Origin of the sequence: Polynucleobacter sp. JS-JIR-II-b4, from assembly GCF_018687815.1 — a bacterium.
Lineage (GTDB): Bacteria > Pseudomonadota > Gammaproteobacteria > Burkholderiales > Burkholderiaceae > Polynucleobacter.
Window position 1 is genome coordinate 1,944,883 of record NZ_CP061306.1, and the last position, 54,920, is coordinate 1,999,802.

Annotated in this window: 63 protein-coding genes and 1 riboswitch (2 of these 64 only partly in view); of the genes, 23 read left to right on the plus strand and 40 right to left on the minus strand. The window is 45.7% G+C overall.

Annotation, left to right across the window (positions count from 1 at the left end):
• On the minus strand, positions 1-1,168 hold the 5' portion of the coding sequence (locus ICV90_RS09855; RefSeq protein WP_251367730.1) for a lytic transglycosylase domain-containing protein. 791 nt of this gene lie to the left of the window's left edge; 1,168 of the gene's 1,959 nt are visible here — the first part of the coding sequence; its start codon is at positions 1,166-1,168; the stop codon falls past the left edge of the window.
• A 93-nt stretch (positions 1,169-1,261) separates the two neighbouring features.
• Between ICV90_RS09855 and ICV90_RS09860 the strand changes: the two genes are divergently transcribed.
• On the plus strand, positions 1,262-1,879 hold the full coding sequence (locus ICV90_RS09860; RefSeq protein WP_251367731.1) for a 5-formyltetrahydrofolate cyclo-ligase: 618 nt from the start codon (positions 1,262-1,264) through the stop codon (positions 1,877-1,879).
• A gap of 1 nt (position 1,880) precedes the next feature.
• Here the strand turns inward: ICV90_RS09860 and metF are convergent, their stop codons facing one another.
• The 3 genes from metF to metK all read right to left on the minus strand — a co-directional run bounded on the left by metF (position 1,881) and on the right by metK (position 5,602).
• Entirely contained in the window at positions 1,881-2,711 is an 831-nt protein-coding gene (gene metF / locus ICV90_RS09865) for a methylenetetrahydrofolate reductase [NAD(P)H] (RefSeq protein ID WP_215358746.1), read from the minus strand.
• A 37-nt stretch (positions 2,712-2,748) separates the two neighbouring features.
• Positions 2,749-4,194 (minus strand): adenosylhomocysteinase, encoded by a 1,446-nt coding sequence (gene ahcY, locus ICV90_RS09870; RefSeq protein ID WP_215360473.1) that lies wholly within the window; start codon positions 4,192-4,194, stop codon positions 2,749-2,751.
• Between the two features lie 61 nt (positions 4,195-4,255).
• Positions 4,256-4,368: riboswitch (S-adenosyl-L-homocysteine riboswitch) on the minus strand.
• 67 nt (positions 4,369-4,435) lie between these two features.
• Positions 4,436-5,602, minus strand: coding sequence for a methionine adenosyltransferase (gene metK / locus ICV90_RS09875; protein ID WP_072582616.1), 1,167 nt, complete (start codon positions 5,600-5,602; stop codon positions 4,436-4,438).
• Between the two features lie 203 nt (positions 5,603-5,805).
• Here metK and ICV90_RS09880 point away from each other — a divergent pair, with 203 nt between their 5' ends.
• From ICV90_RS09880 to dapF, 3 genes are read left to right on the plus strand one after another with little or no spacing between them, the layout of a single operon-like run.
• A complete protein-coding gene (locus ICV90_RS09880; RefSeq protein WP_215358747.1) occupies positions 5,806-6,666 on the plus strand; it encodes a lysophospholipid acyltransferase family protein in 861 nt (286 codons plus the stop codon).
• Positions 6,667-6,689: 23 nt separating this feature from the next.
• Positions 6,690-7,589, plus strand: a complete 900-nt coding sequence (locus ICV90_RS09885; protein WP_215358748.1) for a lipid A biosynthesis acyltransferase — start codon at positions 6,690-6,692, stop codon at positions 7,587-7,589.
• 59 nt (positions 7,590-7,648) lie between these two features.
• Positions 7,649-8,503 (plus strand): diaminopimelate epimerase, encoded by an 855-nt coding sequence (gene dapF, locus ICV90_RS09890; RefSeq protein WP_215360475.1) that lies wholly within the window; start codon positions 7,649-7,651, stop codon positions 8,501-8,503.
• 12 nt (positions 8,504-8,515) lie between these two features.
• Here dapF and pyrE read toward each other — a convergent pair whose 3' ends face one another.
• Entirely contained in the window at positions 8,516-9,184 is a 669-nt protein-coding gene (gene pyrE, locus ICV90_RS09895) for an orotate phosphoribosyltransferase (protein WP_215358749.1), read from the minus strand.
• Positions 9,185-9,192: 8 nt separating this feature from the next.
• Between pyrE and ICV90_RS09900 the strand changes: the two genes are divergently transcribed.
• Positions 9,193-9,975, plus strand: a complete 783-nt coding sequence (locus ICV90_RS09900; protein WP_215358750.1) for an exodeoxyribonuclease III — start codon at positions 9,193-9,195, stop codon at positions 9,973-9,975.
• Between the two features lie 27 nt (positions 9,976-10,002).
• Here ICV90_RS09900 and ICV90_RS09905 read toward each other — a convergent pair whose 3' ends face one another.
• From ICV90_RS09905 to gatC, 12 genes are all read right to left on the minus strand, one after another.
• Positions 10,003-11,322, minus strand: a complete 1,320-nt coding sequence (locus tag ICV90_RS09905; RefSeq protein ID WP_251367732.1) for an MFS transporter — start codon at positions 11,320-11,322, stop codon at positions 10,003-10,005.
• Positions 11,323-11,337: 15 nt separating this feature from the next.
• Positions 11,338-11,931 carry a methionine biosynthesis protein MetW gene (gene metW / locus ICV90_RS09910; RefSeq protein ID WP_215358751.1) on the minus strand — a complete coding sequence of 198 codons (594 nt, stop codon included), beginning with the start codon at positions 11,929-11,931 and terminating at the stop codon, positions 11,338-11,340.
• Positions 11,928-13,067, minus strand: coding sequence for a homoserine O-acetyltransferase (locus ICV90_RS09915; protein WP_215358752.1), 1,140 nt, complete (start codon positions 13,065-13,067; stop codon positions 11,928-11,930). The genes metW and ICV90_RS09915 overlap by 4 nt, the downstream gene beginning before the upstream one ends.
• Positions 13,064-13,714, minus strand: coding sequence for a nucleoid occlusion factor SlmA (gene slmA, locus ICV90_RS09920; RefSeq protein WP_215358753.1), 651 nt, complete (start codon positions 13,712-13,714; stop codon positions 13,064-13,066). The genes ICV90_RS09915 and slmA overlap by 4 nt, the downstream gene beginning before the upstream one ends.
• 10 nt (positions 13,715-13,724) lie before the next feature.
• Positions 13,725-14,627: an acetylglutamate kinase gene (argB, locus tag ICV90_RS09925; protein WP_215321158.1), complete on the minus strand. Its 903-nt coding sequence runs from the start codon at positions 14,625-14,627 to the stop codon at positions 13,725-13,727.
• A gap of 13 nt (positions 14,628-14,640) precedes the next feature.
• Positions 14,641-15,018 (minus strand): RNA polymerase-binding protein DksA, encoded by a 378-nt coding sequence (gene dksA, locus ICV90_RS09930; RefSeq protein ID WP_072582887.1) that lies wholly within the window; start codon positions 15,016-15,018, stop codon positions 14,641-14,643.
• 222 nt (positions 15,019-15,240) lie between these two features.
• Positions 15,241-16,311, minus strand: a complete 1,071-nt coding sequence (locus tag ICV90_RS09935) for a GTP-binding protein (protein WP_215358754.1) — start codon at positions 16,309-16,311, stop codon at positions 15,241-15,243.
• A gap of 69 nt (positions 16,312-16,380) precedes the next feature.
• Positions 16,381-17,382, minus strand: a complete 1,002-nt coding sequence (locus ICV90_RS09940; RefSeq protein ID WP_215358755.1) for a tyrosine recombinase XerC — start codon at positions 17,380-17,382, stop codon at positions 16,381-16,383.
• A complete protein-coding gene (locus ICV90_RS09945; protein WP_215358756.1) occupies positions 17,363-18,037 on the minus strand; it encodes a DUF484 family protein in 675 nt (224 codons plus the stop codon). Before ICV90_RS09945 ends, ICV90_RS09940 begins: the two co-directional genes overlap by 20 nt.
• 27 nt (positions 18,038-18,064) lie before the next feature.
• A complete protein-coding gene (gatB, locus tag ICV90_RS09950) occupies positions 18,065-19,534 on the minus strand; it encodes an Asp-tRNA(Asn)/Glu-tRNA(Gln) amidotransferase subunit GatB (RefSeq protein ID WP_215360479.1) in 1,470 nt (489 codons plus the stop codon).
• Positions 19,534-21,051, minus strand: coding sequence for an Asp-tRNA(Asn)/Glu-tRNA(Gln) amidotransferase subunit GatA (gatA, locus tag ICV90_RS09955; protein WP_215358757.1), 1,518 nt, complete (start codon positions 21,049-21,051; stop codon positions 19,534-19,536). Before gatA ends, gatB begins: the two co-directional genes overlap by 1 nt.
• Positions 21,048-21,341 (minus strand): Asp-tRNA(Asn)/Glu-tRNA(Gln) amidotransferase subunit GatC, encoded by a 294-nt coding sequence (gatC, locus tag ICV90_RS09960; RefSeq protein ID WP_215358758.1) that lies wholly within the window; start codon positions 21,339-21,341, stop codon positions 21,048-21,050. Before gatC ends, gatA begins: the two co-directional genes overlap by 4 nt.
• 59 nt (positions 21,342-21,400) lie before the next feature.
• On the opposite strand from gatC, the gene ICV90_RS09965 reads away from it, so the two are divergent.
• From ICV90_RS09965 to rodA, 5 genes are read left to right on the plus strand one after another with little or no spacing between them, the layout of a single operon-like run.
• Complete coding sequence (locus tag ICV90_RS09965) at positions 21,401-22,444, plus strand: rod shape-determining protein (RefSeq protein WP_068319852.1); 1,044 nt, start codon at positions 21,401-21,403, stop codon at positions 22,442-22,444.
• A 24-nt stretch (positions 22,445-22,468) separates the two neighbouring features.
• Positions 22,469-23,404 carry a rod shape-determining protein MreC gene (mreC, locus tag ICV90_RS09970; protein WP_215358759.1) on the plus strand — a complete coding sequence of 312 codons (936 nt, stop codon included), beginning with the start codon at positions 22,469-22,471 and terminating at the stop codon, positions 23,402-23,404.
• A complete protein-coding gene (gene mreD, locus ICV90_RS09975; protein ID WP_215358760.1) occupies positions 23,401-23,925 on the plus strand; it encodes a rod shape-determining protein MreD in 525 nt (174 codons plus the stop codon). Before mreC ends, mreD begins: the two co-directional genes overlap by 4 nt.
• A gap of 8 nt (positions 23,926-23,933) precedes the next feature.
• Positions 23,934-25,841 (plus strand): penicillin-binding protein 2, encoded by a 1,908-nt coding sequence (mrdA, locus tag ICV90_RS09980; protein ID WP_215358761.1) that lies wholly within the window; start codon positions 23,934-23,936, stop codon positions 25,839-25,841.
• Positions 25,823-26,974: a rod shape-determining protein RodA gene (rodA, locus tag ICV90_RS09985; protein ID WP_215358762.1), complete on the plus strand. Its 1,152-nt coding sequence runs from the start codon at positions 25,823-25,825 to the stop codon at positions 26,972-26,974. The genes mrdA and rodA overlap by 19 nt, the downstream gene beginning before the upstream one ends.
• 89 nt (positions 26,975-27,063) lie before the next feature.
• Here rodA and ICV90_RS09990 read toward each other — a convergent pair whose 3' ends face one another.
• Together ICV90_RS09990 and ICV90_RS09995 are read right to left on the minus strand one after the other, a co-directional pair.
• Positions 27,064-27,384 carry an HU family DNA-binding protein gene (locus ICV90_RS09990; protein WP_011903860.1) on the minus strand — a complete coding sequence of 107 codons (321 nt, stop codon included), beginning with the start codon at positions 27,382-27,384 and terminating at the stop codon, positions 27,064-27,066.
• A gap of 77 nt (positions 27,385-27,461) precedes the next feature.
• Entirely contained in the window at positions 27,462-27,875 is a 414-nt protein-coding gene (locus ICV90_RS09995; RefSeq protein ID WP_323472413.1) for a hypothetical protein, read from the minus strand.
• 109 nt (positions 27,876-27,984) lie between these two features.
• Between ICV90_RS09995 and ICV90_RS10000 the strand changes: the two genes are divergently transcribed.
• On the plus strand, positions 27,985-28,881 hold the full coding sequence (locus tag ICV90_RS10000; RefSeq protein WP_215360483.1) for an aspartyl/asparaginyl beta-hydroxylase domain-containing protein: 897 nt from the start codon (positions 27,985-27,987) through the stop codon (positions 28,879-28,881).
• Between the two features lie 15 nt (positions 28,882-28,896).
• Here ICV90_RS10000 and ICV90_RS10005 read toward each other — a convergent pair whose 3' ends face one another.
• Positions 28,897-29,193: a DUF167 domain-containing protein gene (locus ICV90_RS10005; RefSeq protein ID WP_215358763.1), complete on the minus strand. Its 297-nt coding sequence runs from the start codon at positions 29,191-29,193 to the stop codon at positions 28,897-28,899.
• A 22-nt stretch (positions 29,194-29,215) separates the two neighbouring features.
• On the opposite strand from ICV90_RS10005, the gene can reads away from it, so the two are divergent.
• The 4 genes from can to ICV90_RS10025 are packed head-to-tail and all read left to right on the plus strand — an operon-like array spanning position 29,216 to position 32,988.
• Positions 29,216-29,887 carry a carbonate dehydratase gene (gene can / locus ICV90_RS10010; RefSeq protein ID WP_215358764.1) on the plus strand — a complete coding sequence of 224 codons (672 nt, stop codon included), beginning with the start codon at positions 29,216-29,218 and terminating at the stop codon, positions 29,885-29,887.
• A gap of 1 nt (position 29,888) precedes the next feature.
• Positions 29,889-30,788 (plus strand): lipid A biosynthesis acyltransferase, encoded by a 900-nt coding sequence (locus tag ICV90_RS10015; RefSeq protein WP_215358765.1) that lies wholly within the window; start codon positions 29,889-29,891, stop codon positions 30,786-30,788.
• Between the two features lie 25 nt (positions 30,789-30,813).
• Complete coding sequence (locus ICV90_RS10020) at positions 30,814-31,566, plus strand: metallophosphoesterase (protein ID WP_215358766.1); 753 nt, start codon at positions 30,814-30,816, stop codon at positions 31,564-31,566.
• Positions 31,567-31,569: 3 nt separating this feature from the next.
• A complete protein-coding gene (locus ICV90_RS10025; RefSeq protein ID WP_215358767.1) occupies positions 31,570-32,988 on the plus strand; it encodes a protein kinase in 1,419 nt (472 codons plus the stop codon).
• Between the two features lie 3 nt (positions 32,989-32,991).
• On the opposite strand, the gene ICV90_RS10030 is transcribed toward ICV90_RS10025, so the two are convergent.
• Together ICV90_RS10030 and ICV90_RS10035 are read right to left on the minus strand one after the other, a co-directional pair.
• Entirely contained in the window at positions 32,992-33,615 is a 624-nt protein-coding gene (locus tag ICV90_RS10030) for a carboxymuconolactone decarboxylase family protein (protein WP_251367733.1), read from the minus strand.
• Between the two features lie 20 nt (positions 33,616-33,635).
• Positions 33,636-34,964, minus strand: a complete 1,329-nt coding sequence (locus ICV90_RS10035) for a dicarboxylate/amino acid:cation symporter (RefSeq protein WP_215358768.1) — start codon at positions 34,962-34,964, stop codon at positions 33,636-33,638.
• 100 nt (positions 34,965-35,064) lie between these two features.
• Here ICV90_RS10035 and ICV90_RS10040 point away from each other — a divergent pair, with 100 nt between their 5' ends.
• Both ICV90_RS10040 and ICV90_RS10045 read left to right on the plus strand, forming a co-directional pair.
• On the plus strand, positions 35,065-35,802 hold the full coding sequence (locus ICV90_RS10040) for a pseudouridine synthase (protein WP_215358769.1): 738 nt from the start codon (positions 35,065-35,067) through the stop codon (positions 35,800-35,802).
• A 58-nt stretch (positions 35,803-35,860) separates the two neighbouring features.
• Positions 35,861-37,489, plus strand: a complete 1,629-nt coding sequence (locus ICV90_RS10045; protein WP_215360487.1) for a peptide chain release factor 3 — start codon at positions 35,861-35,863, stop codon at positions 37,487-37,489.
• Between the two features lie 22 nt (positions 37,490-37,511).
• Here the strand turns inward: ICV90_RS10045 and ICV90_RS10050 are convergent, their stop codons facing one another.
• From ICV90_RS10050 to ICV90_RS10060, 3 genes are read right to left on the minus strand one after another with little or no spacing between them, the layout of a single operon-like run.
• Positions 37,512-37,745, minus strand: coding sequence for a hypothetical protein (locus tag ICV90_RS10050; protein ID WP_215358770.1), 234 nt, complete (start codon positions 37,743-37,745; stop codon positions 37,512-37,514).
• Between the two features lie 34 nt (positions 37,746-37,779).
• The gene (locus ICV90_RS10055; RefSeq protein WP_215358771.1) at positions 37,780-38,016 is read right to left on the minus strand and encodes a DUF2798 domain-containing protein; all 237 of its coding nucleotides are present in this window, start codon (positions 38,014-38,016) and stop codon (positions 37,780-37,782) included.
• Positions 38,013-38,372: a DMT family protein gene (locus ICV90_RS10060; protein ID WP_215358772.1), complete on the minus strand. Its 360-nt coding sequence runs from the start codon at positions 38,370-38,372 to the stop codon at positions 38,013-38,015. Before ICV90_RS10060 ends, ICV90_RS10055 begins: the two co-directional genes overlap by 4 nt.
• 127 nt (positions 38,373-38,499) lie before the next feature.
• On the opposite strand from ICV90_RS10060, the gene ICV90_RS10065 reads away from it, so the two are divergent.
• Positions 38,500-38,682 carry a hypothetical protein gene (locus ICV90_RS10065; RefSeq protein ID WP_072582586.1) on the plus strand — a complete coding sequence of 61 codons (183 nt, stop codon included), beginning with the start codon at positions 38,500-38,502 and terminating at the stop codon, positions 38,680-38,682.
• A 52-nt stretch (positions 38,683-38,734) separates the two neighbouring features.
• On the opposite strand, the gene ICV90_RS10070 is transcribed toward ICV90_RS10065, so the two are convergent.
• Positions 38,735-39,607, minus strand: a complete 873-nt coding sequence (locus tag ICV90_RS10070; protein WP_251367735.1) for a DMT family transporter — start codon at positions 39,605-39,607, stop codon at positions 38,735-38,737.
• Positions 39,608-39,684: 77 nt separating this feature from the next.
• Between ICV90_RS10070 and ICV90_RS10075 the strand changes: the two genes are divergently transcribed.
• From ICV90_RS10075 to ICV90_RS10090, 4 genes are read left to right on the plus strand one after another with little or no spacing between them, the layout of a single operon-like run.
• Complete coding sequence (locus ICV90_RS10075; protein ID WP_251367736.1) at positions 39,685-40,188, plus strand: MOSC domain-containing protein; 504 nt, start codon at positions 39,685-39,687, stop codon at positions 40,186-40,188.
• A 1-nt stretch (position 40,189) separates the two neighbouring features.
• Positions 40,190-40,585: a GNAT family N-acetyltransferase gene (locus ICV90_RS10080; RefSeq protein WP_215358773.1), complete on the plus strand. Its 396-nt coding sequence runs from the start codon at positions 40,190-40,192 to the stop codon at positions 40,583-40,585.
• A 21-nt stretch (positions 40,586-40,606) separates the two neighbouring features.
• Positions 40,607-41,251, plus strand: coding sequence for a histidine phosphatase family protein (locus tag ICV90_RS10085; RefSeq protein ID WP_215358774.1), 645 nt, complete (start codon positions 40,607-40,609; stop codon positions 41,249-41,251).
• Positions 41,252-41,278: 27 nt separating this feature from the next.
• A complete protein-coding gene (locus tag ICV90_RS10090; RefSeq protein WP_215358775.1) occupies positions 41,279-42,049 on the plus strand; it encodes a MipA/OmpV family protein in 771 nt (256 codons plus the stop codon).
• Positions 42,050-42,148: 99 nt separating this feature from the next.
• Here ICV90_RS10090 and ICV90_RS10095 read toward each other — a convergent pair whose 3' ends face one another.
• The 8 genes from ICV90_RS10095 to ICV90_RS10130 form a co-directional block, all read right to left on the minus strand.
• Positions 42,149-42,547 carry an MAPEG family protein gene (locus tag ICV90_RS10095; protein ID WP_215358776.1) on the minus strand — a complete coding sequence of 133 codons (399 nt, stop codon included), beginning with the start codon at positions 42,545-42,547 and terminating at the stop codon, positions 42,149-42,151.
• Between the two features lie 10 nt (positions 42,548-42,557).
• Positions 42,558-43,241, minus strand: a complete 684-nt coding sequence (locus tag ICV90_RS10100; protein WP_215358777.1) for a haloacid dehalogenase type II — start codon at positions 43,239-43,241, stop codon at positions 42,558-42,560.
• Positions 43,242-43,278: 37 nt separating this feature from the next.
• Entirely contained in the window at positions 43,279-43,962 is a 684-nt protein-coding gene (locus tag ICV90_RS10105; RefSeq protein WP_215358778.1) for a DUF2461 domain-containing protein, read from the minus strand.
• A 25-nt stretch (positions 43,963-43,987) separates the two neighbouring features.
• Positions 43,988-44,419, minus strand: a complete 432-nt coding sequence (locus ICV90_RS10110; RefSeq protein ID WP_215358779.1) for a DUF3106 domain-containing protein — start codon at positions 44,417-44,419, stop codon at positions 43,988-43,990.
• 65 nt (positions 44,420-44,484) lie between these two features.
• Positions 44,485-45,441: a sodium-dependent bicarbonate transport family permease gene (locus ICV90_RS10115; RefSeq protein WP_215358780.1), complete on the minus strand. Its 957-nt coding sequence runs from the start codon at positions 45,439-45,441 to the stop codon at positions 44,485-44,487.
• 56 nt (positions 45,442-45,497) lie between these two features.
• The gene (locus ICV90_RS10120) at positions 45,498-46,394 is read right to left on the minus strand and encodes a cation diffusion facilitator family transporter (RefSeq protein ID WP_215358781.1); all 897 of its coding nucleotides are present in this window, start codon (positions 46,392-46,394) and stop codon (positions 45,498-45,500) included.
• Between the two features lie 264 nt (positions 46,395-46,658).
• Entirely contained in the window at positions 46,659-47,672 is a 1,014-nt protein-coding gene (gene cydB / locus ICV90_RS10125) for a cytochrome d ubiquinol oxidase subunit II (RefSeq protein ID WP_215358782.1), read from the minus strand.
• The gene (locus tag ICV90_RS10130; RefSeq protein ID WP_251367737.1) at positions 47,669-48,982 is read right to left on the minus strand and encodes a cytochrome ubiquinol oxidase subunit I; all 1,314 of its coding nucleotides are present in this window, start codon (positions 48,980-48,982) and stop codon (positions 47,669-47,671) included. Before ICV90_RS10130 ends, cydB begins: the two co-directional genes overlap by 4 nt.
• A 268-nt stretch (positions 48,983-49,250) precedes the next feature.
• Between ICV90_RS10130 and ICV90_RS10135 the strand changes: the two genes are divergently transcribed.
• Positions 49,251-50,222: a dienelactone hydrolase family protein gene (locus ICV90_RS10135; RefSeq protein ID WP_215358784.1), complete on the plus strand. Its 972-nt coding sequence runs from the start codon at positions 49,251-49,253 to the stop codon at positions 50,220-50,222.
• 148 nt (positions 50,223-50,370) lie between these two features.
• On the opposite strand, the gene ICV90_RS10140 is transcribed toward ICV90_RS10135, so the two are convergent.
• The 6 genes from ICV90_RS10140 to ICV90_RS10165 all read right to left on the minus strand — a co-directional run.
• The gene (locus ICV90_RS10140; RefSeq protein WP_215358785.1) at positions 50,371-51,222 is read right to left on the minus strand and encodes a hypothetical protein; all 852 of its coding nucleotides are present in this window, start codon (positions 51,220-51,222) and stop codon (positions 50,371-50,373) included.
• A gap of 99 nt (positions 51,223-51,321) precedes the next feature.
• Positions 51,322-51,795 carry a cupin domain-containing protein gene (locus tag ICV90_RS10145; RefSeq protein ID WP_215358786.1) on the minus strand — a complete coding sequence of 158 codons (474 nt, stop codon included), beginning with the start codon at positions 51,793-51,795 and terminating at the stop codon, positions 51,322-51,324.
• Between the two features lie 476 nt (positions 51,796-52,271).
• The gene (locus ICV90_RS10150; protein WP_215358787.1) at positions 52,272-52,838 is read right to left on the minus strand and encodes an SRPBCC family protein; all 567 of its coding nucleotides are present in this window, start codon (positions 52,836-52,838) and stop codon (positions 52,272-52,274) included.
• A 324-nt stretch (positions 52,839-53,162) separates the two neighbouring features.
• Positions 53,163-53,306, minus strand: coding sequence for a hypothetical protein (locus tag ICV90_RS10155; RefSeq protein WP_215358788.1), 144 nt, complete (start codon positions 53,304-53,306; stop codon positions 53,163-53,165).
• 168 nt (positions 53,307-53,474) lie between these two features.
• Positions 53,475-53,786: a cytochrome c, class I gene (locus tag ICV90_RS10160; RefSeq protein ID WP_215358789.1), complete on the minus strand. Its 312-nt coding sequence runs from the start codon at positions 53,784-53,786 to the stop codon at positions 53,475-53,477.
• Between the two features lie 9 nt (positions 53,787-53,795).
• On the minus strand, positions 53,796-54,920 hold the 3' portion of the coding sequence (locus ICV90_RS10165) for a molybdopterin-dependent oxidoreductase (protein ID WP_215358790.1). The gene runs 96 nt beyond the window's last position; the window shows 1,125 of its 1,221 coding nt (coding positions 97-1,221); its start codon lies beyond the right edge, outside the window; the stop codon is at positions 53,796-53,798.

The window sequence follows — 54,920 nt, forward strand, 5'->3', positions numbered from 1 at the left end:
TATTAGATTTACCCAACTCTTCGCGTGCAAGCTGGCCATAAAAGTTGTATTGATCAGCAATCATTTCAAAACTATCTTTGGCTTTTACATCTTGGCCTTCAACTTTGAGCGCACGACCATACCAGTAGGTCCACGCAGGATCTTTAGCACGCACTGCCGGGTTCATGCCATCAATCGCATTTTTAACTAAGGCCCAATCTTTAGCACGCAAGCCTGCGCGCACCTTCCATTCTTGTGACTCGACTGAAAGAAGCTCGTTATAGCCTAGCTCTTGTTGCAAGCGGTAGGCATCATCTGCATTAGGGTCTAATTTTTTGGCCAAAAATTGCCCGATCACACCCCAAGCAACAGCTTGGTTTTCTTTGCTATAGCGTGAAGCGTTTTGAGAAAAGTCGCGATAGGCCTTTGCTGGATCAGCCTTTGCAGCCTTAACAATATCTGCGATCGGATCTTCACCGCCAAGGCGACGCGCCATCGTGTCATAGCCCCTCTCACTAGCCGCACGCCCAATAGCTTTAGCCTCACTCGGGGACATGCCACCTGCAGCAACTAAAGACGGAACCAATTCTTGGCAAGCTTGTCCAAAATAACTTGGATCAAGCAACACTGCTCGAGAATCAATCGCTAATTTCGTTGGATTTTCACCTTGAGATAATTTAGACAACAAGGAATAGCATTTCACTTGTGTATCGTCGTCCAATACAAACTTAGCGTACTCCACATCAAAGCGTGCCCAGTCCCTACGCTTACCCAAAACCAATAACCAATCATTGCGCATACGGTCAGCCAATGCTGTGCCTTGATATTGATTTAAGAATGCAACCACTTGAGCATCTGCGCCATAGTCATTACGTGCACCGCCAGCACTATCAAATAATTGCGGCTTGATCCGGAAGTAAGCTACGTAGTCATCAAATGGGTAATTAACCAGATTGGATGAAAGTTGCTGAGTACGAAATACATCATTCTTTTTTGCAGCTTCGCGCAAATCAATGAACATCCGATCGGTATCGGTAATTTCAGCAGGGGCAGCCTTGCTTTCATAAGACTTGGGAAGGCTTGGCTTCTTCAGCTTTTCAGCATAAGAATTGGACGCGCCTAACGCTAGGCCCAAAACCAGAATTTTGGCCCACTCAAGGTATTTGCTGTTTACTGTTACAAACTTCATTCTTCCGATCCAACCCTATCTCTATTTGCAAGGCTAGAGGCCTTGCAGCACTTGATTACTATATCCTTTAATTTTCGCCTGATAATGGTCGATATGCACGGTAATTCACCAAAAACTCTTCGCAAAGATTTATTAAAACAACGCAAAGAAATTGCGGCTGGGAATAGCTATGCTTCTGTAGAAGCGGGCTTGATTGCAGGCCTCAATCATTTTTTAGCAAATGAAGGCAAACTCATTCGCTCAATCGCCCTTTATTGGCCCATTCAAGATGAAATTGATTTACGCCCCACTTTATTAAGCTGGATGAAGAATGTCCCTCAGCGTCGCTTAGCGCTGCCCTATGCACGCCCGGATAAGCATCTTGAATTCTACGAGTGGCAAGAGGGCGATGCATTAATTCCAAGCGCTCACGGAGTTCCTGAGCCTAGCCCAGAAAATACCGCCAGGCCACAACTCATTCCTGACTGTATCCTGATTCCCTGCGTTGGCTGGTCTAGCTCTGTTGTGAGCGGTAAAGCACACTACTGGCGACTAGGCTATGGCGGCGGGTATTTTGATCGAACCCTAGCGCAGTTGCGAAAAGACAATCCAAACCTCATTTGCATGGGGGTTGGATTTGATTGGCAAAAATTAGATGATTCTCAATGGGCTGCTCAAACACATGACGAGCCCCTGGATATGCTGTTGACGGAGTCTGGCTTACTTATTTGATTTACTTCGTTAAATCCAAATTGTCTGCAATCGCTAAAACTGCATCTGCCTGATTTAGCGAGTAGAAATGGATTCCAGGTGCGCCAGCAGTTAACAACTGATCACACAAGTCAGTCACCACTTCTTCACCAAATGCACGAATAGAAGCGATGTCATCACCGTAGGATTGAAGACGTAAACGAATCCAACGCGGTATCTCGGCACCACAGGCGTCAGAGAAGCGGAGCAATTGGCTGCTATTGGTAATCGGCATAATGCCGGCAATTATTGGCTGTGTAACGCCTAATTCATAAGCCTCGTCTACGAAGCGGAAGTAAGCATCGCTGTTGTAAAAATATTGAGTAACAGCTGAATTTGCGCCCGCCTTCATTTTTTGCACAAAGAAATCGATATCACTAGCAGGCGACTTTGCCTGTGGATGCGTTTCTGGATAAGCGGCTACATCGATATGAAACCAATCGCCTGTTTCTGCACGAATAAATTCTACCAATTCATTGGCATGATGAAACTCGCCATACTGGCCCATGCCAGAAGGCAAGTCGCCGCGCAAAGCCACAATGCGCTTCACGCCTAAGGCTTGATATTGCTTGAGCATCTCGCGCACGCTCTCACGTGAGCTACCTACACAAGATAAGTGGGGGGCAACAGCTGCACCAGCAGCATGAATGTCGCTCACCACTTTTAATGTGCCAGACTGAGTAGAACCGCCAGCACCAAAGGTCACGGAATAAAAAGCGGGCTTGAGCGTTTCAGAAAAACGCTCACGTACCAGATGCAACTTACTCTCACCTTCAGGTGTTTTTGGAGGAAAGAATTCGACGCTTAATTCCATGATTTTGGGCCTAGGTATCTATTGAACAGTGATTGGATTAATAACGATAGTGGTCAGCCTTGTAAGGGCCTTGCTTCGTTACACCAATATAGGAAGCTTGCTGATCTGACAACACAGTTAACTCTGCATTCAGAGTCTTGAGCTGTAAGCGAGCAACCTTCTCATCCAAATGCTTAGGCAATGTGTAAACACCGACTGGATATTTATCAGTTCCTACTGCATTCCACAATTCAATCTGGGCAATCACTTGGTTTGCAAATGAAGAGCTCATGACGTATGAAGGATGTCCTGTACCGCAACCCAGGTTAACCAAACGACCCTTAGCTAAGATAATGATGCGCTTTTCAGGCTTGCCATTGGCGGCCGGGAAAATCACATGATCAACTTGTGGCTTGATCTCTTCCCACTTGTATTTCTCAATACCAGCAACATCGATCTCGTTATCAAAGTGACCAATGTTACAAACGATGGCTTGATTCTTCATCTTCGCCATGTGGTCATGTGTAATCACATGGTAGTTACCAGTTGCAGAAACAAAGATATCGGCTTTATCAGCAGCGTAATCCATGGTCACAACGCGGTAGCCTTCCATCGCAGCTTGTAGTGCGCAGATTGGATCAACCTCAGTTACCCAAACTTGAGCGGACAAAGCGCGCAATGCTTGAGCTGAACCTTTACCCACATCGCCGTAACCACAAACGACTGCAACCTTACCAGCAACCATCACGTCAGTGGCACGCTTGATCGCATCTACTAAAGACTCACGGCAACCATAGAGGTTGTCGAATTTGCTCTTAGTAACAGAGTCATTTACGTTAATAGCTGGGAACTTCAACTCGCCCTTGGCGAACATTTGATACAGGCGATGTACACCGGTAGTCGTTTCTTCTGTAACGCCTTTAACTTTTTCTAAGCGTGTTGAATACCAAGTTGGATCTTGTGCCAATTTTTTCTTGATAGCAGCAAACAAAATAGTTTCTTCTTCGCTGGTTGGATTATTCAAGCAAGCTTGATCTTTCTCAGCGCGTGCTCCAAGGTGCAACAACAAAGTAGCATCGCCACCGTCGTCCAAAATCATATTGGTGTAACCGCCGTCAGCCCACTCAAAAATGCGGTGAGTAAAGTCCCAGTACTGCTCAAGGGTTTCGCCTTTAATAGCAAATACTGGCGTGCCGTTAGCAGCAATGGCTGCAGCAGCATGGTCTTGTGTAGAGAAAATATTGCAAGATGCCCATTGAACTTCAGCACCGAGTGCCTCTAGCGTCTCGATCAATACTGCAGTTTGAATGGTCATGTGCAATGAACCAGTAATGCGTGCGCCACGCAATGGCTGTTGTGCAGCAAATTCATCACGAATGGCGATTAAGCCTGGCATCTCGGTTTCAGCAATGGCGATTTCTTTGCGGCCGAAGTCAGCCAAAGAGATATCAGCGATTGCGCAACGAGTTGCAACAAAGTTATTTAAATCAGAAACGGTATTCATTAATGCTCCAGCTAAATACGATCCAATGCTGGAGTAGAAACTCGCTAGCCATTGAATCATGGGTTAGCGAGCGCGGTTGCAATTAGCAAACTCCGGGGGTTACCTTAGAGCCCACTCCCTTCAAGCCTGGGGAAGTGCTGGGTCTCAGCATTCCTTGCAACGCTCCTTGAAGGTATGCCGTAATTGTAAACAATTACGGCATATTTCGCCTCAATACATCTACAAACTGCGTATTTCCTGCTTACAGACCTGCTGCAGCACGTAATGCTGCCGCTTTATCTGTTTGCTCCCAAGTAAATTCTGGCTCTTCACGACCAAAGTGGCCATAAGCAGCTGTCTTCTTGTAAATTGGGCGCAAGAGATTCAACATCTTCACGATACCCTTTGGACGCAAGTCAAAGTGCTCAGAAACCAATTGAGCAATCTTCTCGTCCGAAATCTTGCCAGTACCAAAAGTGCTCACCATGACTGAGGTTGGTTTAGCAACACCAATCGCATAGGAGATCTGAATCAAGCACTTGCTTGCCAAACCAGCAGCAACCACGTTCTTCGCAACATAACGTCCAGCGTATGCAGCAGAACGGTCAACCTTAGATGGATCTTTACCAGAGAAAGCGCCGCCGCCGTGAGGAGCTGCACCACCGTAGGTGTCCACAATAATTTTGCGACCAGTTAAACCACAATCGCCCTGTGGGCCGCCGATAACAAAACGTCCAGTTGGGTTTACCAAGAAATTAATAGCGCCTTTGATCAAATGCTTAGGCAATACTGGTTTGATGATTTCTTCGATGACTGCTTCACGTAATTTTTCGAGAGAAATTTCTTCATCGTGTTGAGTAGACAACACAACAGTATCAATAGAATCAGGCTTGCCATCCACATAACGCAATGTCACTTGTGACTTCGCATCAGGACGCAACCAGTTCAAACGACCATCGCGACGCAACTGTGATTGACGCTCAACCAAGCGATGTGACAAGTGAATTGGCAAAGGCATGAGCTCTGCAGTTTCATCACAAGCGTAACCAAACATGAGGCCTTGGTCGCCAGCACCTTGATCTAAGCCGTCATCATGGGCTTTATCAACACCTTGAGCGATATCAGGACTTTGCTTGTCGTAAGCAACCAATACTGCACAACCTTTGTAGTCGATACCGTAGTCAGTGTTGTCGTAACCAATTTCACGCAAGGTATTACGCGCAACTTGGATGTAGTCAACGTTGGCGTTAGTAGTAATTTCACCAGCCAAAACAACTAAGCCGGTGTTGCACAAAGTTTCTGCAGCAACGCGTGCTGTTGGATCTTGAGCCAAGATGGCGTCGAGAATCGAATCAGAGATTTGGTCTGCTACTTTATCGGGGTGACCTTCAGAAACGGATTCTGAGGTAAAGAAGTAATCATTTGCCATTGCATATTCCTTTAATAATTAACACGATCATTGGGACAACTCGACGTGCCAGGAACTACAACGGCGACGCTTTAGCAGAATTTATGAATCGCCCTGCAAGTTGCCTTAACTCAGCGATGGGTGGATTCTATCCGAAAAATGCCTAATTCAGCAAGGCATGCTGAAATCCACACACTCAGAGCGGCATTGAATATCATTAGGGGGTGCGAAAACTCCTTCTTAAGCTCTGCCTTAATACGATTGCCGTCCTTCCCCTTGCGCTTGTACAGGCGATTGGAGCCTTTTTAGGCATGCTTGCCTACGTAGGGTCCAAGCAATACCGCTCACTCTTTAGGCCCCAATACAAAGCGGTAGTTGACGCACGGAGCCTGCCATTCAAGCTTTGGGATGCAGTAAGAGCCTCTGGAATGCTGTTTTCAGACAGCTTATGGATTTGGCGCAACCCTGCAAGAGCACTGAAATTAGTTGAAGTGCAAAACTGGGATGTAGTTGCAGCAGCGATTGGCGAAGGGCACGGCTTAGTGATGCTGACCCCTCACCTCGGTGGTTTTGAGATCATTCCACGCGTTCTCGCACAGCATTTTCCAGCAACCATTCTCTACAGACCATCACGCCAAGAATGGCTCAATGAAGTGGTAGAAGAAGGCCGCGCCTATCCAAATATGCATTTCGTGCCGACCAACCTCAATGGCGTGCGCCAAATGACTAGAGCACTCACTCGAGGTGAGGCGATTGGCATTCTTCCAGATCAAGTGCCCAGTGGTGGCGAAGGCGTTTGGGTTCCATTCTTTGGGCGTCCTGCATACACAACGCCATTACCAGCGCGCCTTGCCAATCGGAATAACACGCCAGTAGTCATGTTTACCGCTAAGCGCAAAGGTATTGGCCAAGGATGGCTCATGCAGGCTACTCGTCTTGCGCCTTTATCTGAAGATGCCAATCTTGCCGCCGCAGAACTCAACGTTGCAATTGAAAATGCAGTGCTGGTCGCACCAGAACAATTTATTTGGTCATACAACCGCTATAAGCATCCTGCCGGTGCAGAATTGCCCCCAAGCAATTAAATAAATTCGTTATCATTTTTGAAATGACCTGGTTACAAAACCTCTTCAATTTCTTGGCGCTCAGTCTTTTGCGTCTCTTTGCCTTCCTGCCTTATACGATTACCGTCCACGTGGGCTATGGTCTGGGCTGGCTTGCCGCCCATATTCCAAACAGCCGGACCCATGTAGTAAAGACTAATTTACGTTTGTGTTTTCCCAGCCTCAGCGAAAAAGAACTTGATGACCTGGCGATTGAGCATTGGAAATTATTTGGCCGCAGCGTATTAGAGAGAAGTCGCATCTGGCTTGGCAGTGGCAAACAAATTACCGACATCGTCACCATCAAATCAGCGATTACCTTGGGAGATCGCAAGCCGCGCCTACTGATTAATCCACACTTTGTTGGGCTTGAAGGCGGCTTTATGGCACTGTCAGTATTAGCTAATGAATATGACTGGCCCCGTGGCGCAGGGCTTTATCAAAATATGAAGAATCCTTTCTTCAATCAAAAAATGATTGAGTGGAGGAATCGTTTTGGCGGCAAGTCCATCGAAAGACAAAGCCGCCTGCGAGATCTCATAAGAGAAATTCAAACCGGTAACTTTATTTTCATTGCCCCCGATATTGACTTGGGCCCACGTGACTCCGTCTTTGTACCCTTCTTTGGTATCCAGACCAACACCATTACCTCAGTCTCGCGCCTGGCAAGACTCAGTGGCGCTGAAGTATGTTTAATGACAACTACCTTAAACAAAGACCGCAAGGGCTATACCTGCCATATTAGCGAGCCATTGCCAAACTTTCCTAGTGATGATGTTGAAAAAGATACTGCTCGCCTAAATCAATATATCGAGGAACTTGTTCGAGAAAGACCAGCAGAGTACTATTGGGTTCATAAGCGTTTTAAACACAGGCCTGAAGGCGAACCCAGTCTTTACGATTAAACGGAAATATTTTGAGTACCAATACCAACAATCCAGTACGCAAGCTACGCTTCACCAAAATGCATGGTGCTGGCAATGACTTCATTGTGCTCAACGGTATCGACCAAGACTTGAGTGACATTACCAAAGATCAATGGCAAGCCTTAGCCCATCGTCAATTTGGCATTGGTGCCGATCAAATTCTCCTAGTTGAAAAAGCCACACGCCCTGATGCTGATTTTAGATACCGCATTTTTAATTCAGATGGCGGTGAAGTTGAGCAATGCGGTAATGGGTCGCGCTGCTTTGTGCGCTTTGTATTAGATCAGGGCCTATCCAATAAGAACCCTTTGCGCGTGGAAGTGGCGCACACTGTTCTGACCCTCAAGTCCCATCCGGATGGCCAGGTGGAGGTGGATATGGGTGCACCAATTTTTGAACATAGCCATATTCCATTTAATGCGAATGGCTTAGCAAGCGTTCAAGAGTTTCAAGAGGCTCTCTATGCGCTCCCTTTGAATTACCCCGCGACTCACGATAGTTTGGTTGGCGTCCTGTCTATGGGCAATCCACATGCCGTGCAAGTAGTTGGTGATGTTGATAGCGCACCCGTATTAGAAGAAGGACCGGAAATTGAAAAGTTTGCCGCGTTTCCGAAAAAAGTAAACGTGGGTTACATGCAAGCAATCAATCGCAATGAAATCAAATTGCGTGTCTTTGAACGCGGTGCTGGAGAAACGCTAGCCTGTGGTACTGGTGCTTGCGCAGCAGTGGTTTCAGGGATTCGCAGAGGCTTGCTAGACTCGCCTGTAAAAGTGCATACCCGCGGTGGAGATTTGCAGATTGCTTGGGGTGGAACTATTAATAACGTTGCTCAGCCAGTTATCATGACCGGCCCAGCAGTTACTGTCTTTGAAGGCGAAACAACAATCTAAAAGCGACTGCCCTTAGATTCCATATTTATCGCGGTAGGCTTTAACAGCGGGCAAGTAATGAGTGAGCTGAGCATCACTAGAAGTAGTTAGGAAAGACATTAAGCCGGCTAAGTTAGCAATCGTAACAACTGGCAAACCAAACTCTTGCTCTACGGCTTGCACTGCAGACTTATCCCCAATCTCAACAGCATTGCCTGAACGCTCCATTCGATCTAAAGCAATTAACACTGCCGCTGGCTCTGCACCAGCTTTACGAATGAGATCTACCGACTCCCTAACTGAGGTGCCAGCAGAAATCACATCATCAATGATGACAACCCTGCCTTTTACTGGTGCACCAACCAGCATGCCACCCTCACCATGATCCTTAGCTTCCTTGCGGTTGTAAGCATATGGAACGTTAATGCCATCATCTGCCAGCGCAATGGCTGTTGCCGCTGCAAGTGTGATTCCCTTATATGCAGGTCCATAAAGCATATCGAACTGAATGCCCGATTCTTGCAAGGCTTTGGCGTAATAACGACCCAAAGCGCTTAGACGAGCTCCATCATTAAATTCACCAGCATTAAAGAAATAAGGTGAGAGTCTTCCCGCTTTGGTTTTAAACTCCCCGAAGGACAAAACCTTTGCCTCCAAGGCAAAACGAATAAAGTTATCTTGATTTGAATTATTTGAGCTCATAGGCCTACATGTTACGCATCATTTCCGCGAACCTCAACGGTATCCGTTCCGCAGTCAAAAAAGGCTTTCTGCCATGGGCTGTGAAGCAAAAAGCTGACTTCATTTGTATGCAGGAGCTCAAGGCTCAGCGCGATGATCTAGAGGATGCCATTCTCAATCCAGACGGCATGCATGGCTTTTTCCATCATGCCGAGAAAAAGGGTTACAGCGGTTGCGGCATTTATACGCCCCACAAACCAGACGAAGTCTTATACGGCTATGGCAATGAAGAGTTTGATGCTGAGGGGCGCTATGTCGAGGTGCGCTTTAAAGGGCTTTCTGTTATTTCTGTCTACATGCCCTCCGGCTCGAGCTCTCCTGAGCGCCAAGAGGCTAAATACCGCTATCTCGATAGCTTTCTGCCGCATCTCGTTTCTCTCAAAAATTCTGGGCGTGAAATCGTCCTATGCGGCGACGTCAACATTGCCCATCAAGAAATTGACCTAAAGAACTGGAAAGGGAATCTTAAAAATTCAGGCTTCTTACCGGAAGAGCGCGCGTGGCTTACCAACCTCTTTAGCAAAATAGGTTACGTCGATGTCTATCGACACCTTGAACCAGAGGCAACAGAAACTTGTTACACCTGGTGGAGCAATCGCGGCCAAGCTTACGCAAAGAATGTTGGCTGGCGTATTGACTATCACATCACCACTCCCGGCATTGCCGCTACAGCTAAGAAAACTGCTGTGTACAAAGAAGAGAAATTTTCAGATCACGCGCCACTTACAGTGGATTACGACTGGAAGATTTAATCAGTAGCGAGGGGAGCTTACCCCCCCCTACTCACCTTCTTTTTTGATCTGAACAATGTTGAAATGCATCGTTGCCCAAATGAGAAGTAGGACTGGGGCGCCAATGATGGCAGTTCCGTAGAAGAATGCTGGATATCCGAAGTTGTCGACAAACACCCCCGAGAAGCCCGCCAACCATTTAGGCAAGAGGAGCATCATCGAGCTAAACAAAGCGTACTGGGTAGCTGAGTAACGGATATTGGTCAGCGAGGATAAGAAAGCAATAAAGGCGGCGCTGGCAATACCAGAACTGAGATTATCTGCGGAGATCACCCAAATCAAACCATGCAGGTCATGACCTTGTGTAGCTAGCCAAGCAAATAGCAAGTTACTGACAGCCGAAAGAATGGCACCTACAAACAGAATTCGCAACACGCCAAAACGAAGTGTGAGTACCCCACCGACAAAGGCGCCAACCAAAGTCATCACAACCCCAAACACTTTGCTTACAGCGGCAACCTCATCCTTGGTGTAGCCCATATCAACATAAAACGGATTAGCCATGATGCCCATCACGACATCACTAATACGGTAGATGGCAATTAATGACAAGATCAAAATAGCATGCCAGCGATAGCGTGTAATAAATTCTGCAAATGGCTCAACCAGGGTTTGATATAGCCAGGCTTTAGCAGTTCGTACTTTAGCCAATTCGTATCTTGCTGGCTCTTTACTTAAAAGAGTAGTGATCACGCCCACCCCGATAGAAGCTGCCATGCAAAGATAGGCAAATTGCCATGCACTGGCGTCATAGCCACTGCCTATTTCAGCCCGAGCAGCAAGCCAAAGCACGCCTGCGCCAGCCCAAATTAGGGCAAGACGATATCCAGTTTGATATGTAGCAGCAAGAGCTGCTTGATGGTCACTATTGGCTGACTCAATACGAAAAGCATCTAATGCGATATCTTGAGTGGCAGATCCAAATGCCACCAATAACGCACACCAAACAATGGAATTGAGCGCCAGCTTGGGATCTAAAGTCGACATACCGACCAGACCCAAAATGATGAGTGCTTGGGCAAAGAGTAACCAGCTGCGGCGGCGTCCAAACAATTTAGTTAAGAGCGGGATTTGTAGGCGATCCACGAGAGGCGCCCAAACCCATTTAAAGGCATAGATCAAACCAACCCAGGTTAAATAACCAATGGTGCTGCGATCAATTCCGGCTTCACGCAACCAAAAGCTGAGTGTTCCCAGAATAAGCAATAGAGGGAGGCCTGCGGAAAAGCCCAGAAATAGCATACGCAAACAAGGCCATTCGAGATAAACCCGAAAGTCTTTTAACCAAGATTGGACTGCAGTTAACACCTTTGAATTTTTATCCTAGGCACGACGAATGCGGAATAAAGCGAGGCTACCAAATAAATTTGGCATCAAGGTAACCTGACGGCCTTCATGCAAGATACATTGATCAAGAACCTTCAGGCCAAGACTTGAGGCCAACTTCTCAAAGTCAGCAACCGTAAGCACGCGCACGTTAGGCGTGTTGTACCACTGGTAAGGCAAGCTCTTAGAAACCGGCATGCGGCCCAGACCAACAGCCAATCGATGAGACCAATGACCGAAGTTTGGAAAAGAGATTACCGACTCTTTGCCGACGCGAACTACCTCACGCAAAATCTTTTCAGTTTGATGAATGGTTTGCAGAGTTTGTGACAGCACAACCGTGTCAAAACTGCTGTCTTCAAAGAGTGCTAAGCCGCCCTCTAAATCTTGCTGAATGACATTTAAGCCCTTTTGTACGCAAGAGAGCACCCGTGAATCATCAATCTCAACGCCATAAGCGTGAACCGGTTTTTGTTTCTGCAAAAACTCTAAGAAACTACCATCGCCACAACCGAGGTCGAGCACTTGAGTGTTTGGTGCAATCCAATTGGCTATGGCAGCAAAGTCGGTACGCTTATTGAAATTACTCATGCCTGAACCTCGCGCATTTGCTTAAAGTAAGCCCTAACGAGATTGTGATAACGCTCATCATCTAGCAGGAAAGCATCATGTCCATGTGGCGCATCAATCTCTGCATATGTCACTTCACTCTTATTGCTCAGCAACGATTGCACAATCTCGCGACTGCGATTAGGCGGGAAGCGCCAGTCAGTTGAAAAGCTGACAACCAAAAACTTAGCTTGTACTTCCGCTAGGGCGCGATTCAGACTGCCATCGTAACGACGCGCAGGATCAAAATAATCTAGTGCACGTGTAATCAGTAAATAGGTATTGGCATCAAAGTAGGTTGAAAACTTATCTCCTTGATGACGCAAATAACTTTCAACCTCAAACTCAACATCAAAGCTAAAACGGTATTCATTGGACTCGCCATTGGGGCGCTGCAATTCTCGTCCAAATTTTTCTGCCATGTCATCGTCAGATAAATACGTGATGTGGCCAACCATGCGGGCTAAACGCAAGCCGCGCTTAGGAACTACGCCATGCTCGTAATAATTGCCCCCATGAAAATCAGGGTCAGACAGAATGGCATTACGTGCTACTTCATTAAAAGCAATGTTTTGTGCGCTCAGCCTTGGGGTGGATGCCACAACAACGCAATGGTCTATCCGCTTGGGAAACTGAATGGCCCAAGCCATAGCCTGCATGCCGCCCAAGCTTCCACCCATTACGGCAGCAAACTTCCGAATACCCAATTTATCCGCCAAGCGGGCCTGAGTATTCACCCAATCTTCAACTGTAACGACTGGAAAATCAGCGCCATATGGCTTGCCATTTGCTGGATTAATGCTCATAGGTCCAGTTGAACCAAAACAAGAGCCTAAATTATTTACGCCTATAACAAAAAAGTGATTGGTGTCTACCGGCTTCCCCGGGCCAATCATGTTGTCCCACCAACCAATATCTTTTGGATCTTCTGGACTTGGGCCAGCTACGTGATGAGATGCATTGAGTGCATGGCAAACAAGAACGGCATTACTTTTATCGGCATTGAGCTTGCCATAAGTTTCAATGACTAAATCATAGCCAGACAAGATGGCGCCACTCTGCAAAGGCAGGGGCTCGGCAAAATGAATAGTGTTTCTAGAGAGGTGTAGCTCGCTCATTCTGACAGGAGAAGGCGCAGACTAACATCGGAGGCTTCAGTTGGTAACTTCTTAAACCCGCTACGGGCAAAGCGATGCCAACGACCCAAAACAAAACTCATCAACATGGCCGCACGAATGCTAACCTCTTCCTGACCCAGCTGAGCCCAATTACCACCTTGGGTTTGGGCAATACGTAGGGCTTGCTTAAGTGATGCCTCAACACGATCAAGCACTTGAGTAATACGCTCTTGAAGACGATCATCTTCTTGAAATAAAGCATCCCCCAATAAAACGCGAGTCATGCCAGGATTTTTCTCAGCAAAGAATAAAAGCATTTGCAAAATGCCACGTGCCTGAGCAAGACCGGATTCTTCTTTTTGATTAATTTGATTAATCAATCCAAAAACAGTTTGCTCAATAAAAGAAATCAGGCCTTCGAACATCTGCGCCTTACTGGCGAAGTGTCGATATAGCGCTGCTTCTGAAACCTCAATCTTGGCAGCTAATGCTGCGGTAGTAACACGCTCACCCTTAGGGTTTTGCAACATCTCGGCAAGCACTTGCAGAATCTGTAAACGGCGCTCACCTGGGCGAGGGCGCTTACGAGTCTTACCAGCGTCAGCATTGCTGTGGTTGATGTTTGCTGACTCTAAAGATTCGCTCATGGTTGTCTACTTATCTAGAGCGAATCATCGTACCGAATGCTTGCTCGGTCAGAATTTCTAATAATAACGAATGCTCAATGCGGCCATCAATGATGTGCACTGAATTCACACCGCTCTTCGCAGCATCTAATGCCGAAGAAATCTTTGGCAACATGCCGCCAGAAATAGTGCCATCAGCAAACAGCGCGTCAATTTCTCGTGCAGTTAAATCTGTCAACAATTTACCGTCTTTATCCATTACGCCCGGGATATTAGTCATCATGACCAACTTCTCCGCGTGGAGGATTTCAGCCATCTTGCCAGCCACTAAGTCGGCATTAATGTTGTAAGCCTGACCTTCTGCACTAAAGCCGATAGGAGAAATCACCGGAATAAACGCGTCATCTTGCAGAGCTTTGACCACCGCAGGATTAATTGCCTCGATCTCACCAACAAAACCGATATCAACCATCTTGCCCGGCTCTGTATCGCTAGGAATCTTCATTTTCTTAGCATGAATCAATCCACCGTCTTTACCAGTTAAGCCAACAGCCTGGCCGCCAAAGTGGTTAATTAACATCACAATGTCCTGCTGCACCTCGCCACCTAGAACCCATTCCACTACTTCCATGGTTTCTTCATCAGTTACGCGCATACCTTGAATAAAAGTACCGGTCTTACCAATCTTCTTCAGGGCCTCATCAATTTGTGGGCCTCCGCCATGAACCACTACTGGGTTCATGCCGACCAGTTTTAACAAGATAACGTCGCGCGCAAAACTTTCTTTGAGGCGCTCTTCCACCATCGCGTTTCCGCCGTACTTAATCACAATAGTCTTGCCGTGATACGCGCGGATATAAGGCAAAGCCTCAGCAAGAATCTCCGCCTTTAATAAAGGAGAGATATCACTAATAGTTGGTAAATGCTTAGTCATCGCTACTTAAAATTTATTCGCCAAATAATTTTTGACGGAGTTCACGACGCTCTTGAGCCTCAAGAGATAGATTGGCTGTAGGCCTTGCAATTAAACGGTTCAAGCCGATTGGCTCACCAGTTTCTTCGCACCATCCATAGTCGCCAGACTCAATGCGCGCCAATGCTTGCTCTACTTTTTTGAGCAGCTTGCGCTCACGATCACGCGTGCGCAATTCCAATGCATGCTCCTCTTCGATCGTTGCACGATCGGCAGGATCAGGAACCAAAATATTTTCACGCAGATGCTCTGTTGTCTCGGAGGCATTCTTCAAAATGTCGTTTTTTAGAGTGAGCAGTTTTTGACGGAAAAAATCTAACTGCGCAGCACTCATGTAGTCCTTGTCGGACATCTTGAGCAACTCTGCCTCAGTTAATGGAGCACCTTTTGCAACCTTAGCGCTTGCAGCCTTGCTACTAGCTTTTGCAGCGGTTGCTGGTTTTGTTGCTGTTTTTACCGTCATCTCATTCTTTCCTGGTTTGAAGCATTATTGCCTCATTCTGCCAAACTTTTACGGCCCTTTTATTAATATTCATCAATATGGGCCGTGGCGGCGGATTGTACCCGAATCTCGCTAGGCCAAACAGCCCTCAAGCCCTGCCAATAGGGTGTCCTTGGGCAAATCGATGCCTATGAAGACCATACGGGTTTGCTTGGGTTCTGTGCCCCATGGGCCAGCTAAATCACTGCCCATCATCTGGTGAACGCCCTGGAACACTACTTTTCGGCTACTTCCCTTCACATAGAGCACGCCTTTATAGCGCAACATCTTCTCTCCAAAGACCTCCAAAATGCCCCCCAGGAAGTCTTCCAACTTTTTGTGATTAAAGGGTTTATCACTACGAAAAACAAAGGATTGGATACGGTCAGTATGGCCAGCATGGCCATGGTGTTGGTGCTCGTGGTCGTGACTATGATCATGGCCACAGGTACTGTGATCATGATCGTGACTATGGTCATGACCGCAATCCGCATGGTCATGGTCGTCCTGCTCCAAGAAATGAGGGTCAATATCCAACTTGGCATTGAGATTGAAGCCCTTGAGGTCTAAGACAGCATTCAAGGGCACCACGCCCTTAGAAATGCCTGCAATAGGCGCTCTTGGGTTCATATGCATCAGGCGATTACGTAAGGCATCTACTTCAGCAGGCGTCACTAAATCGGTCTTAGTAATAAAGATTTGGTCGGCAAAGCCAACTTGGCGCTGAGCCTCTTCATGCTCATTAAGTTGTTGCTGACCGTGCTTTGCATCCACCAGGGTCACTACAGCATCTAAAACATAATGGTCTGCTACATCATCATCCATAAAGAATGTCTGGGCAACGGGGCCGGGATTGGCAACGCCTGTGGTTTCAATCACAACGCGCTCAAAGCTAATTTTCTTATCTTTGCGTTGCTCCCAAAGCTCATTTAAAGCATCCACGAGATCGCCACGAATGGTGCAGCAAATGCAGCCATTACTCATTTGCACAATGTTCTCTTGGTTGTCTTGCACCAAGATGTCGTTATCAATATTCTCTTCACCGAATTCATTCTCAATCACGGCAATTTTTTTGCCGTGCTCTTCAGTCAAGATGTGTTTAAGTAAAGTGGTTTTGCCGCTTCCCAAGAAGCCCGTCAAAATCGTTACTGGAATTAATGCCATGGATGATCCAATCAAAATCTAAAAGCCAACAGTTCCCAAAGCGGGAAACCTTCTATCTTACCGAGTTCCTCAGCCTTTGCCAGCCTTTGCGCGGGGATGCGCTTTATCGTATGCCTGAGCTAGGTGCTGAAAATCTAAAGACGTATAAATCTGGGTACTAGCAATGCTGGCGTGCCCCAACATCTCCTGCACTGCTCTTAAATCCTGTGAGGATTGCAGCACGTGGCTCGCAAAGCTATGGCGCATCATATGAGGGTGCACATGGGTGGGTAAACCAGCACGCATGGCTAAAGTACGCAATCTTGCTTGCACCGTACGCGGCGATAAGCGCTTACCTGTTGCCGACAAAAACAAGGCGATGGATTCTTCTGGATAAGTTCCAGCATCGCGCAGCTCTCGCCACGCAGCAAGTGATTTCATCGCAGGCACACCAACAGGCACTGAACGTCGTTTGCCGCCCTTACCTAAAACTGTTACTTCAGCAGCATCCCAATCTAACCAGCCAGCAGATTCCTGTTGGCGATCTTTGCTTTGCATTACATCAATCCCCAATAGCTCTGAAAGGCGCAAGCCAGAGGAATACAGCAAATCAATAATGGCTGCATCGCGGATGGATTCCAAATCCTTTTTTTCTTCAGCCTCTTTGACGGCTTGATTTACCAAGGAAAGAGCCTGCTCGACCGATAAGGCCTTGGGTAGAGACTTCAGACGTTTGGGTGCCTTGACGTCGTCAACCGGATTGGCGATTAAATTGCTGGTTACCTTGCCGGCACGGGCATCGCGCCTGGCATCTTTTTCAGTAAGCCAGTCATACCATCCTCGCCATGCTGAAAGGGCTCTCGCAATACTTCTTGAAGATTTACCTTTGGAATGTAAGCGGCCGGCCCAACGACGTACATGGCCGTTACTCACTCTTAACAACTCAATATTGTCTTCAAGTGCAAAGTTTTGCAGGTCACTCAGGTCCATGCCGTACGCTTTAAGCGTATGCGGCGAAAGTTGACGCAACACATGTAACTCATGCAAATACTCTTGCATGAGAGGATGTAGTTCAGTCGACTTTAATTTCATAAGCCTGGATACGATCCAAAGCTGCAGCAGTTAATTCGGCAATTTGACGCAAATAGAAAGCGCCCATATCCGCCGTAAAGCGGGATTCATCCTTGCTGGCTAACAGCAATACTGCGGGCGATTGAGCGGCACCAATACTCTTGCCTAATGGCAACCCAATGGCCACCATGCTTTGCCATTCAGAATCAATGCTTGTCTGGCTTGCTAACAAATCTACGCTGGCTGCCGCCAACTCCTTAGCAGAGCCGCATAACGGGGTGTCTACCCAAGGGCCAAAAGCAGAGTTAGGCGACAGTAATTGTGCAGCCTCTACTTCGAATACTTCGGCTAAGCCCGAAGTTATCGCCGCCTCCACATCAGCCTTATTGTTGGACTTCATCAAACGCAATAACCAAGCAACCAAACTTTGTTGGGTTTTGTCATTACGACTTCCAAAGTGCAACATCTCACTTAAGCGACGATTGAGCTCTTGATTTTGTGTACGCAATACCGTCATCTGACGCTCTTGCAAAGAGATCGCACGATCCTCATGTGGATGCTTAATCCGAATCTCATTAAAGAGATCAGCGTAACGCTCAAAGAAGCCTGGGGTTACACGCAACCACTCTGCAACCAATTCTTCTTGCTCGGCTTGTTTTGGATCGATTGCGCTCATGTATTTCTTTCTAATGATGTTCTTTTGTTAACCAAGTTTTTTACGCAAGAGCTCATTGACCTGACCAGGGTTTGCTTTGCCTTGCGAGGCTTTCATGATCTGGCCAACGAGAGCGTTAAACGCCTTCTCCTTACCCGAGCGGAACTCTTCAACCGATTTCTGGTTAGCTGCTAACACCTGATCAATGATGGCCTCAATAGCACCGCTATCACTTATTTGCTTCAATCCTTTAGCGTCAATCACCTGATCAACCGTGCTGATAGCTTTACCTGCAATCGCTTCTTCCCAAAGAATGGCAAAGATATCTTTAGCGATCTTGTTGGAGATAGTGCCATCAGCCACACGCGTTAGTAATGGCGCTAAATGCTCCGCTTTTAATGGCGCGTCAGCAGTAGCAATACCTGCACGATTTAAGGAGGAAGCAAATTCACCAGCAATTAAATTGGCCGCGGCTTTTGCCAATGGCTTACCTACGATTACTAATAGCTCTTCAAATACTTTTGCGGTATCACGATCTTGCGTGAGCAACTGCGCATCGTAAGCACTTAAACCAAACTCGGTTTGCCACTGCTCGCGTAATTGGGCTGGCAGCGCAGGCATTTTGCTACGGACATCTGCGATCCATGCATCATCAATCACAACAGGCAATAAGTCAGGATCGGGGAAGTAGCGGTAGTCATTAGCATCTTCTTTGCTGCGCATGCTACGGGTTTCGCCACGATCAGGATCATATAAACGGGTTTCTTGAACAACAGTACCGCCATCTTCAATCAACTCAATTTGACGACGCACTTCATATTGAATTGCCTCTTCCAAAAAGCGGAAGGAGTTCAAGTTTTTAATTTCGCAACGGGTGCCAAACTCGGCCTGACCTTTGGGGCGAACCGAAACGTTGGCGTCACAACGGAAGGAGCCTTCTTGCATATTGCCGTCACAGACTCCGAGCCACACCACCAAGCCATGCAAAGCCTTGGCATAAGCAACGGCTTCAGCAGCGCTGCGCATGACTGGCTCTGTCACGATCTCGAGGAGTGGTGTACCTGCGCGGTTCAGATCAATCCCGCTAGAAGGTTCGCCATGAGGGCCTGTAAAGCCCTCTTCATGGACGGATTTACCAGCATCCTCTTCCATGTGGGCGCGCGTCAATTCAACTACTTTAATTTCATCCCCGACCAAGATCTCAAGATGACCGCCAACAACAACCGGGATATCCATCTGGCTGATTTGATAGCCCTTAGGTAAATCAGGATAGAAATAGTTTTTGCGAGCAAAAATACTTGCTGGAGAAATCTTCGCATTGACTGCTAAACCAAATCGAATCGCATGCTTTACTGCTTGACGATTGAGCACCGGTAAAACACCGGGTAGCGCTAAATCCACTGCGCATGCTTGCGTGTTTGGGGCTGCACCAAAGCGTGTACTTGCACCGCTAAAAATCTTGGATTGAGTTTGTAGCTGAGCGTGGGTCTCTAGACCAATGACGACTTCCCATTGCATCATGCCACCTCGCTTGCTGGACGCAAATGCCAATCGCTGGCTTGCTGATATTGATGTGCCACTTGCAACAAGCGTGCTTCAGAAAAATAATTACCAATGAGTTGCATGCCGATAGGTAAATTATTTCCATTAAATCCACATGGGGCACTCATCGCTGGTAAACCTGCCAAGTTTGTAGAAAGCGTATAAATATCTTCTAGATACATTTGCACTGGATCTTTAGATTTCTCGCCCAAACGCCAAGCTACATCAGGGGCTACAGGCCCCAGGATGACGTCACATTGATTGAATGCAGCTTGAAAGTCTGCAGCAATAATGCGACGAATTTTTTGTGCCTGCAGGTAATAAGCATCATAGTAACCATGACAAAGAACATACGTTCCAATCATGATGCGGCGCTTTACTTCGGCTCCAAAACCTTCGGTACGTGACTTGGCATACATATCATTGAGATCGCGATACTCATTGGCACGATACCCATAACGCACACCATCAAAGCGACTCAAGTTACTCGATGCTTCTGCAGGCGCTAAAACGTAATACACCGGAATAGAGAGTTTGGTTTTTGGCAGACTCACATCAATCAATGTAGCGCCTAAATTTTCTAAAAGCTTGGCTGCTTCATTAACGGATTTCGCTACATCGCTTGCCAAACCTTCAGCAAAGAATTCTTTTGGCAAACCAACACGCAAACCTTCCAATGGTTTTGCGGGATTGGTATTACCTTCTTTCCAATGTTGATTGAGGTAACGACCGTAATCTTCACCAGAATCAGCCAAGGAGGTGGAGTCACGCGGATCATGCGAAGACATTGCAGACAGCAACAAGGCGCAATCTTCTGCAGTTTTGCCCATCGGCCCAGCTTGATCGAGCGAGGAAGCGTAAGCAATCATGCCGTAGCGCGACACGCGCCCATAACTCGGCTTAATGCCGGTTAATCCACAAAATGCTGCTGGCTGACGGATTGAGCCGCCTGTATCTGTGCCGGTAGCGATCGGAGCCAAACCAGCGGCTACGGCTGCAGCCGAGCCGCCCGATGAACCGCCAGCCACGTGGGCAGAATTCCATGGGTTTAGTACAGGGCCATAGGCAGAGTTCTCATTAGACGAGCCCATCGCGAACTCGTCCATATTGGTTTTACCCAAACAAACCATTCCAGCGCCATGGGGATTGTTTTCATCGGGAATTCCCAAATTAGCCACTACCGTGGCATCAAAAGGACTTTGGTATCCAGCCAAGATTTTGGACGCCGCAGTGGACTTCCAGCCACGCGTTACAAAGACATCTTTGTGGGCAACAGGGATGCCCGTCAAATTACCAGATTTTCCAGATGAAATAAGCTGATCTGCTTTATTTGCTTGTTCTAAGCTTAAGTGAGCATTCACATCAAGGTATGCATTCCACTGTTTTCCAGCCTCAATACGATCCAAAAAGTACTGGGTTAACTCCTTGCTGGAGACCTCTTTTGCAGCCAGTGCTTTTGCCATCAAAGCGATAGGGGTGTTGTGCCAACTCATTCGATCACCTTTGGCACCAAGAAATAGCCATCATGCTGAGCAGGGGCTGATTGCATGTTTTCGGCACGATGGTCTGATTCAGTAACCTGGTCAACACGCATGGGTTGGGCCAAATCACGCAAAAAGAGGATTGGGTGAGCCAAAGGCTCAAGACCACTTGTATCAACGGCTTGCATTTCCTCAACCAAGGAAAAAATGGCCTGCAATTGAGGCAAAACTGCCTCGGCTTCTGCTTGGTTTAATTCAAGCCTAGATAGGTGCGCAATGCGCTGGACATCATCAAGTTTCATGGGACGAGAGTATCATTCCTATATATTTTCATTAACACTTTCTATTTTCCCACTACATCATGTTTGGTTTTTTCCGCAGCTACTTTTCCAATGACCTAGCCATCGACCTAGGAACCGCTAATACCTTAATTTATATGCGTGAGCGGGGTATTGTCCTCGATGAACCTTCTGTAGTGGCAATTCGCCAAGAAGGTGGGCCAAACGGCAAAAAGACCATTTTGGCCGTCGGCAAAGAGGCAAAAGCGATGTTGGGTCGTGTTCCAGGGAATATTGAGGCCATTCGCCCAATGAAAGACGGCGTGATTGCCGACTTCACCATCACCGAACAAATGCTCAAGCAATTTATCAAGCTTGTGCATGAAAGCAAATTATTAAAGCCAAGTCCACGCATCATCATTTGCGTTCCTTGCGGATCTACCCAAGTTGAGCGTCGTGCGATTCGCGAATCCGCATTAGGTGCTGGCGCATCACAAGTATTCCTCATTGAAGAACCAATGGCAGCTGCAATTGGTTCTGGCTTGCCTGTCTCAGAAGCTGCGGGTTCGATGGTTGTCGACATCGGCGGCGGCACAACTGAAGTTGGCGTCATGTCATTAGGTGGCATGGTTTACAAAGGCTCTGTTCGTGTTGGTGGCGATAAGTTTGATGAAGCGATTACCAATTACATTCGTCGTAACTACGGGATGTTGATTGGTGAACAAACTGCTGAACTGATTAAGAAAACGATTGGCTCAGCTTTCCCTGGCGCTGAAGTGCGCGAGATGGAAGTAAAAGGTCGCAATCTTTCCGAAGGTATTCCACGTAGCTTCACTGTTACTAGCAACGAAATTCTGGAAGCATTAACTGATCCATTGAATCAAATCGTGACTGCGGTAAAAGCAGCTCTCGAGCAGATCCCACCTGAGTTGGCGTCCGATATTGCCGAACGCGGCATGATGCTTACTGGCGGCGGAGCCTTATTGCGCGACCTCGATCGCCTCTTGCTTGAAGAAACTGGTTTGCCAATTCATGTGGCAGAAGATCCCTTAACTTGCGTGGCTCGTGGTTGCGGTATCGCACTCGAGCGCATGGATAAGTTAGGCGGAGTGTTCTCGCACGAGTAAGCGACATACACGTCGACCAGGGAATTGCAACATAGCGCTCCACCACTTTTCAGACAGGGCATTCCGGCCTTACTTAAACTGATTGTCTGTCTGTCGATCAGCATCGCTCTGATGCTGATCGATTTTCGTTTCAAAGCACTCGACCCCATTCGCAACAACGTCAATTGGATTTTGCGTCCACTTGAATATGTCATGATGGCGCCGCGCAATGCCTTCGAAGCGACGTCTGAGTATTTCACAACCAGATCGACTCTTGATCAAGAAAACCAAGTAATGAAAGTGCGTCAAGCAGAGCTTTCTTTGCTGGCAAATCAATCTGAATTTTTGATGGTGGAAAACCAAAACCTGCGCGAGCTTATGACTTTGCAAAAACAGGTTCCATTCAAAACATTGCCGGTAGAAATTCTATTTAACCCACCCAATCCCATTTCACAACGCATCGTAATCAATCGCGGTAGTAATGACGGCCTAAAGCTTGGGAACCCGATTGCCAATGATTCCGGAATTCTGGGCCAAGTGGTCCGTCTCTATGAGCGCTCTGCCGAGGTTTCCCTGTTGGAGGACCGTGATTTTGCGGTTCCAGTCCAAGTGGCCCGCAACGGCCTTCGTGCAGCCGTATTTGGCGCAGGGCGCGGCAATCCACTAGAGCTTCGCTACCTCCCGGTAGCCAGCGATTTGGAAGTTGGCGATATTTTGCTGACCTCGGGCATTGATGGCGTTTACCCTCCAGGGTTTGCAGTAGCAGTGATTAGCAAGATTGAGCGCAATGTCGATAAGAACTCTTCTAACGTCTTTTGTGTTCCCGTTGCGGCAGTAAATCGCTATCGTCAAGCGCTTGCACTGTTGTACGATCCGCAACTCGATGCCAAAGCAGCTACTGTGAATAACAAATCCACTTCTGGTGCACCACTAAGCAATACACCCGGCAGACGCCAAACGCGTGCGCGAGGTATGCAATGATCGATTTCCAGAGCGGCTATATTCTGCGCCCGGTCAATCCGGTCTTTATTTATTTCAGCCTATTTTGTGCGCTGCTATTAAACCTATTACCCATTGGCAATTACGGCTGGGTGCCAGATTGGTTAATCCTGTGTATTGTGTTTTGGAATATTCATCAGCATCGTTATGTCAGCGTCATCACCGCCTTCATTTTGGGCTTGATGATGGATGTACATAATTCTGATTTATTAGGGTTGCACGCCTTTAGTTATTCCCTAGTAGCCTACCTTGCTATCTCCTGGCACAGGCGCATTGTGGCGCTCACCGTTCTCTCCCAGGCTCTGCACCTGCTTCCTATTTTCTTATTGGTATCGCTATTTCCTGTGCTGGCACACTGGCTGCTCAGCGGTGAACTCTATTGGTGGGCTTTAACAGGGGCGATTCAGGCTTGGATTGAAGCAATGCTTTGGCCACTAGCCACCCGCATCTTGCTTGCGCCGCAACGTCGCCCTATAGATGTTGATCACAATCGACCCCTTTAAGAAGCGGCATGGTTTCTTTTAAAAAGCCGAATCTCGACTCTTTTCAAGAGCGCATTCATATTGCGACTCTATTTGTCACGTTTTGCTTTTTACTACTCATTACCCGTCTTGTATGGCTACAACTAGTAAGCCACGGAAAATACGCACTTCTGGCTGAAAGCAATCGTATTGCCTTGGTTCCGGCGCCGGCAAATCGTGGGCTCATTATTGATCGCAATGGCATCGTTATTGGTCGAAATTATTCTGCCCTTACCTTGGATGTGAACGCTGAAGAAGTCAAAGGGAATGTAGATCAACTCATCAACGATCTTTCTGAAATCGTTGCTATTTCGCCCCGGGATCGTCGCAATTTCAAGCGCTCCCTGGAGGATTCTCGCAATATGGGTACTTTCCCCCTGCGCTCTATGCTCAACGAGACCGAAACTGCCCGGTTTATGGCCAATCGCTATCGCTTTCCTGGGGTAGAAATCCGGGCTAGAAGCTTTCGGGAGTATCCATACAACGAATTAGCCTCCCACCTGATTGGCTATATTGGCCGCGTTTCGCAACGCGACAAAGAGCGCATGCAGACTGAAATTGAGGGCGCCAAGGCCGATGATCCTGATGCTTTGCAGGCTTCTTTCTTACCTGGCATTCAGTACGTAGGCAAGATTGGTTTAGAGCAAAGTTATGAAACTGTATTGCGCGGTGTGCCCGGTTACGATCAAGTAGAAATTACTGCGGGCGGCAAACCAGTTCGTACACTTTCTAGCTCTCCTTCAGTTCCCGGCAAAAATGTAGTTCTCTCAGTTGATATCAAGCTTCAATATTTAGTTGAGCAACTGTATGGAAATTTCCGTGGTGCATTTGTGGCGATTGAACCAGAGACCGGTGACGTATTGGCTTTTGTCTCTAAGCCCAACTTCAATCCGAATGATTTTGTTGAGGGCATTGATTCAGTGACTTGGAAAGAGTTGAATGACTCACCACAGAAGCCACTCTATAACCGCCCACTAAAAGGGATCTATCCACCTGGATCCACTTACAAACCTTTCATGGCATTGGCGGCCTTAGAAAATAAAAAGCGCACACCATCACAAACAATTTCGGATCCTGGTTACTTTGACTTTGGTAACCATACCTTCCGGGATGATAAAAAAGGTGGTCACGGAATTGTCGACATGCAAAAGTCGATTGTTGAATCTTGTGACACGTATTACTACATGCTTGCCCGAGACATGGGCGTCAACATGATTGCCGATTTTATGAGGCCATTAGGCTTTGGTCAAATTACTGGCATCGATTTACAAGGCGAAGCAAGAGGTGTTTTGCCATCCACCGAGTGGAAGAAAAATACTTTCAAAAAACCTGAGCAGCAAAAGTGGTACGAGGGTGAAACTATTTCCTTAGGCATTGGGCAGGGTTACAACGCTTTCACAATTTTGCAATTAGCTCATGCCATGGCAAACGTAGCTAATAACGGTATTGTGATGAAGCCTCACTTAGTCAAAGCTATTGAAGATCCATTTACTCGCAACAGAGTGCTGACAACCCCAAAAGAAAGTTATCGCATCGATCTCAATGCTGAGAATATTGAAGTGATCAAGAAGGCTATGGTCGAGGTTAATAACTCTGGCACATCTGCCGCAGCATTTAAGGGCACTGGATATCAAGTGGGCGGAAAAACCGGAACTGCGCAGGTATTTAGCTTGAACTCCAAAGATTACAAACATGGATCCACAGCAGAATTTTTGCGCGACCATGCCTTGTATATCGCATTTGCTCCAGCGGATAAACCAACCATTGTGATTGCGATGGTTGTAGAGAACGCAGGCTTCGGCGCGCAGTATGCCGCTCCGATTGCACGTCAAGCATTGGACTACTACATTGAGGGCAAGTGGCCCAAGGAGGTTCCTGAATGGAAAAGAGCCCCTTAATCAAAGTTAAAGGATTTTTCTCAAGCATCTTTGCGGGACTAGATCGCCAGCTAGGCTTTATTCTGCTTGGCTTAGCTGCCGTTGGCTTTTTTACTTTTTTATCTGCAAGTCAAAATACACCCGTACAAATTGCAGATGAATTGCGCAACCTCGCACTCTCGTTTTTAGTGATGTGGATCGTTTCACGTATTCCACCTAAGTGGTTAGAGATGGGTGCAGTTTGGATTTATGGATTTGGTGTTGCCCTCTTAATCGCAGTAGCCGCATTCGGACTCATTAAAAAAGGTGCTCGTCGCTGGCTCAATATTGGAGTTGTCATTCAGCCATCCGAGATCATGAAGATTGCAATGCCACTCATGCTTGCCTGGTACTTTCAAAAGCGGGAAGGCATTCAAAAATCCTGGGACTATGGTGTTGCTGCAGTGATCTTAGCTATACCGGTTTTTTTAATTGCACGCCAACCAGACTTGGGAACGGCGTTACTCGTTTTTGCAGCAGGGCTATACGTCATCATCTTGGCGGGCCTACCGTGGAAATGGATACTGCCATTTATTGGTTTGGGTGTTATTGGTATTTTGTTAATTATTATTTTTGGCGGCACTATTTGTGCGCACGATGTAGTGTGGCCATTTGTGCACGACTATCAAAAGCATCGCATATGTACTTTGCTAGATCCAACTAGCGACCCGCTTGGTAAAGGCTTTCATACCATTCAATCTATGATTGCTATTGGCTCTGGTGGATTCTTTGGCAAAGGTTGGTTCCAAGGAACGCAAGCACATCTAGAATTTATTCCAGAAAAACATACTGACTTTGTCTTTGCAGTGTTCTCTGAGGAATTTGGTTTGTTGGGCAACCTGATATTGATTGCCTTGTTCTTTGCGCTCATTAAAAGAGGTTTAGCGATCTCGGCGAGTGGGCCAAACTTATTTACGCGTCTGTTAGGTGCGTCAGTGACTTTAATTTTCTTTACCTATGCATTTGTCAACATTGGCATGGTGAGCGGCCTCTTGCCGGTAGTTGGTGTGCCACTTCCATTTATTAGCTATGGTGGCACTGCATTAGTGACGCTTGGCTTTGGCGCAGGAATATTAATGAGCATCCATCGTCACCGTCGTTTAGTGCAAAGCTAACTCAGTGAAGTGATGCATTTGATTGATGGAGATTTTTGAAGGAATAAAAAAGCCCGGCATGCCGGGCTTTTTTATCAACAAAGGAAGAATTACTTCTTACGCTTGTTAACTGAATCTTTAAATGCTTTACCAGCAGAAAACTTAACAGTCTTTGCAGCAGCAATTTTGAGTGGCTCGCCAGTTTTTGGGTTACGACCCATACGTGCAGCACGTTTGCCAGAAGCAAAAGTACCAAAGCCGATCAGTTGTACTGAGTCACCTTTAGTAACAGCTTTGATAATTGTGTCGATTGCAGAATTCAATGCGAATTCAGCTTTGGCTTTAGAAATCTCCGCGTCGTCAGCAATCGCTGCGATTAGTTCGGCTTTGTTCAAGTGAAGCTCCTTATAGATATTGATGTCAGCGCACATTACGCTTACATGATTTTAACCACAAAAAATTACAAAAATAAAGTTGCGTTACAGCAATTTTTTACTACGACTACAAATTACTCATCCAAAACGGTGATATCAGAAACAAAATACTCGGTATCGCCAAAACAGGTTGTTGGCAAACCAATGTGTTGCTCATACTTTAGGGCAACCTTTTTACCTAAATTAGCATTTATTTTTTGCGCCACAGCATCTTCTCGCACCGTAAAGAGGAATTTTTCTGACATTGTGCCTGGCATAGAAACCATGGCCAATTCACCTTCCCAGGTTTTACATATATAACCGCGATTAGAGAATTTCTGGACATACCCTGCGCGTTCACCGCTGCCATAGCTCCAAGTTAGCATTCCCCACGTATAGACCGAAATACCCACTAACCCAATTAAAACAAGGCTTAAGAGCCACTTTATAAAGCTATTCATAAGATCATCCTTAGCAAAACTCCACATAAACCCTAAGCCGGTTTTCAAACCCTCTGCTTGAAGTATATGAGTATCCGAGCATAAGAAATAGTCAATTTAGGGCTGGCATACAAATTAAAATACTAACAATTACCTCACTTAGACAAAGCTCATGGAAATTCGCCACATCATCTTTTTTATTTTTATAGCATCAGCTGTTTATGTCTATTTCAGAGGAAAGGTTCGTTTTGGGGTTGTTAGATCTCTTACCGACTACCAAGTGCTTCTAGCCCCCGTAAATGCACTTTTGTATTTATTTTCAAAAGTAAAACCTGGCGCTTTTATTCCAGTAAGCCAATTTCCTGAGATGAAGCCCATCCAAGATAACTGGGAAATGATTCGGCAAGAGGCGCTTTCTCTGCAGGAAGGTGGCTCCATTGCGGCCGCAACCGGATACAACGATATCGGCTTTAACTCCTTCTTTCGGACTGGCTGGAAGCGTTTTCACCTCTGCTGGTATGGAAAAGAGGTGCCCTCCGCTCAAGCGGGTTGCCCCAAAACAGTTGCACTGCTTAAATCGATCCCCTCAGTCAAGGCTGCCATGTTCGCATCTCTGCCCCCTGGAGCAACGCTGGTGCGCCACCGTGACCCCTATGCGGGCTCCTTGCGGTATCACATTGGCCTAACGACTCCCAACGACCCCAAATGCTTTATTGATGTAGATGGGGAGCGTTATTTCTGGAAAGATGGCGAAGCGGTCATGTTTGATGAAACTTACATTCATTTCGCTGCTAATGAAACAGATCAACAAAGAATCATCTTATTTTGCGATGTCGAACGCCCAGTTCATACAAAGGCAGTTGCTCTATTCAATCGCTGGTTTGGACGCTATGTCATGAGCGCCGCATCATCCCAAAATGTTGAAGGTGAAAAAATAGGTTTCGTAAATATTTTGTTCACCTATTTCTACCATCTCCGTGCACAAGCTAAAAAACTCAAAGCAAAACATCGCTCCGTTTATTACGTGGGCAAATGGGTGCTCATTTTGGGAATATTGTGGGCAATATTTTGGTAAGGGCCGACCTTTAAATCAAGGGCTCAACAACTGCACAATTTGCTCGGGACTGATAGGCCCCCAAATTTCCACTCGTTTCTTGCGGCTATTTTGACCAGAAACAAACTGAATTTGTTTTTGAGGCACCCTTAATTGCTTAGAAAGCCAAGCCAATAAGAGCTCGTTCGCTTTATTTTCAAGGGCAGGTGCCTGTAAAGAAATTTTTAAACAGCCGTCATGCAGGCCAACGACCTTAGTCACCTTGGCTCCTGGCTGACAATGTAAATTTAAGGTAATTCCGGTGGGGGTTTGTTTTAACCAATTGGGCGTCATTAAAGTACTTTAAACTGAAAGCATGACGATGAAGAATTCTCAAGCTCTAGAACAGCTATTTGCCAATAATCGCACCTGGGCGGAAAGCATGGTGGCAGAGGATGCCAATTTCTTTAAACGCCTCGTTTCTCAACAAGCCCCTGAATATCTGTGGATTGGCTGCTCTGATAGTCGAGTGCCAGCAAACGATATTGTGAACTTACTGCCTGGTGAGTTATTCGTTCACCGAAATGTTGCAAACGTAGTTGTTCACACTGATTTGAATTGCTTGTCTGTTATTCAGTTTGCGATTGATTTGCTGAAGGTAAAACATATATTAGTGGTGGGCCACTACGGTTGCTCTGGTGTTCATGCAGCGCTAGCCGATAGGCGAATTGGCTTAGCCGACAACTGGTTGCGGCACGTTAAGGATGTGCATCAAAAACATGAGCGTTATTTAGGCGAAGCTATTCCAACCCCTAAGCGTCAGGATCGCCTTTGCGAACTCAATGTCATTGAGCAAGTAGTTAACGTATGCGAAACCACCATCGTGCAAGATGCTTGGGCGCGCGGACAAGACCTCACTGTTCATGGCTGGGCATATCGCCTTGAAACTGGCCTAGTGAATGATTTAGGAATGTCGAGCAGCTCCATTGAAGAAATGGCTGAGCGCTATGCCAAATCCGTAAAGCGTTACGAATCAGAGCAAAACTAATTTGCTGAAGTCTTTTTCCAACCAAACAGTTGTTGTTCTACTCAAGCTTCTTGCCCTTCTGCCTTATAGGCTGCTGGTTGAGTTGGGTTACGGGCTTGGATATATTGCGGCGCGCGTTCCAAGCGATAGAAATCGAGTAGTAAAAACAAATCTCCATTTGTGCTTTCCAAACTTAAGTCCATCTGAAGTCGATAGTCTTGCCAAAGAGCATTGGCGATTGCTTGGGCGCAGTCTGGTAGAGAAAAGTATTATCTGGTGCGGCAGCTCTAAACAACTCAGCAATATGATTGAGGTGAAATCAGCAGTTGACCTCTCTAGTAGAAAACCACGCATCTTAGTAAACATGCATTTCACAGGAATTGAGGGCAGCATTATTTTGAGCGCCCTCTCCAAGGAAAAACGTTGGCCGCGCACCTCGGGCTTTTTTCAGAGAATGAAGAATCCTTTTTTTAATAAAAGAATTGTGGAATGGCGCAATCGCTTTGGTGGGAACTCAATTGATCGCCAAGGTAATGCAAAGGCGATCATCCGAGAAATTCGCAATGGAGATTTCATCATCATCGCACCTGATATTGATCTCGGTCTTAAGGATTCTGAGTTTGTGCCATTTTTTGGAATTCAAACAAATACCATCACCACTATCTCGCGTTTGGCAAAAATTACTGGTGCCGACGTTTGCTTAATGACCACCACACTAAAGGCAGATGAATCTGGCTATCTTTGTGAAATTAGAAGGCCGTTAGAAAACTTTCCGGGTACAGACCCCAAGTCTGACACCGCACGCCTTAATCAATACTTTGAAGAAGAAATTCGACTTCGGCCGGCCGAATACTACTGGGTTCATAAGCGCTTTAAAAATCGTCCAGATAATGGTCCGAGCCCCTATAACCCTTCTATCTAGGGGCCTTTTGTCCTATCATTAGGGGATGACCGAACGTATTGGGCTATTTGCCGATCTCCACAGTAATTTAGAAGCTTTTGAAGCATGCATGGCTCGCGCCGAGGAACTTGGCGTTACTCGCATGGTATTTCTGGGTGACCTCGTAGGCTATAACGCCGATCCTGTTGCGCTGATTGATCGCATTGCCGCGCTCGTTGAAAACAAGAAGGCAATTGCCATTCTCGGCAATCACGATGAGGCTGTTTTTAAAGATAGTCGCAATCAAATGAATGCTAGTGCCAATGCCGCAATTGAGTGGACTAAATCTCAACTCAACAATGACCATGTAGCTTTCCTTAAAAATCTTCCTCTGATGGTTCAAGAAGAGCAGATTTGTTTTGTGCATGCCTCTGCCTACAATCCAGCAGAGTGGAATTACATTACCGACAGCATGAGTGCATGGCGTTGTGTACAAAGCTCTGGTAAAAACTACACTTTTGTTGGTCATGCCCATGAGCAAGCGCTTTTTTATCAAAGCGCTGTTGGGAAACTCATTCGATTTGCGCCACACCCTGGTGATGAAATCCCTGTGCTACCTCATCGTCAATGGGTCGGCGTTGTAGGCTCACTAGGTCAACCCCGAGATGGGAATCCAGAAGCCTGCTTTGCTGTTTTTGAGCCTGACTCAGAAGCGCTGACATTTCATCGCACGCCCTACGATCACTACACTGCCGCAGAGAAAGTGCGTCGCGCTGGCCTGCCAGAAGACCTGGCAAACCGCCTCATCACCGGCAAATAAACAATGCCCATCAACACCGACATTCAAGCAGTAGACGATATATTTCAAGAAGGCAAAGTAGTAGATGGATTTGTTTTAGGCAAGGAAGTTCACCGCGGCGGAATGGCTAGCCTTTTTTCTGCAACTAAAGAGGGAATAGATGTCCCTATCTTGCTGAAAATCCCGCGTGTTGGCAGAGATCAACCGGTTGAAAGTTTGATCGGCTTTGAAACCGAACTCACTATCTTGCGCTCCCTAAAAAGTCCTTACGTTCCTCAATATTTAGGTTCAGGCAATATGGCCACGCGCCCGTATATTGCAATGGAAAGAGTTGAGGGCCGCCCATTAGAGGATTACATCAAGGAAGGCAAAGTATTTACGATTGATGAGGTAGTTCGCATTGGGGCAGATTTAGCGCAAGCTGTTCAATCACTGCACTCACAAGATGCCATTCACCTAGATGTCAAGCCTGAAAATATTTTGATTGATGAGAAGGGGAAGTTAACACTCATTGATTTTGGATTGTCGCACCACGCTCGATACCCGGACTTGCTTGCAGAAGAGATGCGCAAAGGTATTGGGTCTGCACCCTATATTTCTCCTGAGCAAGTTGCAGGCATTCGCTCTGATTCGCGCAGTGATATTTTTTCTATTGGCGTGATCATGTACGAGCTGCTAACTGGCGAACTGCCATTTGGCAACCCTCAAACGATGGGTGGTCTGCGTAAGAGAATGTGGGCTGAGCCCTTTCCGCCACGAGCCATTCGTAGAGAAATTCCGCGCTGGTTACAAGAGGTAGTGCTGAGATGCCTGGAGCCACGCGCTGCAGATCGCTATCAAAGTGCTGCGCGTTTACGTCAAGTATTACGAGATCCCGAAGGCGTTACGCTCACAGAACGCGCCGACCGCGTTGAACCGCCTAGCTTTTGGGAAAACCTCAAAGGGATGTTCAAAGCCGCTGGTTACGAGCCCTCCCCAAGCCCACGGCCGAGTATGGGCAGCCTTGATGCACCCCTTATGATTGCCGCGATAGATACCCGTCAATCCGATGAAGATTTGCGTGAGCGCATGCAAACCACAGCAAAAAATTTATTGCAGGCCTATCCTGAAAGTCGCTTAATTTGCTTGAGCACGATTGCCAGTACGCCAACCTACGAAGGCAATCATGAAAGCCAAACCGCTAGCGGTATTGTGCGTGGGCACCTAGTGCAACTGATGGATTGGGCAAAACCACTTAAATTACCACCTGAAAGAATTTCTTATCACGTACTTGAGGCGCTTGATCCTGCCTCTCGAATCGTTGAATTTGCCAAAGACAATGATGCATCCCTTATTTTGATTGGGGCATCACATAAGTTGCCTAATAAGGTAACGCCTTGGAGAACCTCGATGACCAAAATCGTCGAGGAGGCCCCTTGTAGCGTTCACATTGTTCGCACTTAAAGATTATTCGGGCAAACGGGGCAAGCGCTCAGCGCCCGCTGGTATCTGATGCTTGGCCATATTCATCTCCATGGCCAGGAAGGTGTAATACCCTGCAATCCCCGCTAAATCGATTGCCCCCTTTTTACCAAAACGCTTCTCTATTTTGGCAAATGTAGCATCTGAAACCTGCTTATATCGTTGCAGCTCAATAGTGAAATCGTAGACCATCGACTCATCCTCACTCATGCCTTCGGGTCTTCTACCCTCTTTTAATGCCTGAGCGATTGCTGGCTTTAATCCAGCTTTGATGGCAATCGGATAATGAACATACCACTCATAGTCTTGCGTCCACTCACGTGCGGTAATCAGAATCGCAAACTCACTTAAGAGACTATCGAATGCAGAGTTATAGCGCAGATAGTCGCCCATAGCACGGGCATTATTCATCAGCTTCGGGCTGTACATCAGCATGGCAAAAGGCCCCCATGGGGCCTTTTTACGTGTCACCTCAAATTCCTTGGCAGCCTTTTGCTGATCTGGGGTATATTGCTCAACTGGAATTTCTGGAAGGCGTGTTTGAGCAAGCGCTACTTCACTAAATGCCAGCATTGCTATGAATAACGAACAAATTTGCTTTCTTTTCACAACGCCTCCAGATTAGAGAATCACTTCATCTTCTCTTGTCGCTGATCCAAAATGACTTCAGGCTCTTGTGCTTCAATCCAATTGTCGCGATTGAGTACGCTAGTTAACTGCTTTTGATCTAGCTCACCAGTCCACTTGGCAACCACAATCGTAGCCACGCCATTACCAACCAGGTTTGTTAGCGCACGCGCCTCTGACATAAAGCGATCGATGCCGAGAATAATGGCTAGGCCCGCAACCGGAACATCTCCAACAGCAGAGAGGGTGGCTGCCAAAACAATAAAGCCGCTACCAGTTACGCCTGCTGCGCCCTTAGATGTGAGCAACAGCACTAGCAAGAGCGTGACCTCCTGCATGAGTGTCATCGGCGTATTGGTTGCTTGCGCAATAAATACTGCGGCCATTGTTAAATAAATAGAGGTGCCATCTAAATTGAATGAATAACCTGTTGGAATAACAAGACCAACACAAGTCTTCTTGGCGCCCAATAGCTCCATTTTTTCCATCATGCGTGGCAGGACGGATTCGGATGATGATGTACCCAAAACAATTAACAACTCTTCTTTGATGTAGCGCACGAATTTAAAAATATTGAACCCATTAATTCGTGCAATGATTCCTAAAACAATAAATACAAAGAGCAAGCAAGTTAAATAAAACGAGCCCATGAGCTTGCCCAATGAGAACAAAGAGCCAATACCGTATTTACCTATGGTGAATGACATTGCGCCAAATGCACCAATAGGCGCAAACTTCATAATCACACCAATCATGTCAAAGAGAACATGGGATGTTTTTTCAATTAAGTCGAACACCATGGTTCCACGACCACCGAACTTATGCAGCGCAAATCCAAAAAGAATTGCAATAAAAAGCACTTGCAAAATTTCACCCTTAGCAAATGCATCAACCGCACTGCTCGGGATAATATTCATTAAGAAATCCGTAGTGGTGCCCATTTTTCCGGGCCCGGTATATGCAGCAATTCCTTTGGTGTCTAAGCTTGAAGGGTCGATATTCATGCCTGCGCCAGGCTGAAGTACATTCACAATGACCAGACCAACCACCAAAGCAATCGTGCTCACGATCTCAAAATACAACAGGGCTAGTCCGCCAGTTTTGCCAACCTTCTTCATGTCCTCCATGCCGGCAATACCCAGAACTACCGTGCAGAAAATAATGGGGGCAATTAACATCTTGATGCCTTTAATGAAGGCATCCCCAAATGGCTTCATTTCTGTACCCAAGCTTGGGTAAAAATGGCCTAGCAAAACACCAATTACAACCGCTGTAAGTACTTGAAAATAAAGGATTTTATAGATTGGTGGTTTTTTTAATGTAACGGTCATTTGGTCATCTTTTATTGAATTATGAGCAGGCTTTTTTATTTCATCTGCCCCCATATTAACTCCAGGCCAATAATTAGCCCCAATACCGGATAATGCAGGCATGGAAGAAAAAGTACGCGTCTCAAAATTACTCTCTGAGCTTGGTCTTTGCTCGCGTCGTGAGGCAGACTCGTATATTGAGCAAGGTCTGGTAACGGTAGATGGTGAAGTGGTGAACGAATTGGGCGTGCGCGCCTATCGTCATCAAAAAATTGAGCTGCAGTCTGGCGCTAAAGCCCAGCAAGCCTCTCGCATTACTGTCATTCTGAATAAACCCGTTGGTTACATTTCTCACTATGATGATGAGCAGGAATATCAACCAGCGGCTTCTTTGATTACTCCTGAAAATTACTTTGCCAGTCCGCTTGATAAAGGAAGAAGCCCTCGCTTCAATACTAAAGGGCTAGCGCCTGCAGGCAGGCTAGATATTGACTCTACGGGCATGCTAGTTCTGACTCAAGATGGTCGTATTGCCAAATTATTGATTGGCGAAAATAGCCCCGTTGAAAAAGAATACTTAGTGCGCGTTGAAGGGCTCCTTTCATTCGAGGATTTAGATCGCCTAAAGCATGGTCTATCACTAGATGGGGTAGAACTTAAACCCGCACAGGTCAGTTGGCAAAATGAAGATCAACTACGCTTTGTGTTGCGAGAAGGGCGTAAGCGCCAAATTCGTCGGATGTGCGAGATGGTAGGTCTCAAGGTGATAGGCCTCAAGCGCGTCCGAATGGGTCGCATCTCATTAGGACCACTTCCTCCTGGACAATGGCGCTACGTAGGGGCTCATGAGCAGTTCTGAAGCGCTTTGAGACGCTTATAATTGCCTCCGAACCTAGATTAATCAACGCAGAATTACCATCGAAACTCTTACCTCCAGCACTCCAGGCGCAGAAGTACTTAGACGTCGAAGCTTTGCGATCATCTCTCACCCAGATGCGGGCAAAACTACGCTTACCGAAAAGTTACTGCTGTATGCGGGGGCTATTCAGATTGCGGGAAGTGTTAAAGCGCGTAAGGCCAGTCGTCACGCAACTTCTGACTGGATGGAAATTGAAAAGCAGCGCGGCATCTCTGTAGCAAGCTCGGTGATGCAGATGGAGTATCGCGATTGCATCATTAACCTATTAGATACACCGGGCCACCAAGATTTCTCAGAGGACACCTACCGTGTGTTGACTGCGGTTGACTCTGCCCTCATGGTCATTGATGCCGCCAATGGTGTTGAATCTCAAACATTGCGCCTGCTTGAAGTTTGCCGTGCACGCAATACGCCTATCGTGACATTCATTAATAAGATGGATCGCGAAGTTAAGCCTCCAATGGAATTAATGGATGAGATTGAAACCGCACTTGGTATTGAAGTGGTGCCGTTCACTTGGCCGGTTGGCATGGGCAAATCCTTTGCTGGTGTGATTGATATCGCCAATTCTCGTATGCGCATGTTCAAAGCTGGCGAAGATCGAGTTACCGAAGACTCACATGCAGTGGTTGATATCAATGATCCAGCCCTTAAAGAGCGTCTAGGCACAGACTTAGAAAATGCCCTAGCTGAAGTAGCGCTGATCAAAGAAGCAATGCCGGCATTTGATCTCGAAGCCTTTCTGGCTGGACGCCAGTCACCAGTCTTCTTTGGCTCAGCCATCAATAACTTTGGTGTGCGCGAGATTCTCAATACATTGGTAGAGCTCGCACCATCGCCAGGCTCACGTAAAGCCTTGCAACGCGAGGTCAGTCCTGCCGAGAACAAATTCTCAGCAGTTGTATTCAAGATTCAGGCCAATATGGATCCAGCACATCGTGACCGTGTAGCTTTTTTACGTATCTGTTCTGGCCATTTTCAGCGCGGCATGAAACTCAAGATTTGTCGCAACGGCAAAGAAGTTCGAACCAATAATGCACTCTCTTTCTTATCGCAAAGACGCGATATTTTGGATGAGGCTTTTCCTGGTGACATCATTGGCCTGCCAAATCACGGCTTGCTGCGCCTAGGCGATACCTTAACCGAAGGTGAGCAATTGCAATTTACTGGGCTACCCTTCTTTGCGCCAGAAATTTTCCGCATGGTTGAATCTGCCGATCCTTTACGCTCTAAACAGTTGCGCACCGGACTGATGCAATTGGGTGAAGAGGGTGCTATTCAGGTCTTTAGGCCAATGGCAGGCGGTACCATGCTACTTGGTGCATTTGGCCAACTTCAATTTGAAGTGGTTAGCCATCGCCTACAAACTGAATACGGCGCAGAAGTACGTCTTCTGCCTGCCCGCTATAGCTTGGCTCGCTGGGTGAGCTCAGACGATCCCGTTGCCTTGAAAAAATTTACTCAAGAAAATATCCACCGCATGGCAGAAGATGTGGTGGGCGCATCTGTTTTCCTAGCGTCACATAAATCAGAGCTAGATGTTGCCCAACAACGTTGGGAGTCCATTCAATTCCATGCCCTCAGAGAGCATGCCGGATTAATTTATCAATCCGATTTAGCAGGCTAATTCGCCCAGCGGTTGCATTAAATTAGCGTGTGGTTTTGCAATCAAAGACCGCAAACAACTGCGTATCACTACTTCTAAACGAGGCCACTTTGCCGTACTGTGCGCAATAAGCACCGGCTTTCTGAGTTAATTGCTCAATTGATTCACCACTACTATTTAGAAAAGTAACGTGATTAGAATCTGATGCATCGGTATATACCGCAGCACAAGCGCTCAAAATAGATGCGCAACATATAGTCAAAATAGAAGACTTCATCAATACATTCATTTAATCATTCCTCATCTGTAAGCTAGGGCTTATTGAGCTCCAGCACCTTCATAATCTTTGCAGTGATTTTGCTAGCAAATGGCCTGTAAATCAGAATACAAACAATGGCTACTGGGTAAGCTACTGACCAAACTTCAAACCACACCCAGAAGAAATTTTCTGCAAGGCCAACACGAACAACTGTAGTGGCAAGCGTAATGCTTAAAGACATTAAGCACCCCATAACTAAAGCAAAGATAAAGTTCTGTATCTGAATCATGATCTAAACATAAAGTAAACGGCGCCCAATAAGCATAATCCCGCCCAAATGTAATCGGTTTTAAATGGCTCGCCCATGTAAAAAACTGCAAACGGAACAAATACACTGAGAGTAATCACTTCTTGAGCAATCTTGAGTTGTCCCAGACTAAAGAACTGATAGCCTATTCGATTAGCTGGAACTTGCAAGGCATACTCAAACAAAGCAATCGCCCAGCTCACTAAAACAGCAATCCACCATGGCTTCGCTGATAAGTTTTTTAAGTGTGCATACCAAGCGAATGTCATAAATACATTGGATAGCGCTAATAGGCCAATGAAACTAATTGGGCTATTGAATATAGATAGATTGATCATGGCTACATCATAGCTTCTAGGCCTGTTAACTGTTATTCTGGACTGTGATCACTATTGTGCGCCCTAGACAGGGGAATCTCTTCAGCAAGTCTTGAGATTCATCATTCCATTACTCTAGGAAAACTCCATGGCTGTAGGCCAAAATCAAAGAACCAGAAAAAATGACTCTATGCTCACCAAAACAGGAAAAGCGCGCTTAGGCCCCCTGAATACCGCTCAACTTACTAAGTTACTAGAATCGAGCACCAAACCCAAAGAGAAAAGCAAAATCTTGCGCGCACTCAGCAAACACAAAGTTGTTGCCGCATAATTAAAAAGCCCCGTTTAATCGGGGCTTTTTAATTTCATGGTTACAAATAAAACTACGCTCTTTTTACCAGCATTCTTTTCCCAAGGATGACAGTAGACACAACCAACACGGCAAAGATTAAATTCATCACTGTGAGCGAATCGCCCAACAAAATACTTGCTGCTACTAGAGTGCAAAACGGCTGAATTAACTGCACTTGACTAACGCGTGCAATGCCACCAATCGCAAGCCCCTCATACCAAAAAAAGAAGCCAAGAAACATGGGGAATAAACTTAGATAGACAAAGCTAGTCCATGCCACGGCATCCGCATGAATATATTCTGGGCTATAAGTGAACCAAGTCATCACAATATTCAGCGGCAAGGAAATGATCAAGGCCCAAGAAATGACCGCGCGTGGATTCATTTTTCTAGAGAGTTCGCCGCCCTCTACATAACCAATGCAAGCGCTAATCCCGCCAAGCACTAAAAGGCCATCAATATACGTAAAGCTGCCGGAACTCTTTAATAGAGCGTACAGAATGACTAAACCGGCGCCCAATAAAGATACCAGCCAGAACCCTAAGGAGGGACGCTCTTTAAAGCGCAGCACGCCAATAACGGTGGTAGCAAGCGGCATCATTCCCAAAATCACTGCCCCGTGTGAAGACGAACCTTGAGTCATTGCAACAGTGGTAAATATAGGAAAACCAAACACGACACCCAGAGCTATGACCACAAATTTCACGAAATCCACCCTAGTGGGTGTGCTCTCTTTTTTATAAGCAAGATAGACGAGTGCAACTAGTCCTGCCAGGGTTGCTCTTCCGAAAGCAATGAAATACGGGTTAAAACTTAAAACAGCAATCTTACTTACTGGTAGCGTTAAGCTAAAAATTAGAATGCCAATAAAGCCAATTAGCATTCCCTTACTTTCTTTATTCACCGTTACCCTTTGTCTTGTGTTGTATTTATTGTATTAACAATCATCAAAGCATGAGTTGTAATATGTAAACACTCCTTATGAAATTCAATGCCTATATTCAAGCCATCTATCTAGCAACGTCTGCTGGCAAGCAGATGCGATCCGTCAGCACTGCCAAAGCCATAGTTGGCAGTGGCCTTGAAGGTGACCGTTATGCACTAGGTACGGGCGCCTATTCAGCCATCGAGCCAACTAAAGTGCGTCACGTCAGTATCATCGCCCTATCTGCTATTGATACAGCAAATGATTGGTTAACAGCTGGAGATGAACCGACTTTTGATGGCTCTGAAACACGCCGTAATATTGCGCTTGCAGGCATTACGGCATCTGAACTCAATGCGCTCGTGGGCCAACGATTTCAGCTAGGTGACATTCAGCTACTTGGCACAGAACTATGCACCCCCTGTGAAAGACCGGCGCAATTACTCGGCAAGCCTAGTTTCATGGAGGCATTCGAGGGGCGTGGCGGTATTCGAGCTGAGGTTTTAAACTCCGGAGTCCTGGCTGCGGGTGATAAGCTCTTCATAAGAGATGAGGAGTGACATGATTCAATATCGCGACAACGCCACGATTACTGCGGAGCAAGCCATCGATCTTTACAAGCGCTCCACCCTTGGGGAGCGACGCCCTATTCATAATGTTCAAACATTTGAGGACATGCTCAAGAATGCCAACCTCACCATTACCGCATGGGACGGCGAAGCTTTGGTGGGCATTTCGCGTTCGCTAACCGACTTTACTTATGTGGCTTACCTTGCGGATTTAGCCGTTGATGAAAAATATCAACGCTCTGGAATTGGCAAGCAACTCATTGAGGAAACCAAAGCACGTCTTGGTCCTGAATGCATGATCGTGCTGTTAGCGGCGCCCAAGGCGAATGAATATTACGAAAATATTGGCTTTGAACACAATCCACGCGCCTGGACTCTCAAAAAGTAATTCAGTCTTTATCATTGCCATATGACTATTACTCGATTTTGCTTAGTTCGCCATGGTGAAACTGACTGGAATGCCGCGCGACGCCTTCAAGGCCATGCTGATATTGGCCTGAATGCCAGAGGCTTAGCTCAAGCAGGACAAATGGCGCGCGCCCTCAAAAACATTAAGCTTCAATTTGATGTTTTGTATACCAGTGATCTCCAGCGCGCAGCAAAGACTGCACAAGCTATTGAAGAATTATTTGAAACCTCTGCGATACCGAATGCCGCCCTTAGAGAACGTCATCTTGGCGCGCTACAGGGCCTCACCACTGATGAAGCCCCGATGCGTGAGCCAGATCTTTGGAAATCTCATCTCAGCAGAAATATTGAGGAGAACTTACGTGATGGTGAAAGCATTCAACAATTTGCAGATCGAATTAAAACTGCGCTTGTGGAAATCTGCGAAGAACATTCAGGTAAAACTATTTTGCTGGTCAGCCATGGGGGTGCCTTGGATATGATGTACAGAATTGCGAGCAATCAAGCCCTGGATGCAGAAAAGGCCGTTACCGTACCTAACGCCTCTCTCAATTGGATAAGTCATGATGGACTTGCCTGGAAGGTGAATAGCTGGGCAGATACGAGCCACCTTCAGGATTTGGCCCTAGATAATCTAGACCTCTAGTGGCCCGTAAGGGCTTATGATGCATACATGAAATCGATTTTTCGCATAACGGTTCTTTTAATTGCCACTGCAATCCATATTCCCGCCTACGCGTTGGATGATATTCCGGATGCGCTTCCGGATCGCATCGTTGGCGATATCGGTGCGGCCGTTTACACCTCTAATTTACATATTGGTACCGAAGGGACTCAATCCTTAGTCCTGCCCTATGCCTTTTTTGACTATCAGCGTTTTTTCGCTCGCATTGATGAGGTGGGCATTAAGACTTTCAAGATGGGTTACGGCTATTTTGAAGTAATCGGAAAAATTAATTTAGACACCTACAAAGTAAAGTCGTCAATCAATAGCAACTCTATCAACCGAAGCGACCCAATACCCCTTGGCCTAGGAACTTTTCAAGAGACGCCGATCGGAGGATTTTTTGTTAATGCCTATCATGACTTTGGTAAATCAAAAGGGGCACTCTATGAATTTTTATACTTCGCTGAGATTGAAACCTATAAAAAAGTAATCATCTATCCGCAAATTGGTATAGAACGACAGTCAAGTCAATATGCTAATTACTACTATGGCATCAGCTCTGGGGAGTCGACAGCTACTGGTTATGCGGCTTATAGCGCCCCTGCAACAAACAATCTTTTAGCGGGACTCATGGTGGAGATTCCAGTGGTGGATAACTGGTACATCAACGTGTATGGCAAACGCAAATGGATGGGTGGTGGAATTAATAACAGCCCAGTCATAAATCGCTCATTCCAAGATAATATCTTTATGGCACTTGCGTATCGCTTTAAATAAGTAGGAATAATAAATTGCCCACAGCCGGCTCAATCCTCTTTGAGTAATTAAAGGACGATTTTGTAAACCAGGGCTATCTAAGCCTAGGTATCTCCAGCCTTAATTAGCCAGATAGCGTAAAGACCAACCTAAATTCAAAGCAGCCAATGCAATGAGCGTGAAAAAAGTAAATTTCATTCCAAGCACGCGCTTGCTGAAATCTGGCGGCGGAGTGTTCATGCCTTTTGCGTGAATCAAACGTCCAACAATGAGTGCGATACCTGGAATAGCCACCAACCACCAAGGGGCGCCATTTAACTCAAGACAAGCAATTAGGATGATTCCAATGGGAACGTATTCGGCAAAGTTGCCTTGGGTACGAATGGCCCTCTCAAGATCTTCGTGACCACCACTTCCTAGGCCAACCTTATTTTTTCTTCTTAAGCCAATGACAGCAAAAGAGAGTTTGATGAAAATAATGGTTAAGGCAACGGCAATAATTGAGGTGACTAATAGCATTCATATCTCCTTAGATAACTTCTAATACCTTGCTTAAAGAATTACCTTCATAGTTTGGTTTTTCACCAATCTCTTCAAAAGGGTGCCCAAGACGATTGACCCAAAATACATCAAAGCCATACCACTTTGCAGCTAGAGCATCCCAAGCATTGCTCGATACAAAAAGAATTTCTTCTTTCTTGACAGGAAATGCCTTTAATAACAATTCATAAGCTTGTGGGGCCGTTTTAAATAAGCGTACGTCCTCGATAGTGACAACTTCATCTAGGTAAGGCTTTAAACCATTACTCTCGACCACGGTTGCCAACATCTCCCTACTGCCATTAGACAAAATTGCAGTAGAGATTCCTTTCTGTTTTATTGTTTTAAGGACATTGAGGCTATCTTCAAAGCCAGTGAGTTTGGCATACTGGTCCATCAATCGCTTCTCATATTCAGTAGTGAGACCCAATCCCATCCGCTTACAGACATATCGCAATGAGCGAATGGTCAACTCCCAAAATGGGAGATAGTACTTACTGCCGCTAGGATTGGGATCGCTCATTGTTACCAGGCGGGTATATTCAATTTGGCGATCGCGCCACATTAAAGCAAAAGCCTGCCCATGCCCTGGAAATAATTCTTCTGCCAACTGCCCCATGGAATACACATCAAATAACGTGCCATAGGCATCAAATGCGATTAGCTTATACATGCGTGTCTTGCTTTCTTGTTTGAATTTCTATTGTTATTTAATCAGAAAATTTAGCCAACGCATGCCACCCAAAACTGAGAAGGGGAAGCATGTCTTTAGCAAAATCCGTGACTTCTTGAATTAATTCTTTCGAGCAAATTATTGATCTGGACAACTGCTTTCTAATAATCCAGCCTTTGAGTTTGATTGCTCGCTCAACCTCTAGCGGAACATCATTAAAGCCTCTCGGAATGCGGGCCAATGTGTTTGAATAATCCAGCTCATAGCCTTTTCTTTTTAGAGACTTCTCAAGCGAAAGCCAAGCCTTAGGGTTATCTAAAATTCCCTGTCTAAGCTTTTTTAGATTGTGAGCTTCTGGCTGTAAATAACCTGCGGCGCATCTACTGCCCAGGGGGTCTAAACGAAAATACAAAACGCCGGGCGAGTGCTTGTCGCCAGTTCTCGTAAAGAGCCCGCTGGCATGCATGTTGTAAGGATGCTTTGCTTTTGAAAACCGAGCATCTCGATTAATTCTAAAAAGGGATTTTTTGGGATCGCCCCACAGCGGTATATCTTTATTTGCGAGACTCTCAGACAATTCATCTGTAAAGCGCTTCATCGGTTCGCGCACAAACTCTTCATATTCCGAGCGATGCTCAGAAAACCAAACTCTAGTTTGATTATCGGTAAGCTCTTCAAGAAATTTGAAAGCCTTAGGACTAAATCCAATAAAGTCGCTCATTAAAGTAGGGGTGAGAATACCAAGCCTAGCCTGGTTGCTTGAACCACTTCTGCTTTTCTTCAGGGCTCATATTTTCCCATTTGGCTCTTCGGGCCTTCATTTCTGCCTGCTCTTCTGGTGTTAAACCATCAAAGAAAGCTTTTCTCTCGGCTTTCATTTTTTCTTTTTGTTCAGGAGTAATGGATTGCCATTGGGCCTTCATTTTTTCCTGAACTAGCTTGCGATCTTCGGGGCTTAAAGCCTTCATTTGATCGCGCCTCTGATGCCAATAGACTTTTCGCTCTTCTGGTGTTGCTTTCAGCAATGCAGCATCTATTTGCTTCATCTGCTCCAAGCGCTGATCAAAGGTGAGATTGATATTGGCCAAAGGATTTGGTGGTTCAGGGATTGCGGCGCCAGCCAAGGAAATCACAGAAGCACTAAATAGCGCTCCAACCACCCATTTTTTAGAACTCATCGCCTCATCTCCTGCTGGTTATGAACCATTCTAATCCCGGTCAGGACAGAGTCAACCGGCCCTATCTAGTAAGTTAGACCCGCAATATAAGCGTAAAGCGGAATCCCCAAAATGATATTGAAGGGGAAAGTAATTCCCAACGACATTCCCATATATAAAGCGGGGTTTACTTCCGGAAGTGCGTGTCTTAATACGGCTGGTACAGCAATATAAGAAGCGCTGGCAGCAAGCACCATCAATAGGATGGTATCGCCCAATGGCAAGCCCAATAACTTGCAAAGTGCCAATGCAATAGAGGCATGAACCAAAGGAGCGCCGATTGCATAAAGCAAAGTAATGGGTGGCTTACCCTTTAATCCCTCAAAATTCTTAGCCGCCATCAAACCCATGTCGAGCAAGAAGAAGGCCAGCATTCCCTTGAATAAATCAATTGAAAATGGGGCCATTATTTTTTGCCCGCTGTCGCCACTGACTAAGCCAACCATCATCGAGCCCAAAAGCAGTAGTTGTGCGCCATCAGTAAATGACTCATGAAGAATCTTTGACATGCCTGTGGACTGTGTCGAATTAGTAGCTGATGACCTCGCTTTATTCGCCAACAAAATTGCCAAAATGATTGCCGGCGACTCCATCAAAGCCATAGCGGCCGCCATGTGTCCACCAAACGCAATGCCATATTGATCAAGTGCTTGTGTCGCAGTAATAAACGTAACGGCACTAACCGAACCATAAGTAGCTGCAATGGCTGCTGCATCATAGTTATTGAGTTTGGCTCTTAAAACCATATACCCCATGAGAGGAATGATGGTTGCCAAAAATACTGCGAGCCCAAGCGCCAAACCTATCTCAAGAGTAAATCCTGATTTATGCAGAGCAAAGCCGCCCTTCAAACCCAACGCCATCAATAGATAGAGCGATAAAAACCTAGCAATGGGCTGAGGAATTTCTAGGTTGGATTTAACAGCCCCAGCAAAAGCACCAAAGACAAAAAAGAGAATTGCTGGATCCAAAAAATTATTCATACCAACATCTTAGGTAATCTTAGAAGTTCTTGTATTAGCCCCACAGTGCCTGAGGGCTATACAGGATCGATGTGCGTCATGACATTGAGCACTGGCAATTGTTTCTTGATTTGATTGCCAGCGTTTAAGGCAATGTCGTGCCCAACCTTGACAGTGGCATTGGCATCTACATCAATATGGACGTCTACCAAAATCATATCGCCCATCTTGCGAGTACGCAGATCATGAAAGCCTCTAACGCCATCGGTAGATTTAATGATGCCCTCTATCTGACGATGCTCTTCCTCTGATACTGCCCTATCCATTAAGTCATGCAGTGCATCCCAACCAAACTTCCAACCCATTTTTGCCACCATTAAGCCAACCACTAAAGCACCAATAGCGTCAAAGATTGGGTGCCCAAATAGAGCGCCAACAATACCAATAGAAACGACCAATGAAGAAGCTGCGTCAGATCTGGCATGCCAAGCATTGGCTACCAACATCGAAGATCGCACACGCTGAGCTACTGCCAGCATGTATCTAAAAAGCAGCTCCTTTGCAACCAAAGAGGCCAACGCAACATACAAAGCTAGGATTTGAATTTGTCCGGCCGCCACTGGACTGATAATCTTTTCCCCGGCCTTAAAAAGCATACCCGCACCAACAGCCAATAAAGAGATTCCTAAAAATAGAGAAGCGGCAGTTTCATATCGTTGATGGCCATAGCGGTGATCTTCATCCGCATCTTTAGCACTATGGTGATTGGCAAAAAGCACTACAAAGTCTGCAACTAAATCTGTCGCGGAGTGAATACCATCCGCAATCAAGCCCTGAGAGCCAGACACAATACCCGCAAATACTTGAGAAACTGTCAGGCCGATATTAACCAGGACGCTGACCAATGTGCTCTTCTTCGCGGCCTGTTGCTTGGCAGGCGTTTGTGATTCGTGATCTTCTATCTCTTTATCCATCTGCCCATGCTACCAAGTATTGGTGGAATATTGGCATATATCTATGCCTATAAATTAGCGAATTAATACTGGCAAGGCGCTATGTGTGCTGCAGAACACTTCTTTTGAAGTAAATCTTATAAAGTGATCCGAGGGATGGTCAAGCAGACATCAGAGGATGCGATAAGTAAGAAGTTTTTCTGCTTTCCAACTTACGGCTAGCAATCGCCAAATCTCCATTTCCTACCATGAAGCGTCTTTTTGAAGGGCGCTCAAACCATCGCTTTAGTAATAACTCAGCGGCTCTGTTTTTCCCCAAAAGATTTTGTAGGAATAAATCGTGTAACCAATAATGGTTGGCAGCACAACTATAGCCCCCCAAAATATGACCCACAATGACTCCGTAGCTGAAGCCGCCTCCCAAATCGTCATTTTGTCTACAACGATGTAAGGGAACATGCTGTAGGCGATTCCTAGAAATGCTAAGACAAAGATGGCTACGCTTAGAGCAAAAGGAATCCAAACAGGGGCAGGCTTATTCTTCTGCATTTTTAACAAGCTCAAATCAATAAAGATAAAACAAGCTAAGGTCAGAACTGGAAACGGCAATAAGAAAAAGACATTGGGGAAGGTAAACCATTTAGCCGCAATCTCCGAACTAAAGAACGGCGTCGCTACAGAAATGATTCCAACGCCTAGGGCCGTAAATAAGAGGCATTTCCTTGCCCAGCCAACAGCCTTTAGCTGTAGATCGCCAGACGTCTTCATAATCAGCCAGCCAGCGCCCAATAGGGCATATCCAGCCGGCAGGCAAAGCGCCACGATAAAAGAAAATATCCAGCCCAAATATCCGGAGTCAAAACCAATCACCTCTCTACCAACCATGACCCCTTGAGATGCAGCAGCTAAAAAGCTGCCAAAAAAGAATAGAAAGTTCCAGACTGCCTTCTGACTCAAATGGGCTTTTGCACGAAAGTCAAAAGATACGCCTCGTAAAATTAAACCAGCCAACATGATGCCTACAGGCAAATAGAGTTCAGTCAAAATAATTCCATGCGCCATTGGAAAGGCAATTAAGAGAACTCCAACTCCGAGTACTAACCAAGTTTCATTGGCATCCCAAAAAGGACCGATTGATGAAATCATGATGTCTTTTTCTGATTCACTTGCCTGATTCAATAAGATGCCAACGCCCAAGTCGTATCCATCTAAGACAACATAAGCAACCATAGCAATACCCATTGCAACCAAAAAGAAAAGGGGCAACCAACCAGATGGTTCGTATAAATTAGGAATCATTCTGATGCTCCTGCAATGTTGTTAGTGAGGCCTGATTTTTGCTCATCAATAATATGTGCAGGATTAGCTTGTCTTGCCAAGTAAAAAACAACCCAAATATAAGAAACAATAAGTCCTAAATACAGCGCAAGGTACATCACGAGCGTACCCAAAACCATATTGGTAGGCACTTTAGTAACTGCATCAGCAGTTTTTAGCACTCCACTAACAAGGTAAGGCTGTCTGCCTATCTCGGTCACATACCAGCCGGCAACTACCCCAACCCAACCAGAAAATGTCATCACACTGAGTCCCTTTAAAAGCCAGGTTGGTAGCTCTTTATTTTTTCTTGTGAGATAAAACCCAACGAATGCAGTTAAGAGCATCAACATGCCGATGCCGACCATGATGCGAAAGGCAAAGAAGATGGGGGCGACTGGTGGGGTTGCCCCAGGGAAAGCATCCAAACCTTTCACCTCACCGGCAAATGAGTGTGTCAAATATAAAGATGCGAGTTTTGGAATAGCTATTTCGTATTTATTGGCTTTAATGGTTTCATCGGGTATTGCAAACAAAACGGCGGGGGCACCTTTGGTGGTTTCCCAAATTCCCTCCATTGCTGCCACCTTAGCAGGCTGATACTCAAGCGTATTTAAGCCATGTGAATCACCAAGGACAATCTGTAATGGGGCCAACACTACCGCCATAGTCATTGCCAACTTGATCAGCGCTCGGTTGCCAGAAAGATTGATGCCCTTTAAATATCGATAAGAAGAAATGCCTGCAATTAAGAACGTTACAGTCAAAAATGATGCCGTCATCATATGCAGGAGGCGATACGGCATGGAGGGATTAAAGACAATCTCAATCCAATTGGTTGCATGCGCTTGACCATTGATCATCTCAAACCCTTGTGGGGTTTGCATCCAAGAATCTAAAGCAATGATCCAAAATGCCGATAGTGATGTACCGAAGGCAACTAAAAATGTGGCGATAGTGTGAGCTCTTTGAGAGACTCTTTTAGAGCCAAATAACATAATTCCTAAAAAAGTTGCCTCGAGGAAGAATGCCGATAAAACTTCGTAGCCAAGCAAAGGCCCTGCGATATTACCTACCGTTTGCATATATCCAGGCCAGTTGGTTCCAAACTGAAAGCTCATCGTGATGCCGCTAACAACGCCCAGAGCAAAGGTTAGGGCGAATATCTTGACCCAGAATTGATAGGCCTCACTCCATACTGAGTCACCTGTTTTATTAAATTTAACCTTGAAATAGAAAAGCACCCACCCCAAAGCAATAGATATTGTTGGGAAAAGAATATGAAAAGTCATATTTGACGCAAATTGAATTCTGCTCAAAATAAGCGTATCAAGCATTTTGTTACCTCTTATTTTTAATGTGCTTTTATTATGCTCTTTACCTTCTTGACCTGCTGAGGCTGATTTAATTGGCTTACCTCAGAATCGCATGTTGTTTTAACGATATTGCTAAGAAAACCTAAATCAAGCCTTCAAGGGTTTTCATTCAGGATCTTCACCATGGATTCTGCTACTATTTTTTGGCAACATCATTTAATAAAAATATTAGGGACACAATCAAATGAAGTGCTTGCTCATAGCCATTTTGGCGACTATATCTCTCTGCTCTATAGCGGAGACTGACATCGTGTATCCACCACGCTCAGAAATCTATTCCATTCCAAGCCTAACGATTTCCGATAAACAGTTTTTGCTGGGGGACAAGAATGGTAAAGAGGTAACTGTCAACGGCATTCTTCGCTTTCCACCAAAGCCCGTTAGTCAAAAAATTCCAGTTATCTTCTTGGTGCACGGCTCAAGCGGTATGGGAGCAAACATAGACTATTGGTCCAATCACTTCTTAGGGCAGGGCTATGCCACATTTAGTATGGATGGCTTTACAGGAAGAGGCCTAACCGTTGTGGGCCCCAATCAAGCTCTGCTAGGCAGATTGAATCTTGCTCTTGATAGCTATAAGGCAATGGAAATTTTGGCCAAGCATCCACGCCTAGATTCCAATAAGTTTGTCATGATGGGCTTTTCCAGGGGTGGTCAAGCAACTCTATTTGCCAGTGTAGAGCGATTTAATAAGATGTGGAATAAGAGTGGAACTGTATTTGCTGCACACATTCCGTTTTATGCTGATTGTGTGACAAGCTACATCAGCGACACAAAGACCACTGGCAAACCTATTCAGCTTCATCACGGTGTCACGGATGACTACAACCCTATAACCGCTTGTAGGGAGTATGTCGGTAAATTAAAAGCGGCCAACCAAAATGTAGAAATGTTTGAATATGATTTTGGCCCACACGCATTTGATTCTCCGCTTGGAGCAGTGCCACCAGTAGCTTCAAAAGACGCACAAACTGTTAGGTCTTGTAGGATTGTTGAAAAGACGCCAGGCAATTTAATTAACGCCCAAACAAATCAAGAGTTCAAGTACTCTGATGCTTGTGTTGAGTTAAACCCTCACGTGGGCAAAGATGATGATGCCACCCAAAAGGCAATCCGTGAAATTAATACTTTCTTAGTAAATCTATTTAAGAACTAGGCTTGTCAAAATAAGGGGGCGGAAGCTGCCTCCTTGTTTTTTATCGTTTGTAACGACATCACAGAAACCTGGAAATGAAAAACCACCAGAAGGTGGTTTTGGTATTTCATGATGGTCCAGGGCGGAATCGACCAGGGCCAAGAATGCCTTACTCTGTGGGAGCCAATTCTGCTCCAGCCGGCCTTTTGTAGCGGTTGTAAGACCACATATATTGATATGGCTTTGAAAGTATCATCTCCTCAAAATAATGATTCATTTCCGTACAGGCATCAACCAGGCAATCAGGAAATGCCTCATTCATCAACTGGCTCTTAATGAGCCAGCCCTTTCCTAATCCCAGTCTTTCTGCGCTAACAAAAAGGATTGCTACATTTACTTGGCGAGCCAATTTAATTGGAAATGAGGTTGTATAAGCATATTGATTAAAAAATTTAGCCCATACTCCATCGCCAACGCTAGGTACCTGATCTGCCAATAGGCCAACTACCTCGCCCTTTACTAAAGCTCGTTTAATCTGACGAACCCCGCTAATATTTGCCTCAACAAAATCAATTTCGGAGTGATGACGTGATTTAAGCATGAGCTCATTCACCCATCTTTTTCGAGCCGGTCTATACATCACTGTTGCTCTTGTATGCTCGGCAAAAATACGAGGCACTATTTCAAAGCCTCCTAAATGTGAAGCAAGAACAATTAGGCCTTTTCCATTTTTGGATAGCTCAACAACTTGATCCAAGCTTTCAATGGTGACTTTATTAATAGAGGATTTTGGATGCCTCCAAATCCATAATGTGTCGGCAAACATCATTCCAGATTCAGCGGCCACCTTCCAGGGGGTTGATTTGAAACCCGAATAATGGGCTGCGCTCTGATGATTTTTATACAGGCGTCGTCTGTACCTAGAAGAAAACAAGTAAACCAATGCACCTATACCGGCCCCAATAATTTGAATGGCCGCCAATGGAAGCGAGCTAAAGAGTCTCAGTATGAAATACCTCATTGGCCATTCTAGACGCTAACAAATAAAAAACCACCCGAAGGTGGTTTTAGTGTTTCTTGGTGGCCTGGGGCGAAATCGAACCAGGGCCAGGATTTCTTCCTATTGGCTTAACTTATGGGGTTTTCCAAAATGATCTTCCTTGGGATAAACCCAGACTGTCTTCACTGGTCCCATACCAATAATTTGCACTTGGGTATCAGCCGCCATGGCGCCATCAAAATGTACGCCGTTAGCCGGATGAAACATCAGACTACCTGCTGGCATTGGAATATTCTTTTTTGGATCCCACTCAGGGCCCATACCTGCATACCAGACCCCACTGATTACCGTAACAAATCGATCTTGATCGTGAGAATGGGGTGCACTCATTACTCCTGCAGGAAAAATATTGCGGACCACATAAATTCCTGGCTTGCTAGGGTCTCCGTATAGTGTGGTTTGCTTGACACCATTTTCATTGGTCTTCCAAACAATCTGATCTTCTTTAACTGTAATAAATCCGCCGGGTAAATTCTCTGCATAAACTGTCGCGGAGAATAAAAATGTAAACAGCGTAGCCAACAATATTTTCATAACGAACTCCCTGTCTTTACCTTAAATGAAAAGTCACCCAAAAGGTGGTTAATGTCTCCTCCAATCGATAACTATCTTGAATTGGCTTTTTATATGACAATTCAAGATAGTGCTAAGTGCGATGGGATTCAGCTAGGACTAACCCTTGAGCATAATAAGAATTGTCGTTTTAAACACTATCGCAAGTGCCGACCTTGGATGGACGTCGCTTAAGTCGACGCTTGACTGACGCGGGGATGGCAAATCTCCAGCTCATAAAGGGTTCCTTAAAAAGACAGCTCTCGATGGGGATACCCTCAACTAATGGCGTCTAGCCTGCCAAGCCACAAAAGAAAATAGCACAACAAGTGGGCTATTCAGATTCTTGGTGGCCCCGGGTAGAATCGACCAGGGCCGAGGGGAGACAATTTTGCACCTAAGAGCATCGCCTCAGGTGGCGCCGCTGATTTAGTCAATGCGTGCAAAAAAAGTGATAGCTATTTACAGGCCACTGCTTCAATAGACTTGTGTTGGATAGCTCTTTGCGCCATAGATTCAAATCGCCCCCGCATACTATTTTTTAAAAAGTATTCAATGATGGCTGAGGGGATAATTGAGTTAGGCTCAATTTGAGCATCATACTTAAAAACTGTTTTATCTTTTTCCTCTAGCAATTTCCAGGTTCCCTTGTAAGACCTATTATCGCCGCTGATCTGCTCAAAAGTTAGAGACCTATTTGGTAGCTCTGTATATTCCACCGTTGATTTCATCTCTATAGAGAAAAATAGAATTTGCTCTTCAATCACTCTGTATACGCGCACCTTATTTCCCACTCTTGAAATAACCCTTGCTTCAATTATTCCCGGGATATTCTTTGAGCCCTCATAATCTGTAATGAATACATGGGCACTACAAATATTAATTGGCACGGAATAACTTGCTTGAGCATGAAAACGGCCATCAACCTGTGTCACGCTAACCCGAACATCAAAGGGATTGGGATTCTCTTGAGCAAAGCTCTGAGTGATAAAGAAGGCTAAGGCAAGTGTTGAAAACCATTTCATTGATAGATTTTAGGATCTTATGCATTTTGCTGTTTTAAACGGCACATTGGATAGATCAATGTGTCCTACAGAATACTTCTTCTGTAGTAAATCTGATAAAGCAATCCAAGAGATCATCATGCAGACACCAGAGGATGCGATAAGTAAGAAGTTTTTCTGCTTTCCAGCTTATAGCTAGTAATCGCCAAATCTCCACTTCTCATAGCTTTACATTTGCTCTTGCTGAACGACCACATGAAAAAACCACCCGAAGGTGGTTTTGAGGTCTACTCCAGCCAATAAAAATCTGGGCGTAGAATTTAAGGTCCAGATAAGGAATCCTATTTAATAAGCTTGTTGTTGCTCATGGGCCCGATCTATGGAAGAGGAAACCCTCTCATTCGCCTTCGAATCAGCCAATACAGACGCGCTAACAGCTCCCGCAAAGAAGGCAATTGCTACTGCCATCAAAAATCCTAATTTATGCATGACTAATCTCCAATATGAATGTGCGCCTTTAGATTAAAGTGATCAATCACTTTTGGAAATACAACTTTAGCTCTAGTCACAAAGATGCAATAAAAAACCACCCGAAGGTGATTTTGGTATTTCTTGGTGGCCCAGGGCGGAATCAACCAGGGCCGGGGATGTTTAATTCTATTTCCTGTTTGCCCCATAAGTTTTATTAAGGTAGTCGACTATGACTGGAACCTCCTCATCAGTAATGGGCGCCTTAAATACATTTTTCATCCTTAAAACTTGAGCATTCCAATAGCCAACTCCCGTATTGGGCGGTTGATATTCTGCATAGTGGGCAGAGTGGCAGGTAGAACATTTCTGTAAAGTCAGCTGATAGCCGGGCAAATCTGATGGTCGCCATAAAACAGTATCGGCTGGTAACTCAATCGTTTTAGCTAGTGCCATTTGTGTCAAAGCTAGAGCAGATAGAAGGATGATAGTTTTTTTCATATTTTCTCCTTAAACCGCTGTGACTTTTACAGTCTCAACAATATTTCGCATATAGCCAGCCGGCATCCAGCTTGCAGTCATGGGCTGAATTTGGCCGGCATGATTAAATGCTCTGACCCTTAAGTCCAATATCCCTTTTTGTTTTGGCGTAAATTCAATGCGCCACTCTCTAAATGAGAAACGTCCAAGGTCTTGGCCCAATCTCGCCTCTGTCCAATTTTGTCCATTGTCCTGCGAGAACAAAACCTTCTTTATTCCATAGCCAGCATCAAAGGCAATGCCTCGAGCTTGAACGGGCTTACCAACAGTGACAACGCTATTGTCTGTAAAGTTAGTAATGAAAGAGCGAATCGTAAATTGATTAATGGGGATGGTTTTTGAGGGTGCCGTTCCTGGCGCGACACAGTTACAGTCATTATCAGGAATACGATAAGCAGGATTCATCCAATAGCCGTTGTATACATCATCGACCACTTTAATTTCACTAAGGTGCTTAACCCAATACGTTCCGTAGTAGCCAGGAACAATTAACTTGATTGGATAGCCATTTAAGAAAGGAATATCTGTTCCATTCATTTGATAGGCAACCATCACATTGCCATCCATGGCGTGATCAATATCTAGACCTTTTACAAAATCTGAATCGCTTGGGAGAATTGGCTGATCCAAGCCATTGAAAGTTACTTGCTTGGCTCCACTACCGGGATTGGCCGCCTTCAAAATATCTTTTAAGGCAACGCCAACCCAAGCGGCATTACCCATCGCACCATTACCGAGTTGCCCACCATTAACTCTAGGCTCAAATAAGCCGCGGCTATTACCAGAGCATTGATTAACAGCAACAATGCGTTGAGATGGAAAATTTTTCTTTAATGCCTCTAGAGAAATCTCTAAAGGCTTTTCTACATTACCGCCAACTTTTAATCTATAAGTGTTGGGATCTATCGATGTTGGAATGCCGGCCATGTGATAGCGTACAAAGAATTCATCATTTGGCGTAATGACATGATTGTCGTAATACTTAAATGGTGTTTCTAATTGCGGCGGCCTGGAAGTAAGCACAATCATGGGCTTCTTCTCAGGAAAAGCCATGAGTTCGCGCTCACCATAGGCTATAGGTAAATTTGTTTTCTC

Bases quoted from the DNA above. Each gene is read 5' to 3' on its own strand.
- mreD (WP_215358760.1), top strand. From the start codon at position 23,401: ATGATCGATTTCCAGAGCGGCTATATTCTGCGCCCGGTCAATCCGGTC.
- ICV90_RS09935 (WP_215358754.1), bottom strand. From the start codon at position 16,311: ATGGCATTAATTCCAGTAACGATTTTGACGGGCTTCTTGGGAAGCGGC.
- ICV90_RS10085 (WP_215358774.1), top strand. From the start codon at position 40,607: ATGACTATTACTCGATTTTGCTTAGTTCGCCATGGTGAAACTGACTGG.
- dapF (WP_215360475.1), top strand. From the start codon at position 7,649: ATGCATGGTGCTGGCAATGACTTCATTGTGCTCAACGGTATCGACCAA.
- ICV90_RS10150 (WP_215358787.1), bottom strand. From the start codon at position 52,838: ATGAAATGGTTTTCAACACTTGCCTTAGCCTTCTTTATCACTCAGAGC.
- ICV90_RS09965 (WP_068319852.1), top strand. From the start codon at position 21,401: ATGTTTGGTTTTTTCCGCAGCTACTTTTCCAATGACCTAGCCATCGAC.
- ICV90_RS10145 (WP_215358786.1), bottom strand. From the start codon at position 51,795: ATGAAAATATTGTTGGCTACGCTGTTTACATTTTTATTCTCCGCGACA.
- dksA (WP_072582887.1), bottom strand. From the start codon at position 15,018: ATGTCCGACAAGGACTACATGAGTGCTGCGCAGTTAGATTTTTTCCGT.
- ICV90_RS09900 (WP_215358750.1), top strand. From the start codon at position 9,193: ATGTTACGCATCATTTCCGCGAACCTCAACGGTATCCGTTCCGCAGTC.
- pyrE (WP_215358749.1), bottom strand. From the start codon at position 9,184: ATGAGCTCAAATAATTCAAATCAAGATAACTTTATTCGTTTTGCCTTG.
- ICV90_RS10110 (WP_215358779.1), bottom strand. From the start codon at position 44,419: ATGAGTTCTAAAAAATGGGTGGTTGGAGCGCTATTTAGTGCTTCTGTG.
- ICV90_RS10155 (WP_215358788.1), bottom strand. From the start codon at position 53,306: ATGCATAAATTAGGATTTTTGATGGCAGTAGCAATTGCCTTCTTTGCG.
- ICV90_RS10130 (WP_251367737.1), bottom strand. From the start codon at position 48,982: ATGACTTTTCATATTCTTTTCCCAACAATATCTATTGCTTTGGGGTGG.
- ICV90_RS10075 (WP_251367736.1), top strand. From the start codon at position 39,685: ATGAAATTCAATGCCTATATTCAAGCCATCTATCTAGCAACGTCTGCT.
- ICV90_RS10065 (WP_072582586.1), top strand. From the start codon at position 38,500: ATGGCTGTAGGCCAAAATCAAAGAACCAGAAAAAATGACTCTATGCTC.
- ICV90_RS09915 (WP_215358752.1), bottom strand. From the start codon at position 13,067: ATGAGCGAGCTACACCTCTCTAGAAACACTATTCATTTTGCCGAGCCC.
- ICV90_RS10135 (WP_215358784.1), top strand. From the start codon at position 49,251: ATGAAGTGCTTGCTCATAGCCATTTTGGCGACTATATCTCTCTGCTCT.
- ICV90_RS10060 (WP_215358772.1), bottom strand. From the start codon at position 38,372: ATGATCAATCTATCTATATTCAATAGCCCAATTAGTTTCATTGGCCTA.
- ICV90_RS10105 (WP_215358778.1), bottom strand. From the start codon at position 43,962: ATGAGCGACTTTATTGGATTTAGTCCTAAGGCTTTCAAATTTCTTGAA.
- ICV90_RS10080 (WP_215358773.1), top strand. From the start codon at position 40,190: ATGATTCAATATCGCGACAACGCCACGATTACTGCGGAGCAAGCCATC.
- ICV90_RS10040 (WP_215358769.1), top strand. From the start codon at position 35,065: ATGGAAGAAAAAGTACGCGTCTCAAAATTACTCTCTGAGCTTGGTCTT.
- ICV90_RS09885 (WP_215358748.1), top strand. From the start codon at position 6,690: ATGACCTGGTTACAAAACCTCTTCAATTTCTTGGCGCTCAGTCTTTTG.
- ICV90_RS10020 (WP_215358766.1), top strand. From the start codon at position 30,814: ATGACCGAACGTATTGGGCTATTTGCCGATCTCCACAGTAATTTAGAA.
- mrdA (WP_215358761.1), top strand. From the start codon at position 23,934: ATGGTTTCTTTTAAAAAGCCGAATCTCGACTCTTTTCAAGAGCGCATT.
- ICV90_RS10115 (WP_215358780.1), bottom strand. From the start codon at position 45,441: ATGAATAATTTTTTGGATCCAGCAATTCTCTTTTTTGTCTTTGGTGCT.
- slmA (WP_215358753.1), bottom strand. From the start codon at position 13,714: ATGAGCGAATCTTTAGAGTCAGCAAACATCAACCACAGCAATGCTGAC.
- ICV90_RS10005 (WP_215358763.1), bottom strand. From the start codon at position 29,193: ATGACGCCCAATTGGTTAAAACAAACCCCCACCGGAATTACCTTAAAT.
- gatB (WP_215360479.1), bottom strand. From the start codon at position 19,534: ATGCAATGGGAAGTCGTCATTGGTCTAGAGACCCACGCTCAGCTACAA.
- ICV90_RS10090 (WP_215358775.1), top strand. From the start codon at position 41,279: ATGAAATCGATTTTTCGCATAACGGTTCTTTTAATTGCCACTGCAATC.
- rodA (WP_215358762.1), top strand. From the start codon at position 25,823: ATGGAAAAGAGCCCCTTAATCAAAGTTAAAGGATTTTTCTCAAGCATC.
- ICV90_RS10140 (WP_215358785.1), bottom strand. From the start codon at position 51,222: ATGAGGTATTTCATACTGAGACTCTTTAGCTCGCTTCCATTGGCGGCC.
- ICV90_RS10095 (WP_215358776.1), bottom strand. From the start codon at position 42,547: ATGCTATTAGTCACCTCAATTATTGCCGTTGCCTTAACCATTATTTTC.
- can (WP_215358764.1), top strand. From the start codon at position 29,216: ATGACGATGAAGAATTCTCAAGCTCTAGAACAGCTATTTGCCAATAAT.
- cydB (WP_215358782.1), bottom strand. From the start codon at position 47,672: ATGATTCCTAATTTATACGAACCATCTGGTTGGTTGCCCCTTTTCTTT.
- gatC (WP_215358758.1), bottom strand. From the start codon at position 21,341: ATGAAACTTGATGATGTCCAGCGCATTGCGCACCTATCTAGGCTTGAA.
- ICV90_RS09940 (WP_215358755.1), bottom strand. From the start codon at position 17,382: ATGAAATTAAAGTCGACTGAACTACATCCTCTCATGCAAGAGTATTTG.
- ICV90_RS09945 (WP_215358756.1), bottom strand. From the start codon at position 18,037: ATGAGCGCAATCGATCCAAAACAAGCCGAGCAAGAAGAATTGGTTGCA.
- metK (WP_072582616.1), bottom strand. From the start codon at position 5,602: ATGGCAAATGATTACTTCTTTACCTCAGAATCCGTTTCTGAAGGTCAC.
- ICV90_RS10120 (WP_215358781.1), bottom strand. From the start codon at position 46,394: ATGGATAAAGAGATAGAAGATCACGAATCACAAACGCCTGCCAAGCAA.
- ahcY (WP_215360473.1), bottom strand. From the start codon at position 4,194: ATGAATACCGTTTCTGATTTAAATAACTTTGTTGCAACTCGTTGCGCA.
- ICV90_RS10100 (WP_215358777.1), bottom strand. From the start codon at position 43,241: ATGTATAAGCTAATCGCATTTGATGCCTATGGCACGTTATTTGATGTG.
- ICV90_RS10160 (WP_215358789.1), bottom strand. From the start codon at position 53,786: ATGAAAAAAACTATCATCCTTCTATCTGCTCTAGCTTTGACACAAATG.
- metF (WP_215358746.1), bottom strand. From the start codon at position 2,711: ATGGAATTAAGCGTCGAATTCTTTCCTCCAAAAACACCTGAAGGTGAG.
- metW (WP_215358751.1), bottom strand. From the start codon at position 11,931: ATGAGTAATTTCAATAAGCGTACCGACTTTGCTGCCATAGCCAATTGG.
- gatA (WP_215358757.1), bottom strand. From the start codon at position 21,051: ATGAGTTGGCACAACACCCCTATCGCTTTGATGGCAAAAGCACTGGCT.
- ICV90_RS10025 (WP_215358767.1), top strand. From the start codon at position 31,570: ATGCCCATCAACACCGACATTCAAGCAGTAGACGATATATTTCAAGAA.
- ICV90_RS10035 (WP_215358768.1), bottom strand. From the start codon at position 34,964: ATGACCGTTACATTAAAAAAACCACCAATCTATAAAATCCTTTATTTT.
- ICV90_RS10050 (WP_215358770.1), bottom strand. From the start codon at position 37,745: ATGAAGTCTTCTATTTTGACTATATGTTGCGCATCTATTTTGAGCGCT.
- argB (WP_215321158.1), bottom strand. From the start codon at position 14,627: ATGACTAAGCATTTACCAACTATTAGTGATATCTCTCCTTTATTAAAG.
- ICV90_RS10055 (WP_215358771.1), bottom strand. From the start codon at position 38,016: ATGATTCAGATACAGAACTTTATCTTTGCTTTAGTTATGGGGTGCTTA.
- ICV90_RS09860 (WP_251367731.1), top strand. From the start codon at position 1,262: ATGCACGGTAATTCACCAAAAACTCTTCGCAAAGATTTATTAAAACAA.
- ICV90_RS09990 (WP_011903860.1), bottom strand. From the start codon at position 27,384: ATGTGCGCTGACATCAATATCTATAAGGAGCTTCACTTGAACAAAGCC.